Here is a 57,671-nt window from a genome sequence, read left to right on the forward strand (position 1 = left end):
CAGGCTGAACGCTTGGGCACGAGCGATTTGAATGGTGGCGCGTTCTTCAACGCTGAGTTCGGAATAAGACATAGGGGCAACACCGTACCGGAAAGGTCAGGTGTTGCACTCAGTTTTTGCCGCCGCCCACTCATTCAAAGGTAATCACATGCTAAACAACCAAGCTTTAAAAGAAATAGAAAACATTTCAGCAGAAAACTTTAATCAGCTGACCCAGGACTACGTAAAAGCCACCGCAGGAAAGTTACCCGGCGTTACTCGCGCCCCTGGGTTGCTGGTGACTAACGACGACATCCGAAAAATCAAACGCTATATAAAAGTAGCGTTGGAACTCCCCACCGACACTGGGGAGATCGAACAAAGGTTTCACTACGACACACTCGATGTCGCGGGCCTCAAATCAGCAGACATGCAAGTGCTGTACAAGACCATCAATGACCATGCCCATACATGGGACAGTATTGAAAAGAACATGAGGACCGTGGGCTCTGACCTTCACATATTTGCCGAAAACTTTACGACGAGTTGCGATGCAATCACCACCTATCTGAAAAGCTTGCCGAGCTACCTGGAAGCAACAGGCAAAGTTGGCGACCTCTCTCCCGAGGAGATCGATAAACTACCGGAACTGCGCATTAAGGAAAATGAACAACACCGGCTTCTACCGCTTGCCGAACTCGTCAATGATTTGAAACAAGTGATAACGCAACACAGCCAAAGCACTAAAACCGTAAAAGCAGAAATCGAAACATTCAACACCGAAATACAAAATAAAATCAGCCCGACTCTGGCTAGAAAAATCGCCTTGAGTTCCAGTCGCCTGACCGATGATAAAGCCATCGAACTGAACAGGAGGCTGGATGTCCTTAAAGAGCGAATTGAAGAGAAAAGCGCCGAAGCCCAAAAGCACAGCAGTGACAAGTGGTGGGGATTGTTTGGCGGCGCAGTAGGTCTTCTCATTACCAGTACAATTTTCGGAGGTAAAGCCACCGAAGCCAGAAAAGAAGCGGAGGCCCTAACCGCCGATAAGTTCGAGCTCGAAAGAGAGATCAAAGTACACGACAGCATACTTGCTTTGCTGCGCGAGCAAGAAACCCATCTGCAAGACCTCCAACTGAGAGTCAACCACGCCGCCAGCGGCTCGAGCAACCTGGCAAGCCTATGGGCCCTGATCGAGAACTACGTGCGCACCTCCAGCAGCCAGCTGGATGGCGTAACCAATGCCATGTTCCTGGTGGCATTCGTTAGCCGCCTTAACCAGATGAAGAACAACTGGGCCTCGATAAAAACCCACGCCTTCGACTTGTTGACCGCCTTCAACAACGTAGTGGAAGAACAGTAACACTCAATTAACCCATGCCTCTAAGGCGACTATTCAACACCATCACCCTGATAAAACGCGAGAACCTTATGACGATCAAAAGTATTGATACCACCTTCAAATATCCAACCCCCGACCTGGCTAGCATGTATGCAAGCAAAATCGAAATCCAAAATAAAATCAGATCTTTGAGCACTATTTATCTTCCGGTCCTGGCAGAAGAGCTAGAGAGTTTCAGGCAGGAATTGAACAACACCGACAAACACCTATTGGACATGCTCACCATCGCCCCTTCGTTCTTGGAACACGATCAAGTAAGCGAGCTGTACAACACTGTCGTAACGCTGGAAAGTGGCACGCCTTCCGAGCAACAGAAAGAAGCAGCGGCATCGCTCTACGCCGAAATCCAACGCCTGACCAATGCAAGCCTATCCTCGATCAAGCCCCAATCTGCCGTCCTAAACAATGCGTTACATAACCTCAAGGCAGTCACCCTTACCAATAATGACTTCCAAATCAAAGAACTCGAAAAAGACATCGCTGCCCAGACTCCACGCCAGGAACAACTAGTAAAAGCCATCGAGGAACTGGAAAGTGACGAACTTGGCCTGAATGAGGCAATTAAAATCATTGAGGCCAAGGACGTCTTCGGTATTCTCAAGGATTTATTGCTAACGGCCGAATCCTTGGCAGGTGCCAATTTAACCAACCCGAAGATCGAGCTGATTAAAGCCGCACTGAGCATTACCGCAAAAGTGCTGGACAAAGTCAGCGAGGCGATGAAATACAGCCATCTCATTGAAGCCAGGAAGAGCGTGCAAATGCGCCTGGATACACGGCGCCAGGATCTGGCCACAACCAACAACACCATTAAGGATTACGTACAACGCAAAGAGCAACTGATCGAAGTACAAAGTATCGTCACTCCCCGGGAGGCCTATGAGCGGGAAGCTGGAACGATCGCCGAGTCAGTAAATAAGTTCCTAGAAATTATTGGAGCGGTTCCTACCAACGATCGTGCGGCAACCATACAAACATTCGTCGTGCACGCGGCATTGTTGCGCAAACACCTGGAGACGCTGCGAGCACAGTGGCGAACTTAAGTTCGGCAACCTCAGAGTAATTATCTGGGGGCAAGGGCAGAGCGGTGCAGACTCTGCCTTGCCCCAGGATGGGGAACCGCCCCGCCACTGAGCCTCAGGCTTGCAACTGCTCCAGCTGTATCCGTCGCAACACATATTCCTGGGCCAAGGCCCTGACCTGCGGTTGGGGTGCCTGGCCCAGGGCCTGGCTGGCAACCCGTAAGAAATTCAAGTTGCCCAGCACCAAGGCCTGGCGCAACCAAACGAGCCCTTCCTCGATCCGCCCCCGCTCTACCATCACCACGCCATAGCTGAATTGCCCGCGAAAATCCCCTGCCTCGGCAGAACGCCGGTACCACTCCAACGCCGCGACCGGGTCGGCCGGGCAGTGCTGGCCCTCTTCCAGGTAGCGCCCCAGCAGGTTCATGGATTTAGCGTGGCCCAGTTCGGCGGCGCGGCGGTAGCAGGCCAAGGCGTGGGCCTGGTCTTGCACCACCCCGCGCCCGGTGGCCAACAGGTTGGCGTAGTTGTACAGGCCCCAGTCCAGCCCGGCCTCGGCGGCGCGGCGGTAATGGCCGGCGGCAACGCTGGCGTTGGCGGTGCAGCCCCAGCCGTGCTCATGGCAACGGCCGAGCATGTTGCGTGCCATCAAGTGGCCGCCATTGGCGGCGATCCCAAACCAGCGCAGGGCCAGGGCCGGGTCTTTTTCGATGCCCTGGCCGTCGAGGAGGATCTGCCCGAGCAAGGCCTGGGCGTCGGGCACATTGGCCCGGGCCGCCACCAGAATCGCCTGGGCGGCGCGCACCGGACTCTCGGCCAGCATGGCCCGCAGTTGCGCCAGGTTCAGCACTTCCTCGCGGCGCAGTTGAAAATTCACGGCTTACACCTCGACCCAGCGCCGCAGCAGGTTGTGGTAAGTGCCGGTGAGGCGGATCAGCGACGGGTGGTCGGGCAGGTCCTGGGTCAGTTGCTGGATGGCGCCGTCCATTTCAAACAGCAAGGCGCGCTGGCTGTCTTCGCGCACCAGGCTTTGCGTCCAGAAGAAGGAGGCGTAGCGGGCGCCACGGGTCACGGCGTTGACCTTGTGCAAGCTCGTGCCGGGGTACAGCACCAGGTCGCCGGCCGGCAGCTTGACCCGTTGCGTGCCGTAGGTGTCCTGGATTTCCAGCTCGCCGCCGTCGTATTCGTCCGGGTCGCTGAAGAACAGGGTCGAGGACAGGTCGGTGCGCACCCGCTCGGCGCTGCCCCGGGGCTGGCGCACGGCGTTGTCGATATGGAAATCGAAACTGCCGCCCGCGGTGTAGCAGTTGACCAGCGGCGGGAAGACCTTATGGGGCAGCGCCGCCGACATGAACTGCGGGTTCTGCCACAGGCGCTCGAGCATGGCGGCGCCGATTTCCTTGGCTAGCGGGTGGCCTTCGGGCAATTGCAGGTTGTGCTTGGCCTTGGCCGACTGATAGCCCGCGGTGATCTTGCCGTCCGCCCAGTCGGCGGTTTCCAGGGCCTCGCGGATACGGGCCACCTCGTCACGGGAAAACAGACCGGGGATATGCAGCAACATGGCGCGGGCACCTGAGAGCGAAAGGAGCGCAATGGTATTGATTCTTATTGGCTCTGTAAAACGCCATAGACGAACGAGAATGTAAAAACCGTAAAGGCCAATTGTAAAGAACGTAAATTCAGTGCAAATAGCAATGCCTCTCAATTGATACCGATACTTGTTTGACCTATATTCCGCGGCCTCAAATCCTTGGGGAGGGGAATTCACATGTCGCGTCAACTACCACAACTGCCTGTCAGCTCACCGCGTCTACTCGCTTCGGCCATTGGCGTGGCGCTCACCGCCACATCCGCGGCCCACATGGCCCACGCCGCCGAAAAGACCGATGAAAAGGCGCCGCGCAACGCCATCGCGTTGGACGCCACCCCTGTGGTGGGTGAATTCCAGGAGCCAACCTCCTACCAAGTGCAGAAGGCTTCGTCGCCCAAATACACCGCGCCACTGGTGGACACGCCGCGCTCGGTCACGGTGATCCCGCAGCAAGTGCTCAAGGACACCGGCGCGCTGTCGATGCAGGACGCCCTGCGCACCGTGCCGGGCATCACCTTCGGCGCCGGCGAAGGCGGCAACCCCCAGGGCGACCGCCCGTTCATCCGTGGTTTTGACGCCCAGGGCGACACCTACCTGGACGGCGTGCGCGACACCGGCTCACAGAGCCGCGAGATCTTCGCCGTGGAATCGATCGAAGTGAGCAAAGGCCCGAACTCGGCCATTGGCGGGCGTGGCGCGGCCGGCGGCACCATCAACCTGGTGAGCAAAAAAGCACACCTGGGCAACAGCTTCGATGGCGGCTTCACCTGGGGTTCGGACCAGACCCAGCGCTACACACTCGATGGCAACTACCAGTTCTCGGACACCGCCGCCGGGCGCCTGAACCTGATGAGCCACGAAAGCAACGTCGCCGGGCGCGACAAAGTCGACTACGACCGCTGGGGCATCACGCCATCGCTGGCCTTTGGCCTGGGCACCGACACCCGCGTCAACCTCGACTACTACCACCTCGAAAGCAACGACCTGCCCGACTCGGGCGTGCCGTACACCATGCCGGCGTCGGGCAAGCCTGCCGACCGCAACAAATCCAACCCGGACAAACCCTGGGCCGGTGGCGACAGCAGCAACTTTTATGGCCTGGCCAACCGCGACTTCCGCAAGACCCGCACCGACACCACCACCTTCGCCATCGAGCATGACCTCACCGACGCGCTAACCGTCAAGAACACCCTGCGCCACGGCAACAGCCTGCAGGACTACATCCTGACCCAGCCCGACGACAGCAAGGGCAACGTCAACAACGGCACCGTGTGGCGCCGCATCAACAGCCGCGTAAGTAACACCGCCACCACCACCAACCAGACCGACCTGTTTGGTGACGTGTACATCGCCGGCTTCAAGAACAGCTTCTCCACCGGTATCGAGTTGAGCCGCGAGAAGAGCGTCAAGAGCTCGTACAACGTCGATACCGACACCACCCCCGGCTCCACCCCGGCGGACAACAGCTCCAAGTGCACCCCGGCGATGATCGGCACGCCCAGCGGTTTCAACTGCACCAGCCTGAGCAACCCGAACCCCAACGACAACTGGAACGGCGCCATCTCGCGCAACCGCGCCGGCACCGACACCACCGGCAAAACCCGGGCGATCTACGTGTTCGACACCCTCGAGCTGTCGTCGCAATGGCTGGTGAACATGGGCCTGCGCTACGACCACTTCGACACCGAATACGACAGCTACGACAAAAACGGCGCCACCCTGGTGAACAAGAACGGCGTGGTCGCCAAGGGCAAGGACACCAGCGAGTTCGTCACCGGCCAGTTCGGCGTGGTGTTCAAGCCCACCGAGAACGGCAGCATCTACGCCTCCTACGCCACCTCGGCCACGCCACCGGGTGCGACCTTGGGCGAAGGCATGGAAGGCAACCTGTTGCCCAACAGCAGCGACCGCACCGGCAACCTGCTGAGCAGCGACATGGAGCCTGAAGAAACCAGTAACTACGAGATCGGCACCAAGTGGGACCTGTTCCACGATCGCCTGTCCCTGACCGCTGCAATCTTCCGCACCGAGAAAGACAACGCCCGCGTCCAGGTCAATACCACCTCCTACGAGAACGTCGGTACCACCCGCGTCGATGGCCTGGAACTGTCGGCCAGCGGCAAACTCACCGAGCAATGGCAAGTGTTCGCCGGCTACGCCTACATGGACGGCAAGCAGGTCGATGGCGGCGACGTGAACAAAGCCAACGACGGCAACCAGTTGCCTAACACCCCGCGCAACAGCGCCAGCCTGTGGACCACTTACAACGTCACCCCGAAACTGACCCTGGGCGGCGGCGCGTTCTACGTCGATGAAGTGTTCGGCAGCGCGGCCAACACCACCATGGTCGATTCCTATGTGCGCTACGACGCCATGGCCAGCTACAAACTGACCAAGAACGTCGACCTGCAACTCAACGTGCAAAACCTCACGGACGAGCGCTACTACGACAAGGCCTTCTCGACCCACTTCGCCAACCAAGCACCGGGCCGTACGGCGCTAATCAGCACCAACTTCCATTTCTGATGGGTCAGCCGGTGGCAAGCGGGCTGCGCAGCGGCCCTCATCCCGTGTCGAACTAGGCACAAGAGCGCGGGCAAACCCGCTTGCGACGGCCAAAGCCTCACGCCCCCCAATGCGTGGGGCTTTTGTGTGTAAAGAAGAATGTTTCTCGAAACCCCACGGCATAATGCGCGCCGTGAAAAATGGGCCCACACGGGCGAGGCGGTGGATGTGTTGAAGAAAACCCTGTTCCAGTTGCACTGGTTCTTTGGCATCAGTGCCGGACTGGTCCTGGCCTTGATGGGCATCACCGGGGCGGCAGTGTCGTTTCAGGACGAGATCCTGCGCGCGCTCAACCCCCAAGTGCTGCACGTCGAGAAGCAGGTAGCGGGGGTGTTGCCACCGGTGCAACTGGTGGAAAAAGTCGAAGGCGCCTCGGGCAAGAAAGTCTCCATGCTGTGGGTCGATACCGAAAACGGCAACGCCGCCAAGGTGTTCTTCACCCCGCCAGCGGGGGAGCGGCGCGGTGAGATGCGCTACTTCGACCCCTACACCGGCGACTTCCTGGACGAGGCCCGTGGCCAAGGCTTCTTCGGCCTGATGCTGCAACTGCACCGCTTCCTGGCCATGGGCGACACCGGCCGGCAAATCACCGGCGCCTGCACCCTGCTCCTGATTTTCTTCTGCCTCTCGGGCCTGTACCTGCGCTGGCCGCGCCAGGTCGGCAACTGGCGCGCCTGGCTGACCCTGGACTGGGCGAAAAAAGGCCGCAGCTTCAACTGGGACCTGCATGCCGTCGCCGGCACCTGGTGCCTGGTGTTCTACCTGCTGGCGGCGCTGACCGGGCTGTCCTGGTCCTATCAGTGGTACAGCAATGGCTTGAACAAATTGCTGTCGGACACCCCCAACGCGCAGATGCGCAAGGGCGGGCGCGGCGCGCCACCGGCCGGGCCGCCGCCGAGCGCCGATTACGCCGCCCTGTGGAGCAGCCTCTACAGCGCCGCCGGCCCGGGCCTGAGCACCTACAACATCCGCATGCCCGCCGGCCCCCGGCAACCGGCGACAGTGTTCTACCTGCTCAAGACCTCGCCCCACGACCGCGCGCTCAACCAGTTGAGCATCGACCCGGCCACCGGCGTGGTTAGCCGCCACGAGCGCTACGCCGATAAAAGCTTCAAGGCGCAACTGTTGGCCAGCATTTATGCCCTGCATGTGGGCAGCTACTTTGGCCTGGCCGGGCGCATTCTGGTGACCCTCGCCGCCCTGAGCATGCCGCTGTTCTTTATTACCGGTTGGCTGCTGTACCTGGACCGGCGCCGCAAGAAACGCCAGATCAAGCAAGCCCGCCAAGCCCTGGCCCCCAGCGCCAGCAACGCCCCGGCATGGCTGATCGGGTTTGCCAGCCAAAGCGGTTTTGCCGAACAACTGGCCTGGCAAACCGCCGGGCAACTGCAAGCGGCGGGCGTAGCAAGCCAGGTGGTGCCGCTGGCGGACGTCAACGCGCAAACCCTGCAAGGGGCTAGCCATGCCCTGTTTGTCGTCAGCACCTTCGGCGACGGCGAAGCGCCGGACAGCGCCCGCGGCTTTGAACGCAAAATCCTCGGCCAACCCCTGGGCCTGGGCCACCTCAAGTACGCCGTGCTGGGCCTGGGCGACCGCCAGTACCCGCACTTCTGCGGCTTTGCCCGGCGCCTGCACGCCTGGCTCGGCAACCATGGCGCCAGCACCCTGTTCGCCCCGGTGGACGTGGACAGCGCCGACGCCTACGCCCTACGCCACTGGCAGCAGCAACTGGGGCAACTGACCGGGCACGCCCCGGCCGACCTCTGGCAAGCGCCGAGCTACGAGCCCTGGACCCTGAGCCAACGCACCTTGCTCAACCCCGACAGCAGCGGCGCAGGTGTGTACCTGCTGGGGCTGACGCCACCGGGCAAGCGCAGTTGGCTGGCCGGTGACCTGGTGCAAGTGCTGCCACGCAACTGCCCGTGGGCCGTGGAGCATTTGCTCGATGGCCTCGGCGTGCGCGGCGACAGCACGGTGCAATTGGACGGTTTGCTGGAAACCCTGGAACAGGCCCTGGCCACCCGCCAGTTACCGGAAAACCGCAGCCACCTCGTCGGCCTGCATGCCCAAGCCCTGGTCGATGCCCTGGTGCCCCTGGCCGCGCGCGAGTATTCGATTGCCTCGATTGCCGCCGACGGCGTGCTGGAACTGCTCGTGCGCCAGGAACGCCACGCCAGCGGCAGCCTCGGCCTGGGCTCCGGTTGGCTCACCGAATATGCCCCGGTGGGCAGCGCCCTCCACCTGCGGGTGCAGCGCAACAGCGGCTTTCACCTGCCCAGCGAACCGCTGCCGATGATCCTGCTGGGCAACGGCACGGGCCTGGCCGGGTTGCGCAGCCTGCTCAAGGCACGCATCGCCGACGGCCAACAGGCCAACTGGCTGCTGTTCGGCGAACGCCACCGCGCCCACGACTTCCATTGCCAAGGCGAACTGGAGAATTGGCTGATAGAGGGTGACCTGCAACGCCTGGACCTGGCCTTCTCCCGCGATCAGGCGGAGAAAATCTACGTTCAGGATCGCCTGCGTGACGCCGCTGAACCGCTCAAGCAATGGCTCGCCGACGGCGCCGCGATCTACGTCTGCGGCAGCCTGCAAGGCATGGCCTCGGGCGTGGACCAGGTACTGCGCGAGGTACTCGGCGATGACGCCGTAGAGCGGCTCACCGAACAGGGCCGCTACCGCCGCGACGTGTACTGACCGGCGGGCCTCTGTGGGAGCAGCTGTCCCTACTGCGTGCTGCCATCGCGAGCAGGCTCGCTCCCACAGAGGGAAAATCAAAACCCCACCCACTCCCACAGTTCAACTGTGGGAGTGGGCCCTGCCCGCGATGGCGGACAGCCTGCTACGGCAGGGTTGCCTGACCCACCGCTATCGCGGGCCGGCCCGCCCCCACAGGAGATTGGGTGCCAAGCCTCAGCAGTGCCTGCTCACGATAAAGCCCGCACTGCTGGCTACGGGGCGGTCGGGGCCAGCACCAGCTCCTGGGTGTGAGGGCGCTTGAGCAGGGCGTAGCTGACCGCCGTCAACAGGCTACCGGCCACGATGGCCAGCAGGTACGCCAGCGCATGGTTGATGGCATTGGGGATCAGCATCACAAACAGCCCACCGTGGGGTGCCATCAGTTTGCAGCCCAGGTACATCGACAGCGCCCCGGTCAACGCGCCGCCGGCGATGCACGCCGGGATCACCCGCAAGGGGTCTTTGGCGGCGAACGGGATGGCGCCTTCGGAGATAAAGCACAGCCCCAGCACAAACGCCGCTTTACCCGCCTCGCGCTCGGTTTGGGCGAACTTGCGCCGGGCCAGGAAGGTGGCAATACCCAGGCCAATGGGCGGCACCATGCCAGCCGCCATGGTGGCAGCCATCGGCGCGTAGCTCTGGGAGGCCAGCAGCCCCACGAAAAACGCATAAGCCGCTTTGTTGATCGGCCCGCCGAGGTCGACACACATCATCGCCCCCAGCACCACGCCCAGCAGGATGGCGTTGGTGGTGCCCATGCTGTCGAGAAACGCGGTCAGGCCCGCCAACAACCCGGCCACCGGTTTGCCCACCACATAGATCATCACCAACCCGGTGAACAGGCTGGCCAGCAGCGGAATGATAAGGATCGGTTTGAGCGCTTCCAGGCTCTGCGGCAGGCGCACCCAGCGGTTGATCGCCTGCACCGCGTAACCGGCGAGGAACCCGGCGATGATCCCGCCGATAAACCCCGCGCCCAGGGTGCTGGCCAGCAACCCGCCGATCATCCCCGGCGCCAGCCCCGGGCGGTCGGCGATGGAATAGGCGATGTAGCCCGCCAGCAGCGGCACCATCAACTTGAACGCGCTCTCGCCACCGATCTGCATCAGCGCCGCGGCCAGGGTGCCCTCCTCTTTGAAGGCGTTGATGCCAAACACAAAGGACAAGGCAATCAACAGCCCCCCGGCCACCACCATCGGCAGCATGAACGACACGCCGGTGAGCAAATGCTTGTAGACCCCGGTTTTCTCCGTTTTGGCCGGGCCGCTGGCGGCAGTCGCGGCGTTTTCCAGCTTGCCTTCGGCCAGGGCTTTGTTGAGGGTGGCTTCGGCCTGTTTGAGGGCGATGCCAGTGCCGCAGCGGTAGATTTTCTTGCCAGCGAAGCGCTCGGTGGGCACTTCAATGTCGGCGGCCAGCAGCACCACCTCAGCCTGGGCAATGGCCTCGCTGCTCAGCGGGTTGCGTGCGCCCACCGAGCCCTGGGTTTCCACCTGCAACTCATAGCCCAGGCGCTTGGCCGCTTGCTGCAAGGCTTCGGCGGCCATGAAGGTATGGGCCACGCCTGTGGGGCACGCGGTCACCGCCACCAGGCGCGGGGCCTGGGTGGGGGCCACAGCGCTGGCCGGCGCCGCATACACCTGGGCCTGCGTGGCGCCCCGGCGCAGTACCGCGTCAACGTCCTGCAAGGCCTGGGCCGGGGTGCACTGCAACACCCGTTTGCCGACGAACCGGGTCATGTCCAGCGCACCGCTGCTGACCACCAGCACCCACTCGGCCGCGTCCAGGGTGGCCGCCGATAACTGGCGCTCAGGGTGCGCGGCGTCATGCACTTCAACGCTGGCGCTCCAGCCCTGGCGCTGGGCCGCCGCTTCCAACAAACGCGCGCACAGCACGCTGGTGACCATGCCATTGGGGCAGGCAGTAACAATGGCTAACTTCATGGGCGACCCTCTTATTGTTCGGTCAGGGGGCGCACGCGCACGCCCTGTTCAAGTTGCGCCAACTGCGCAGTGCCGGTGATGCCGAAACCGATTTGCGTCACCGCCATCGCCGCGATGGCCGTGGCGGTGCGCAGGGTCTGCTCGGCGTCGTGGCCGCTGAGCAGGCCGTGGAGCATGCCGGCGAGCAAGGAGTCCCCGGCGCCGACGGTGCTGGCCACGCTCACCGTGGGCGGCACGGCGCGCAAGGCCGGGGCGGCGCTGAACCAGTCCACGCCTTCGGCGCCCTGGGAAATCACCACGTGTTCCACCCCTTCGGCGCGCAGGCGCCGCGCCGCTGCGGCCTGGGCCTGCGGCGAGGCCACGGCCACGCCCAGGGCTTGGGCCAGTTCTTCGGCGTTGGGTTTTACCAGCCACGGCCCCGCCGCCAGCCCTTCGCGCAGGGCCTCGCCGCTGGTATCCAAGGCGACTTTCAAGCCCAGCGCCTTCAAACGCAGGAGCAAGGCCCGCAGCCACTGGGCGCTGACGCCCCGGGGCAAACTGCCGGCGACCACCACCGCGTCATGGCCGACGGCGATCTGATCCAGGCAATCGAGTAACGCCTGTTGCGCCGCCGCGCTGACCTGCGGCCCCGGGCCGTTGAGGTCGGTGATGCGCCCGTCGCCCTCGGCCAATTTGATGTTGCTGCGGGTTTCCCCAGGCACGCGGACAAATTCATCGACAAAGCCACGGCGGGCGAACAGGGCCTCGAAGGCTTGCGGGTTGGCCTGGCCGAGAAAACCGCTGACGGTAAGCTGATGGCCCAAATCGGCCAGCACTTGGGCGACGTTCAGGCCTTTACCGGCGGCATGGCTGTGCAGCGCCTCGCTGCGGTTGACCTGGCCGAGGTGGAGTTGGCCCAGTTGCACGGTGAGGTCCAGCGCCGGGTTGAGGGTGAGGCTGAGAATGCGCGCCATTACACCGCCTCCACGAGGCGGCGCACGTCGTTCGCGCTGCCCATGGCCAAGGCCTGCCGGGCCAGGGTTTGCGCCTGCACCAGGCTGAACTCGCGCACCCGCGCCTTGACCTCGGCGATGCTGCGCGGCGCGACGCTCAACTCATCCACCCCAAGGCCCAGCAACACCGGCACCGCCAGCGGGTCGGCCGCCAGTTCGCCGCACACCCCCACCCATTTGCCATGGGCGTGGGCGGCGCGCACGGTGATGTCGATCAGTTGCAGCACCGCCGGGTGCAGGCCATCGGCCTGGGCCGAAAGCGTAGGGTGGCCACGGTCGATGGCCAGGGTGTATTGGGTCAGGTCGTTGGTGCCGACGCTGAAAAAGTCCACTTCGCGGGCCAGTACCGGGGCCAGCAGCGCCGCCGAGGGCACTTCGATCATGATCCCCAGTTGCAGGTCGGCCACGGGGATGTCCCGGCGCAGGCGCTCGGTCATGTCGCGGGCCTGGCGCCACTCCTCGACGCTGCCGACCATGGGGAACATGATGCGCAGCGGCCGGTGGTCGGCGGCCCGCAGCAGGGCGCGCAATTGCGCCTCCATGATGGCCGGGCGCTGCAGGGTCAGGCGAATGCCGCGCACGCCGAGGAAGGGGTTTTCCTCCTTGGCGATGGGCCAATACGGCAGCGGTTTGTCGCCGCCCACATCCAGGGTGCGCACCACCAAGGGCCGCCCGCCGAGGCCGTCGAGCACACGGCGGTACTCGGCCTCCTGGGTGGCTTCGTCCGGGGCTTGCGGGTGGGCCATGAAAATCAATTCGGTGCGCAACAGGCCGATGCCTTCGGCGCCCTGCTCCACCGCACTGGCCACGCCGGCGCTTTCACCGAGGTTGGCGAACACTTCGACGCCGTGGCCGTCGGTGGTCAGGGCCGGTTGATGGCGTTGCTCGGCGGCGGCGCGCAGGCGTTGTTCGCGGTGGTCACGTTCGTGGTGGGCGCGCTGCAAGGTCGCCGCGTCCGGGGCAACGTGCAGGCGCCCACGCTGGCCGTCCAACAGCAACGGCGTGCCCGGCGCCAACAACAACACCGCCGCGCCCGCGCCGACCAGGGCCGGAATGCCCAGGGCGCGGGCGACGATGGCGCTGTGGGCGGTGGCGCCGCCACGGGCGGTGAGGATGCCCGCGACCCGCGCTGGGTCGAGGCGCGCCACGTCCGAGGGGCCGACTTCGTCCATCACCAGAATGTAGGGCTGTTGCGGCTCTACCGCTGCCGGCACGCCGCACAACTGGGCCAGTACGCGGCGGCCGATGTCGCGCAGGTCCGCCGCGCGCTCGGCGAGCAGGGCATCGTGCAGGGCTTCCTGCTGGCGGGCAGCGGCTTCGATCACGCCCAGCCACGCGGCCTCGGCGCTTTCGCCTTGTTGGAGGCGGCTGCCGACCTCACCGGCCAGCTCCGGGTCGTCGAGCATTTCCTGGTGGGTGATGAAAATCTCGCGGATGGCTTGGGCGCTGCTGCGCTGGATCAGGCCTTGAATGTCTTCACGTACCGCATCCAACGCGGTTTGCAGACGTTCGCGCTCAATCGCCGGGGTTTCGCCGCGCACGGGGTAATCGAAGGGTTGCAGCACCTGCACATGAGCCGGGCCGATGGCGATGCCTGGTGCCGCGGCCACCCCTTGCACCAGGCTGCCGGCGGCCGGCGCGCTGAGGCTGGGTTCGGCCTCGGCCAGCGCTGGCGCGGTGACGGCGGGCAGTGGCTGCACCGCTTCGCCCAGGCCTTCGCGCACTGCCGCGAGCAGGGCCGGCAAGGCGTCGGCGGCAATGGCCGGGGCGGCGCTGAACTCCAGCACCTGACCACGGCGGGCGCCCAGGCTCAGCAGTTTGCTCAGGCTCTTGGCCGACACGGCGCTGTCCTGGCCGTCGACGATGCGCACGCGGACCTCGCCGTCGAAGCTTTTCGCCAATTGGGCGAGGATTTTTGCCGGGCGCGCATGCAGGCCGTGGGCGTTGGCCAGGGCGATGGGGGCACTGGGCCAATCGGCGGGCACATCGCCGCCCAGGGCTTGCAGCACCGCGCGACGGCTGGTGGCACGCCCCAATTCATGGCCGCGCCCCTCGATCAGCAACGCGCACAGGCGTTCGAGCAGGGCCTGATGCGCCTCCCCCAGGCTGGCCAGGCAAAACAGGCCACTGAGGGGCTGGCCCAGGTAGCGCATGGGTTTGTCCGGGGTGACGAACGCCAGCCCCGGGCGCTTGACCGTTTGTTCGCTGTGCAGCCACCACAGGCCATCGCCCAGGGGCAAGGCGTCCACTTGCTGCAACACCGCCGCAAAACCGTTACTCACGCAGTCGGCCTGGCGCAGCAGGCGGGCGCCGCGCCACACCAGTTCCTCGAAATCATCAGCCGACACGCCCAGGCCAATCATCTGCGCGTCCAGCGCCAGTTCCTGGGGCGCACCTTGCAGCAGTTTGAGCAGGGCCTCGGCGCTGCTGGCGCGGCGCAGGGCCTGGCCGAGATCTGTTTCGCCCAGGGCACGGGTCAGCAGTTGCAGCAGGCGCAGGTGTTCGTCGGACTTGGCGGCAATGCCGATGGCCAGGTAAACGATCTGGCCGTCGCCCCAGTCCACGCCCTCGGGGAATTGCAGCAGGCGCACGCCGGTGGCGAACACCTGGTGGCGGGTTTCGGGGGTGCCGTGGGGAATGGCGATGCCTTGGCCGAGAAAGGTCGAGCCCTGGGCCTCGCGGGCCTGCAAACCGGCCAAATAGCCTTCGGCGACCAGGCCATCGGCCACCAGTTTGTCGGCGAGCAACCGCAGGGCCGCGGGCTTATCCACCGCCGACTGGCCAATGGATATCTGCTCCAGGGTGAGTTCGAGCATGCTTTCTCCTATTCAGCGCCGGGCGGCGCTAGGTATTTTTGTAGATTAGGCGTTTTGATAGCACGGCCGCAGGATGGCTTATTGGCAGCACCTTTCCCACGGCTTCAAACAGCTGAAAATACGCCTGCTGAAACGTTTAATCTAGAATGCTCGGCACGTTACTTCATATTCCATCTTCCTAGAAGCCCTGCCGGTCGGTACAGCTGCGACCTAGGTCGGCTACGGATTTCGGTTACGATTGGACAAACTCTCGGGACAAGCGCCACACAATAAGGAAAACCCGGTTTGAAACTCAGTGATATCGCGCAACTGGCCGGTGTGTCCGTGACCACCGCCAGCTACGTCATCAACGGCAAAGCCGAACAACAACGGATCAGCCGCAGCACCGTCGAGCGGGTGCAAGCGGTGGTTGAACAACATGGTTTCACCCCCAACCCGCAAGCGGCGGGGCTACGCAGCCGGCACACGCGAACCTTGGGGTTCATCCTGCCGGACCTGGAAAACCCCAGCTACGCACGCATCGCCAAGCTGTTGGAGCAAGGTGCCCGCGCCCGCGGCTACCAATTGCTGATCGCCAGCTCCGACGACGCGCCGGACAGCGAGCGGCAATTGCTGCAACTGTTCCGCGCGCGGCGCTGCGATGCGCTGTTCGTCGCCAGTTGCCTGCCGGCCGAGGACGACAGCTACCGCCAGCTCCAAGCCAAGGGCCTGCCGATCATCGCTATCGACCGGGCGATGGACCCGGCGCACTTCTGTTCGGTCAGCAGCGACGACCAGGACGCCAGCCTGAGCCTGACCCGCAGCCTGTTGCAGCCGCACTTGCGGCATATCGCCCTGATCGGCGCACGCCCGGAGCTGAGCATCAGCCAGGACCGCACCGCCGGTTTCAACCAGGCCTTGGCCGGGTTCGACGGGCACATTTTGATCGAACAGGGCGACGCTTTCAGCCGCGAGTGCGGCCAGCACCTGATGGAAGAACTGCTACAACGCCTGGGGCATTTGCCGGATGCGCTGGTGACCACCTCCTACGTGTTGCTGCAAGGGGTGTTCGACGCCCTGCATGACTTCCCGCTGCAATCGCGGCCCTTGCGCCTGGGCACTTTCGGCGACACCCAGTTGCTGGACTTTTTACCGTTGCCGGTCAACGCCATGGCCCAGCAACATCAACTGATCGCGCAAACCGCCCTGCAACTGGCTCTGGCCGCCATCGAACAGCAGCACTATCAGCCTGGCGTGCACGCCATCGCCCGTACTTTCAAGCAGCGTATCGTCGAGGTGTGAGCGTGGAGCTGATCGACACCCATACCCACCTGGATTTCCCCGATTTCGACGCAGATCGCCCCGCGTTGCTCACCCAGTGCCGCGCCCACGGGGTGCGGCGCATGGTGGTGCTGGGGGTCTATCAGGACAATTGGCAGCGGGTGTGGGAGTTGGTGCAAAGCGACGCCGACCTCTACGCGGCCCTGGGCCTGCACCCGGTGTACCTGGACGCGCACCGCAGCGCCGACCTGGCCCAACTGGGCGATTGGCTGACACGCCTGCGTGGCCAGCGCCAGCTCTGCGCGGTGGGCGAAATCGGCCTGGACTACTTTCTCCCGCACTTGGACCGCGACCGCCAACAGGTGCTGTTCGAGGCCCAATTGCAGTTGGCGGCCGACTTCCAACTGCCGGCCCTGCTGCATGTGCGGCGCAGCCACGCGGCGGTGATCGCCACCCTCAAGCGCCTACGCCTGGCGCGCGGCGGCATTGTCCATGCGTTCGCCGGCAGCCGTGAGGAAGCCCGCGAGTACATCAAGTTGGGGTTCAAACTGGGCCTGGGCGGCGCAGCCACCTGGCCCCAGGCGCTGCGCCTGCGCAAAGTCATCGCCGACCTGCCGCTCGAAGCCGTGGTGCTGGAAACCGATGCCCCGGACATGGCCCCCGCGATGTTCGCCAACCAGCGCAACAGCCCCGCGCACCTGCCGGCCATCTGCACCGCCCTGGCCGAAATCCTGGGCATCAGCCCCGAGCGTTTGGCGGCGGCCAGCACCGCCAATGCCTGCGCGGTGTTCGGCTGGTAGCGGCGCGGGTCACACCCGGAACGCGCTAATCAGTTGCTTGAGTTGCACCACTTGCACCGACAGCTGACGGCTGGCGTCTTCGGTCTGGTGGGCGCCCTGGGCGGTGCGTTCGCCGGCGCGGTTGATCTCGACGATGTTCTTGTCGATGTCGTGGGCGACGGCGGTTTGTTGCTCCACGGCAGCGGCGATCTGTTGGTTCTGGTCGACGATCATGCCCACCGCGCCGAGGATGTTTTCCAGCGCTTGCTGGACCTTTTCCGACTGGCCAACCGTGCCATTGGCCATCTGATGGCTTACGCCCATGGCCTTGACCGCCGCGCCTACACCGGTGTGGAGCTTACCGATCATTTGTTCGATTTCTTCGGTGGACTGCTGAGTGCGTTTGGCCAGGGTCCGCACTTCGTCCGCCACCACGGCAAAGCCTCGCCCCTGCTCGCCGGCACGGGCGGCCTCGATGGCCGCGTTGAGGGCCAGCAGGTTGGTTTGCTCGGCGATGCTTTTAATCACTTCCAGCACGCGGCTAATGGATTGGCTGTCGCTGGCCAGTTGATTAATCACCAGTACCGATTGATCGATCTCGCCGGCCAATTGGGCAATGCTGCCCTGCTGCGAGGCCACCAGGCCACGGCCGCTGACGGTTTCTTCGTTGACGCTGTGGGCGCTGCTGACTGCCGCCGCCGCGCTGCGGGCCACTTCCTGGGACGTGGCCGACATCTGGTTCATCGCCGTGGCCACTTGCTCGATCTGGATACGCTGCCCGGCTACCGCTTGGTTGCTCTGGGCCGAGACCGATTCCACCTGCCCGGCCTGGCGCTCGACCTCGACCACGGTTTGGCCCACCAACTCGATCAGGTCATGGATCTTGGCCACGGTGCCGTTGAACACTTTGCCCAACTCGCCCAATTCGTCGCGGCTATGGGCGGTGAAACTGACGGTCATGTCACCGGCCGCCACTTTGTCCATCACTGCGCCCAAGCGACTCAGGGTGGTGCGGGTCGAGGCGTAGAAGCCGCCATAGAGGTAGACAATCAGTAGGAACACCGCTGCCAACGCCACCACCAGCAGCACCATGTGGGTGCGGTTTTGCGCCAAGCGTTGCTGCAACTCGACGCCGAGGAACTTCAGCGTGTTGTCGTTGAGTTGGTAGGTCTGCGCCATCAACGTACTGGCCTGGTCGTAAAAGGCCTGCCAGGGTGCGTCGAGGGTATCGACCATAATCACCTGTTCTTCAAACAGCTCACTGCCCTGCTTCAGGGAGTTTTGGCTGGCATTGGCCTCGGCGCTCAGGGCGCTGCGGGCAGCAGGGCTGGCGCCGATCGCGTCCTGGACCTTGAGGCCGTACTCGGCGTGAAGCTTCTCGATTTGCTGGAGAATTTCGTCGAAACGGGTGCTGGAAGAGGAATTGAGGAAGCCCTGCCCCAACGAGTAACTGCCAATGGCCCGGCCTTCGCCCAGGGTCTGGGTGACTTGCGGGGTAACGGCCGTCACCAAGTCAGTGAGTTGGCGGATATCGCTCTGGGCGTCACCACTCAGGCCTGCCTGGCTGGCGATCAACTGGCTGAACACCTGGGCGCTACTGAGCAACTTGCCGATCAGGGCACTTTTGCTTTGCAGGGAGCTTTCGGCTTGCTGGGCCTTGAACGCGGCGATCATTTCATCGCGCTTGGTATCGAAGGCTTCGATCTGCTGAGGGTCCACCGCCATCGCCTGAAAGCCCTGCAAATGCTCCAGCACCGTGCGCTCCAGGGCCTCGATCTTGGCCTCCACATCCCCGGCCTTGCCCGACTGGCCCAGGACGGCGTTGATCTGCACCAGGTTGTTCAGGGTTTCCAGGTCGCGGCGCAGGGCCAGGCTGGCGCCCAGCAGGTCCAGGCTTTGCAGTTCGACTTGGGTGGCGTGGAACTGGCGGTAGGAATCACGCACCAGATAGAAATTGGTCACCAACATCGGCGCGAAGAACAAGACGCTGATTAGGCTGAACTTCATGCCGAAACTCAGGCGGTTCATCAGCGCGATGGCGGGATAGAGCAAGCTCTTCAAAAGACTTCTCCCTTACCTATTATTGTTATGGGCAGTCGTACAGGAGCAGCAAAAAGCCACTACTGAACGCAGATGCTTGTATAACTCAAATCAGCAGGGAGTTTTGTAACTTAAGGTTAACCGCCGGTCGGGAGTGCAGCGCCGACCGGCAGGTGCGACATAGCGCCTACAGCAGCACGGTCCACAGGGCAAAAGTGGCATACCAGAGCACAGCGGCGCGTAGCAGCAGTTCCCAGATGCGGTCCAGGCTGGCGATGCCTTCGGCGCCAGTCTCTGGGGGCGGGATTTCGGCCCCGGCCAACCCGGCCTTTTCGATCAGCTGCGCGGCGCTGATGTGCCAGTTGAGTAATTCGTGCAGCATCACCCGGCTGACTGCCGCAAAGTTGCCCACCAGAGCGAAACTGGCGGCCAGCAGGCGCACCGGCAGCCAATCGAAGGCATGGCGCAGTTGGCTGGCGCGTTCGATCAGGGCCGGGCTCTTGCCCTGTTCAGCGGCTAACGCCAGGAGGCGATAGCTCAACGCCGCCACCGGCCCCAGCAGGAAGTACCAGAAAATCACCGTGAAGAAGCTTTGGTAGGCCTGCCACAGCAAGTGCCCCTGGACCCGCTCCAGCAACTGCTCGCCGCTGTCGGCGCCAATGTTCAGGTCGCGCTGGGCGACGTGGGCCGCCGCTTGCAGGTCTTCACGGCGCCAGGCATCGCGAAACGGCCCCAACTCCCCGAGCAGATCCCCGCGTCCCAGGCTGTAGATCACCACCAGCAGATGGATCGGCAATGCCAACAGGCCATAGGCCACGGGTTCCAGCACCAGCAACAACAGGCCCAGCACGGCCACCGGCAGCAGGATCATCACCGCCAGCACCAGCCAGGGCTGGTTGCCCAGGCGTTTGCCGGCCTCCAGTTTGTTCAGTTCGCGTACCCAGCCGCTGTCGCGCTGGAGACGCTGGCGCAGGGCCGAGAATTTCTCGACCAGCACCGCCAATAGCAACACCAGAAAACTCATTGTCCTTCTCCCTCATTCAAGGCCCGGCGATAGCGTGGCCAATCGAACGCCGGCCCCGGGTCGGTCTTGCGCCCGGGGGCAATATCGCTGTGACCGCAAATACGCTGCGTGGTGATGGCGCTGAACACCCCTTGCAACTGCCGGGTAAGGGCGACCAACGCGTGGTACTGGGCGTCGCTGAAGGGTTGGTCATCCGTGCCCTCCAGCTCGATCCCCAGGGAAAAATCGTTGCACCCCTCGCGCCCCTCGAACGACGACACGCCGGCGTGCCAGGCGCGGTCCAGGCAGGACACGAACTGCGTGACCTTACCATCGCGCTCGATCAGAAAATGCGCAGAAACCCGCAGGTCGGCGATGCCTGCAAAGTAGGGATGTTCCGTGACATCCAGGCGATTCTGGAAAAACTCCTGCACCTTGCCGGTAGCGAACTGCGCCGGTGGCAAGCTGATGTTGTGAATGACCAACAGGGAGACTTCATTCGCGGGGCGCGCATTGAAGTTGGGCGAGGGGCATAACTGCACGCCCTGACACCAACCGCTCGCGGGGTCCAACTGCATACAGGTTCCTTGGCACGGGTTGCGATGGCGCAGTATGCCGTGATCCGCCCCGCGGTTGCGATCACTTGCCGCGATTGAGGCGGCTCAAGTTGCCCAGCACCGACTCCAACGCCCGCTCGAACAGCAGCCGATCGTCGAGTTGGCGGGCCGTGCCGTCGCGCAGCTCCAGGGCCAGGGCGGCGCGGCTGCGTTTAAGCACTTTCATCCCGGTGCGGTTGACGAACAGGTATTGGCCCTGGGGTTCAAGGACGGAAATCAGCTTGCAGCGTAGGCGATTGTCCTCGTCTTCCTGGAACTCGACCCAGCAACCGGGGCGCAGCTTGGCGACCTGCAACAGGCCGGGGTCGCCTGCGGACAAGTCCGCAACCGAGGTGTCCAGTGGCGTGCTGTCCGCCTCACAGGTGCGCCGTTCCAGCAGCAGGCTGCGGCGGCGCTCGGCGTCGGTGAAGGCGATGAATTCAGCGAGCAACTCGGTGAAGATCGCCGGGTCGTCGTCGAAATCGTTGAGCAAGCGCTGCACCACCTGTTCGATGCGCAAGTACAGGGTGTCACGTTGGTGGTCGTCGCACTCGCCCCAGCCCAGGGCCGCGGCGGCGATTTCGTTGAGCAGGCGCCGCGCCGGGTGGTTGCCGCGGCTAAAGAAGCTTTTGTCCAGCACCGCGACCTTGAGCATCGGGATCTGCAAGCGCCCCATCAACGCCTTGAGGGACTCCGGCAGGTTGCGGTCGGCCAGGATGAACTCAAAGAGCATGGCCATCAGGTTGATAACGTCTTCATCGGCCACCGCCACGCCCCGGGCCTTGCCGCTCTTGACGCTGCCACGGGTGAGCAGTTGTTCGAGCTGGTTGCGTAGGTCGAAGTCCTCCTGGGCGCCGGGCTCGGGCACGTAGTGCTGCAAATGGGAGAGCAGGCGCAGCAGGTCACGGGTGGAGATCGGTTGCGCCTGGGCGCTGGCTTCCAGGGTCGGCGCAACGCTGCCGCGCACGTGGAACAGCAGCTCCTGCAAGGCGCGGAAGACTTCCTCGACCTGCTCGTCACAGGCCCCCTGCGCAGTGGCGGCCGGTGCTGGGTGTGGCTCGGCCTCCACCGTGCTGCGGCGCCCCGGCGCGGCCTTGAGCTGGGGTAGCACGCCGGTGGCGATCAGCAGTTGGTTGGCGTCGCCGTAGAGCTGGTCGCTTTCGCTGAGCACGTACTTCTCGAACAGCTTGAGCAGGATCAGCTTGACCTTGATCTCCACCCCCAGGTTGCGCCCCGCCTGCAAGAAGTACTCGCAGAGCAACGCCGGGCCCATGGGGTTGTGGCGCTCGTCCAGGCGCTTGCCCAGCAAGGCGTTGAGGCGCGCGGTCAATTGGCCCAGGGCAAGGCCCTCTCGGCTCAGTACCCGGGCGACCATGGCGTCCACGGCCACGGCGCGCTCCAGGTCGTCATCGCGCACCTGGGTTGAGGGGTCGAAAGCGCCCGCCACCGGCAAGGACACTTGGGCCAGGTCGTAGTGGGTCAGCCCGGCACAAGCGGCGAAGAATTGCTCAAGAAAGCCGCGTTCGATGCTTTTGCGCTTGAGGCGCAGGTCGCGCATGGTTTCAAGGAAGGTGTTCTGTTCAACATTGTTCAGCGCCCGGTCGGCCATCTCGAAGAGGGTGTCGTCGGCATTGTCGAAGAGCGCTTGCAGGCCATGGCGCAGTTGCTGGGCGGCCTTGTCACGCACCTGAATCAGAATCACCGGCAGGCGGGCGAGCGGCGAAGGATTCGCCTGATCGGCAGTGCCTTTGTGCAAAGGCACCACATTCCCGTCGTTGTGCATCCAAGCCTCCTGGAACGGTGATTTAAAGATCGGTGCCACTGAAACGGCCAGGATGCACAGGGATGCGCGGGCCGAAAACAGGGACGTCAAAGCTATGACGTCAAATACCGGGCGGATTATCGGTAAAAGATGGCACTTGTGCCAGCATCCTCTGCAGCTGAGTGGAAATTAGCTTTTACGGCAATTATGTGACGGTGCGATAAACCCCGACGAAACCAAGCGCCGGGGCATTTGTCGCCTTGGGTTGGACGCTGGCATGCCCCTATAATCGGGCCACTTTGTTTGTGGAGCCCGTTATGCCTAATCTTCGTCTCGCCGACCTGTCCACCGAAATCGAAGCGAACGTGCGCCGTGCGTTGCTCGAAGACATCGGCAGCGGCGACATCACCGCCCAATTGATCCCCACCGAACGCCTGGCCAAGGCCACCATCATCACCCGCGACAGCGCCACCATCAGCGGCACGGCGTGGGTCGATGCGGTGTTCCGGCAGTTGGACCCACGCGTGGCAGTGCATTGGCAAGTGCATGACGGCGAGCGTGTAAGCCCCAACCAGGCGCTGTTCCACCTCGAAGGGCCGGCGCGCTCATTGCTCAGCGGCGAGCGCAGTGCGCTGAACTTCCTGCAATTGCTCAGCGGCGTGGCAACGCGCGCGCAGTTTTTGGCGGACATGGTCGCCGATACCCGGGTCAAGTTGCTCGATACGCGCAAGACCCTGCCGGGCCTGCGCCTGGCGCAAAAATACGCGGTGACCTGTGGCGGCTGCCACAACCACCGCATCGGCCTGTATGACGCCTTCCTGATAAAGGAAAACCATATCGCCGCCTGTGGCGGGATCGCCCTGGCCATTGCCGCCGCGCACAAAATCGCCCCGGGCAAACCGGTGGAAGTGGAAGTGGAAAACCTCGGGGAGTTGCAGCAAGCCCTGGCCGCCGGCGCCGACATCATCATGCTCGACGAACTGAGCCACGACGATATGCGCGAAGCGGTGCGCCTGAACGCGGGCAAAGCCAAGCTGGAGGCCAGCGGCGGGATCAACGAAAGCACCCTGCGGCCCATTGCGGAAACGGGCGTGGATTACATTTCCATCGGCTCGATGACCAAAGACGTAAAAGCAGTAGACCTGTCGATGAGGCTTAGCCTTTAAGCCGCTAAAGTTGCGAGCTACAAGCTGCAAGGGATTGGCTTGAGCTTGTAGCTTGCGGCTTTAAACTTGCAGCGCTAGACCACCAGATTATTCATCTCGCAGTATTCGTCCCATTCCACGCCCAGCACTTCGGCCGCTTCCTTGTGCAGTACAAGGCGCTCGGCTTCAAATGCTTCTGGGCTGGCGGTGTACTTGAGGGTCAGTTCCCAGGGCTGTAGCCCCTGCGCCTCGGCTTCGTCCTCGAAGGCCCATTGGATCTGGTCCTTCTGATCGTCGGCGCTCAGGTCCTTGATTTCGTCCAACAGCTGTGGCGCATCAAGCATGTACTTCTTGAGGGCTTCTTCGTGGCGGGCTTGCGGGTCCAATGCTTTAACGCTCATGTCGTTCTCGCTGATCGGGGGAATGGAAGATGGATCTGGATCATCAAGGATCTCTCTGACGCAAAAAACCGCTTACAGACCGGTTTGTCTGGCCTTCAGAACCATTCGGGATCATCTGAAAACAAGGTATCGCTGGTGCCCGAGACAGGAATCGAACCTGCGACCTTCGCGTTACGAGTGCGCTGCTCTACCGGCTGAGCTACACGGGCAGTGGGCTAAACCTAGCACTGACCTTCAGGTCAAGCAACTCGCGGGCGCGCCTCAATTTGTCGCGGGCAAAAAAAACCCCGCAGCTTTCGCGGCGGGGCTTTTCTCTACCAGGTCAACGCGTGATTAAACGCCCGAAGCCTTGGCTGCTGCGACGTCCTTGATGGACAGCTTGATACGGCCGCGGTTGTCCACGTCCAGTACCAGCACTTCCACTTCCTGGCCTTCTTTCAGAATGTCGGTCACTTTCTCAACGCGAGCGTCGCTCAGCATGGAGATGTGAACCAGGCCATCCTTGCCCGGCAGGATGTTGACGAATGCGCCGAAGTCGACGATGCGCTCAACCTTGCCGACGTAGATCTTGCCGATCTCGGCTTCGGCGGTGATGCCCAGAACGCGCTGGCGTGCAGCTTCAGCAGCTTCCTTGGTTTCGCCGAAGATCTTGATCGAACCGTCGTCTTCGATGTCGATCGAAGCCTTGGTTTCTTCGCAGATCGCACGGATGGTCGCGCCGCCTTTACCGATGACATCACGGATTTTGTCGGTGTCGATTTTCATCGCGATCATGGTCGGAGCATTTTCCGACAGCTCGGTGCGGGACTGAGCAATGATCTGGTTCATCTGGCCGAGGATGTTCAGGCGCGCTTCCAGGGCTTGGCCCAGGGCGATCTCCATGATTTCTTCGGTGATGCCCTTGATCTTGATGTCCATCTGCAGCGCAGTCACGCCTTTGGCGGTACCGGCTACTTTGAAGTCCATGTCGCCCAGGTGGTCTTCGTCGCCCAGGATGTCGGTCAGGACGGCGAACTTCTCGCCTTCTTTAACCAGACCCATGGCGATACCGGCAACCGGTGCCTTCATCGGTACACCGGCGTCCATCAGCGCCAGGGAAGCGCCGCAGACCGAAGCCATGGAGCTGGAGCCGTTGGATTCGGTGATTTCCGACACCACGCGGATGGTGTACGGGAACACGTCGGCGGCAGGCAGCATGGCCTGTACCGAACGGCGGGCCAGACGGCCGTGACCGATTTCACGACGACCCGCGCCGCCCATGCGACCACACTCGCCCACCGAGAACGGAGGGAAGTTGTAGTGCAGCATGAAGGGGTCTTTTTTCTCGCCTTCGAGGGTGTCCAGCAACTGTGCGTCGCGGGCAGTACCCAGAGTTGCAACGACCAGGGCCTGGGTTTCGCCGCGAGTGAACAGGGCCGAACCGTGGGTCTTGGGCAGAACGCCGACTTCGATATTCAGCGGACGCACGGTGCGGGTGTCGCGACCGTCGATACGTGGCTTGCCGTTGACGATGTTTTCACGAACGGTGCGGTATTCGATTTCACCGAAAGCCGCTTTCACTTCGCTGGCAGAAGGCTGGCCTTCTTCGCCCGACAGCTTGGCCACGACCTGGTCCTTCAGCTCGCCCAGGCGAGCGTAACGGTCGGCCTTGACGGTGATGGTGTAGGCCTGGGAGATCGCTTCGCCGAACTCGGCACGGATGTCGCCCAGCAGCGCGGTGGCTTCTGCTTGCGGCGCCCAGGCCCAGGTTGGCTTGGCGGCTTCGGCAGCCAGTTCCTTGACGGCGTTGATGACGACCTGGAACTCGTCGTGGGCGAACAATACGGCGCCCAGCATCTGGTCTTCGGTCAGCTCTTTGGCTTCGGATTCCACCATCAGCACAGCTTCGCTAGTACCGGCTACGACCATGTCCAGGCTCGAAGCCTTGAGTTGCTCATAGGTCGGGTTCAGCAGGTAGCCGGTGTCAGGGTGGTAGGCAACACGGGCAGCGCCGATCGGGCCATCGAAAGGAATGCCGGAGATCGCCAGGGCAGCCGAGGTACCGATCATCGCAGCGACGTCCGGATCGGTTTTCTTGCTGGTGGAGACGACGGTGCAGACAACCTGCACTTCGTTCATGAAGCCTTCGGGGAACAGCGGACGGATCGGACGGTCGATCAGTCGGGAAGTCAGGGTTTCTTTCTCGGAAGGACGGCCTTCGCGCTTGAAGAAACCGCCAGGGATCTTACCGGCAGCGTAAGTCTTTTCCTGGTAGTGAACGGACAGAGGGAAGAAGCCCTTGCCTGGATCTGCTTGCTTGGCACCAACGACAGTCACCAACACGCTGACGTCGTCGTCAACGGTGACCAATACTGCGCCGGAAGCCTGACGGGCGATGCGGCCAGTCTCGAGGGTTACGGTCGACTGACCGAACTGAAATTTTTTGATTACCGGGTTCACGGTGTCCTACCTTCTTTGTGGCTCTTGGGGAACTGGTTTTCTTGCGAAATTCTTGGGCAATGTCGGGAGTCGGCCCAACGCTACTGTCCAGGGTAAAACGTGTATCCAGATAAAACTTGAGGCTGGGAGCCTGCCATGGGCCAGCGGGAAACCCACTGACACACGGCAAACAACCAACCTCTAGCGCAATCGCTGATTAGCGACGCAGACCCAGGCGACCGATCAGAGCCTGATAACGACCCAGATCTTTGCCTTTCAGGTAGTCCAGCAGCTTACGGCGCTGGTTTACCATGCGGATCAGACCACGACGGGAGTGGTGGTCTTTACCGTTGGCCTTGAAGTGACCTTGCAGTTTGTTGATGTTGTGGGTCAGCAGTGCAACTTGCACTTCTGGCGAACCGGTGTCACCAACAGCTTGCTGATAGTCAGCTACGATTTGTGCTTTTTCTTGAACGTCGAGAGCCATGAGGCAATCCTTTTTTTAAGGAAACCACCCAAAAGGGCGGTTTCAACAGGCCAGGGACAAATCCCTGTATCTAAAAATGAGTAGTGACCATGCCTGTTAACAGCCACCCTCGTCCCAGTTTGTGCAAAAGCTACTGCGCTTTTACACCAAACTGGTTCCGGTCATTCTGACCGAATCAGTCGACGCGGCGCGATACGCCCGTCTTCGCTCACTTCACCGATACCGATAAAGCGGCCATTGTGATCCTGTACCCGCACCATGCCGAACTTCGGCGCATCCGGGGCACGCACCGGTTGGCCGTTGAGCCAGTAGAACGCGCTGTGCTCGGAGAAGTGCAATAGCGGCCAATCCAGCAAACCGCTGTCCGAAGGCATCAGGAAGCGGTCGACCGCCTCGTTGCCGCCTTCGGCGTGAACCGCTTCGAGCTCTTCCAGCGTCACCGTCTGGGCCAGCGTAAAAGGCCCGGCCTGAGTACGTCGCAGCTCTGCCACGTAGGCACCACAGCCCAGTTGCTCACCGATATCTTCCACAAGGGTACGGATATAGGTGCCTTTGCTGCAATCTACCGCCAGCCGCACAGTGTCGCCTTCAAAGGCAAGCAGTTCCAAGCGCGCAATAGTAACAGAACGCGGTTCGCGCTCCACCACTTCACCTGCACGCGCGAGCTTGTACAGCGGCTGGCCGTCACGCTTGAGCGCCGAGTACATCGGCGGTATCTGGCTGATTTGCCCACGAAAAGCAGGCAGAACGGCGTCGATATCCTCGCGACCAACGGTCACTTCGCGCTCCAACAACACCTCACCTTCGGCGTCTGCCGTGGTGGTGGTCTTGCCCAATTGCGCCAGGGTTTCATAGCCCTTGTCGGAATCGAGCAGGTACTGGGAAAACTTGGTGGCCTCGCCAAAGCACAGCGGCAATACGCCAGTGGCCAGCGGATCTAGGCTGCCGGTATGCCCGGCCTTCTCGGCATTCAACAACCAGCGGACCTTCTGCAAAGCCGCATTGGAAGTAAAGCCCAATGGCTTGTCGAGCAGGATGATGCCACTGACATTACGACGGATACGTTTGACCTGAGCCACCGATTACTCCTTGGTGTCTTCGGGTTCAGCCGCAACCGGATGCTGACTGTCTTCCGCCACCGCGCGCTCGATCAACGCAGACAGGTGGGCGCCACGCACAACGCTTTCGTCGTAGTGGAAGTGCAACTGCGGAACACTACGCAGCTTCATCTCGCGGGCCAGCTGCATACGCAGGAAACCGGCGGCCGCGTTGAGCACTTTGATGCTCTGGGCAATATCGTCGGCGCTGTCTTGGCCCATCACGGTGATGAAAATCTTCGCGTGCCCGACGTCACGGCTGACTTCCACTGCCGTGATGGTGACGAGTCCTACGCGCGGGTCTTTGACTTCACGACGGATCAGCTGTGCCAGCTCACGCTGCATCTGATCGCCAATACGCTGGGTACGGCTATATTCTTTTGCCATGTCTTGTTACCTGTTACTGCCGCACGGTGAAACCCGTGGGGTCTGAAAGCGGCAAACGCCCGGCCTGACAGAAGCCAGACCGGGCGTTGCGTTTAGAGGCCTGCTGATGCGCCGTGCATTTGCATGCGGCTGCCCATCACGGCTCCTGAAGTGCGCGAGTTAGAGGCTGCGAGCAACCTGAACCTTCTCGAAGACTTCGATCTTGTCACCGACTTTGACGTCGTTGTAGCTCTTCACGCCGATACCGCATTCCATGCCGGCACGTACTTCGGAAGCGTCATCCTTGAAGCGGCGCAGGGATTCCAGCTCGCCCTCGAAGATAACGATGTCTTCACGCAGTACACGGATTGGACGGTTACGGTGCACAACACCTTCGATAACCATGCAACCGGCGATCGCGCCGAATTTCGGCGAACGGAACACGTCACGCACTTCGGCCACGCCCAGGATGTTCTCCCGCACGTCGCTGCCGAGCATGCCGGTCAGGGCTTTCTTGACGTCTTCGATGATGTCGTAGATCACGTTGTAGTAACGCATATCCAGACCTTCCTGCTCGACGATCTTGCGCGCACCGGCATCGGCACGCACGTTGAAGCCGAACAGTACAGCGTTGGAGGCCAGTGCCAGGTTGGCGTCGCTCTCGGTGATACCACCGACACCGCCACCGACCACGCGCACTTGCACTTCGTCGTTGCCCAGGCCATTCAAGGCACCGTTCAACGCTTCCAACGAACCACGGACATCGGATTTGAGGACGATGTTGAGCGTCTTCTTCTCTTCCTGACCCATGTTCTCGAAGATGTTTTCCAGCTTGCCAGCATGAGCGCGAGCCAATTTGACTTCGCGGAACTTGCCTTGACGGAACAGAGCCACTTCACGGGCCTTCTTCTCGTCGGCCACTACGCTCATCTCGTCGCCAGCGTCCGGTGTACCGTCCAGGCCGAGGATCTCGACAGGAATGGAAGGACCGGCTTCCTTGATGGACTTGCCGTTCTCGTCGAGCATGGCGCGCACGCGGCCATAGTTCGAGCCCACCAGGACCATGTCGCCTTGACGCAGCGTACCGTCCTGAACCAGAACAGTCGCTACCGGGCCGCGCCCCTTGTCCAGACGGGACTCGACCACAACACCGCGACCCGGGGCCGAAGGCGTTGCCTTGAGCTCCAGAACTTCGGCTTGCAGCAGGACCGCTTCGAGCAGGTCGTCAACGCCGGTACCCATTTTTGCGGATACGGAAACGAATGGCGTATCACCGCCCCACTCTTCGGATGTCACGCCGTGAACCGACAGTTCGCTACGGATGCGATCGAGATCGGCGCCCGGCTTGTCGATTTTGTTCACCGCAACAACCAGTGGAACACCAGCAGCCTTGGCGTGCTGTACGGCTTCAATGGTCTGCGGCATTACGCCGTCGTCCGCTGCAACCACCAGGATCACGATGTCGGTAGCCTTGGCACCACGGGCACGCATGGCGGTAAACGCGGCGTGACCTGGGGTGTCGAGGAAGGTGACCATGCCGCGTTCGGTTTCAACGTGGTATGCACCGATGTGCTGGGTGATGCCACCGGCTTCGCCAGCTGCAACCTTGGCACGACGGATATAGTCGAGCAGGGAGGTCTTACCGTGGTCAACGTGGCCCATTACGGTCACGACAGGGGCACGGGAGAACGCCTCGCCTTCAAACTTCAGGGACTCGGCCAGGGAATCTTCCAGGGCGGTGTCGCTGACCAGGGTCACTTTATGGCCCAGTTCTTCAGCAACCAGTTGGGCAGTTTCCTGATCCAGTACCTGGTTGATGGTCGCTGGGGTACCCAGCTTGAACATGAACTTGATGATTTCAGCTGCCTTGACCGACATCTGCTGGGCGAGATCGCCCACAGTGATGGTCTCGCCGATCTTCACTTCACGCACGACAGGGCCGGTTGGGCTCTGGAAACCGTGGGCGTTGCGCTTCTTCAGCTTGGCCTTGCCGCGACCACCACGACGGAAGCCATCGCTTTCTTCGTCGGTAGTACGTGGCGCAACCCGTGGCGCCGGAGCCTTTTCCTTGACGGTCGCACGATGAGGAGCGTTTTTACGCTCGCCATCGCCACTGCCGCGACGGTTGTTATCATCGGCACGCGGTTTGTCGGGGCGACGTGGCTCCTCACGCTTGCGTGCATCCGCCGCTGGGGCAGGTGCTGCAACCGCGGCTTCACGCACAGGCTCGGCCGATGCAACAGGTGCTGCAACCGCAGGGGTCGAGACAGGTTGCGCAGCAGTAGGCTGGCGAGGCGCTTCTTCTTCGGCGCGACGCTTGGCTTCTTCTTCAGCCTTCTGACGGGCAGCATTTTCTACTGCGCGACGTTCATCCAGTTCACGCTTGCGCTCGGCTTCGATTTCTTCCGGGCTACGCTGCACGAAAACTTTTTTCTTGCGCACTTCAACACTGATGCTTTTGCTGCCAGCAACACGCAGGGTGCTGGTGGTTTTACGCTGCAAAGTGATCTTGCGCGGTTCTTCCACTTTCGCCTTGTGGCTGCTCTTCAAGTGAGTCAGCAGGGACTGCTTCTCACTATCGCTCACACCTTCATCGGCGGCGGTGTGCGGCAGACCTGCCTCACGCATCTGCTGCAACAGGCGCTCTACCGGTGTTTTGACCTCATCGGCCAGTTGTTTCACCGTGACTTGCGTCATGCACTTCTCTCCTCAGGCCGCGCCTAATTACTCGAACCAATGGGCTCGGGCGGCCATGATCAACTTGCCGGCACGATCATCGTCAATGCCGTCGATGTCGAGCAGGTCGTCAATAGACTGCTCGGCCAGGTCTTCGCGGGTAATTACGCCGCGCACCGCCAGTTCCATCGCCAAATCCTTGTCCATACCCTCAAGCGAGAGCAGGTCTTCGGCCGGATGGGCGTCTGCCAGCTTTTCCTCAGTAGCGATGGCTTTGGTCAACAAACGATCCTTGGCGCGAGCGCGAAGCTCGTTGACGGTATCTTCGTCAAAGCCGTCGATGTTGAGCATTTCCTCCACCGGTACGTAGGCAATCTCTTCCAGGCTGGTGAAGCCTTCGTCAACCAGTACCTGCGCCAGGTCTTCGTCGACTTCCAGCTCGTCGATGAAGTTGCGCAGAATATCGCCGGTTTCCGCTTGCTGCTTAGCCTGGATGTCCGATTCGGTCATCACGTTCAAGGTCCAACCGGTCAATTGGCTAGCCAGACGTACGTTCTGACCACCGCGACCGATGGCCTGAGCCAGATTGTCTGCGCCGACGGCGATGTCCATGGCGTGGGCATCTTCGTCAACAATAATTGCCGCGACTTCCGCCGGGGACATGGCGTTAATCACGAACTGCGCCGGGTTGTCGTCCCACAGAACGATATCCACACGCTCGCCGCCCAACTCGCCCGATACTGCCTGGACGCGCGAACCGCGCATGCCAATGCAGGCACCTTGCGGGTCGATACGCTTGTCCTTGGAGCGGACCGCGATCTTGGCGCGCGAACCCGGATCGCGGGACGCTGCCATGACTTCGATCAGGCCTTCGGCGATTTCCGGCACTTCGATGCGGAACAACTCGATCAGCATTTCCGGCGCGGTACGCGACAGGATCAACTGCGGGCCGCGGTTCTCGGTGCGAATTTCCTTGAGCAGCGCACGCAAGCGCACGCCAACACGGAAGGTTTCGCGAGAAATGATGTCTTCACGAGCCAGCAACGCTTCAGCGTTGTTGCCCAGATCGACAATCACGTTATCGCGGGTCACTTTCTTCACGGTGCCCGAGATGATTTCACCCAGACGCTCGCGATAGGCATCGACAACCTGAGCACGCTCGGCTTCGCGAACCTTCTGCACGATGACTTGCTTTGCAGTCTGTGCAGCGATGCGGCCAAACTCGATGGACTCGATCTTCTCTTCAACGACATCGCCAACCTTGGCGCCAGGATGCGTTTGCGCAACCTTGCTCGGCCAGGTTTCGATTGCCGGATCATCCAGATCGGCTTCTTCGACCACCGTCCAGCGACGGAAAGTCTCATAGGCACCCGTGTGGCGATTGATTTCCACACGCAAGTCAACTTCGTCTTCAAAACGCTTCTTGGTAGCAGTGGCCAGGGCCAGCTCCAGCGCTTCAAAAATCACGTTTGCCGGTACGCCCTTTTCATTGGATACCGACTCAACAACCAGCAGTACTTCTTTGCTCATCGTACGCCTCGCCTTTCGCAAGCCATTGGATCCGCGGGATCCGCGTCTCAGTCAAAACTGGGAATTATATTGGCCTTGTCGACCATATCGATCGGCAACAGGAACTCGTGGTCTTCAACCTGCACCACGACGTCCTGATCCTCTACACCACGCAGAAGGCCTTGAAAATTGCGTCGACCTTCGAAAGGAGAGCGCAATTTGATCTTCACTTGCTCACCGGCAAACTGGGCAAACTGTTCAAGCGTGAACAGCGGGCGTTCCATGCCAGGAGAAGAAACTTCCAGGGTGTATTCAACGGATATTGGATCTTCAACGTCCAGAACACCGCTGATCTGACGGCTGACAATGGCGCAGTCATCCACCAAAACGCCGCCTTCTTTATCGATATAAACGCGCAACAGTGAGTGGCGACCTTGAGCCGAAAACTCAATACCCCAGCATTCATAGCCAAGGGCCACGACCACCGGGGCCAGCAAGGCCTGCAACTGTTCTAGCTTGCTCGACACCTGAACCCCCTCGTGCATGTTTGTGCATGCTGTGTAAATAAAAAAAAATGGGCGAAACGCCCATCCCTGAAACGCCGTCGAATAGCGGCGTTATAAAGTGTCCAGCTAACAAAAAGCCCCTTAAAAGGGGCCCTTGAAACTGGTTGCGGGGGCCGGATTTGAACCGACGACCTTCGGGTTATGAGCCCGACGAGCTACCAGACTGCTCCACCCCGCGACAAAGCTGGGGCGGAAGTATACGACCGATCCCTTGCAGGGTCAATGTAACCTTCCACCTACAAGAAAGCCCGCAACAGCGGGCTCTCCTGATAATTGGTACCGAGAAGGGGACTCGAACCCCTACACCCTATGGGCACAACCACCTCAAGGTTGCGTGTCTACCAATTCCACCACCTCGGCAATACAACGCTACTGCATGAAACCCTTCTTACTTTTGCTCTTGAGCTGGAGGCACGTCAGTCGCATCAGTTGCCGACTTTTGCTCTTGAAGCACCGGTACATCATCAGAAGCCGGCTTTTGCTTTGGAACTTCCAACACCGCTGGATTAGGCAAACCTACCTGAGTCAGCTCTTGAGCTTTCTCTTTAGCAAAGTAACCTAACCCCAAGCTGGTTATGAAGAAACCTGCGGCAAGTATAGCAGTAAACTTACTAAGAAAGGTAGAGGAACCTTGGCTCCCGAAGACAGTATTTGAAGCACCTGCCCCGAAAGACGCACCAGCGTCCGCACCCTTGCCCTGCTGAAGCAATACCAGAGCAACTACGCCCAACGCACCCAGCAGATGAAAAACGACTACGACTGTTTCCAGCATTTTCTCAGTTTCCCGCGGCGCGACATATCGCACCGAACTCATCTGCATTCAGGGAAGCCCCACCAATGAGCCCCCCATCGATATCCGGCATGCCGAACAGTTCGACCGCATTGGCCGCCTTCACGCTGCCGCCGTATAGAAGCCGCACACCTCGTGCGACCTCAGAATTCTCTGCCGCCAACTGTGCGCGAATGGCTGCGTGCACATCCTGCGCTTGTTGCGGCGAAGCAGTCAGCCCGGTACCAATGGCCCAGACCGGCTCGTAAGCTATAACTGCCTTGGCAAAGGCACCGACTCCCAGCTCCTCGATGATGCTGCCTAGCTGACGCCCGACAACCTCAAGAGTTTTCCCGGCTTCGCGTTGCGCAAGGGTTTCTCCCACACACAACACCGGAGTCAAGCCACAAGCCTGTGCCGCTGCGAATTTCCGATTCAGTGCCCCATCAAGCTCGCCCATGATTTGACGACGCTCGGAGTGCCCGACAAGCACAAGGGAACAACCTGCATCCACCAACTGACTAGGCGCAACCTCACCCGTCAACGCACCTTGCATCGGTTCCACCGCAGAGTTCTGCGCGCCGACTGAAATCGACTTACCTTTCAAGCCATCAACCACTTGGTTGATATACAAGCAAGGCGGGAAAACCGCGACATCAACACCGCTCGACAAGGCCAGATGACGAAGGCCATTTATCAGCTCAGCGACGCTGGCGCGGGTACCGTGCATCTTCCAGTTACCAGCTACCATAGGGCGACGCATGCTGTACCTCGTCGGTCAAAGTGGGCGCAGATGTTACCCAACCCTTTCAACACTGGCAAGCCGAAATCAGGCAGAAACTTCAGCAACCAGTTTTGCCAGCTCCTCTGCATAGCCGCGAACCTGAGCCTCGTCATCACCTTCGACCATGACACGAACCAAAGGCTCAGTGCCCGACTTACGCAACAACACGCGCCCACGACCAGCCATCGCAGCAGTGACACGGGCACACGCCTCTTTGACGGCATCATGCTCGACCGGGTTTACCCCACCCGAGAAGCGCACGTTCAGCAAGACCTGGGGGCACTTGCGCAGCGCCTGACGAGACTGGGCAAGGCTTTCATTACGCCGCTTCAAGGCCATCAAGACCTGCAACGCGGCAATGATCGCATCGCCCGTCGTAGTGTGCTGGAAGCAGACGATATGTCCGGAGTTTTCACCACCAACCTGCCAGTTGCGCTCCAGCAGATCCGCAATGACGTAGCGATCACCTACATTGGCGCGAACAAATGGAATGCCCAGATCAGCCAGGGCCAACTCCAGCCCCAGATTGCTCATCAGCGTACCGACCACACCGCCCTGCAGCTGCTTACGCTCATGCAAATCGCGCGCGATGATGAACAAAAGTTCGTCGCCATCAACTATCGCTCCGGTGTGATCGACCATGAGCACCCGGTCGCCGTCACCATCAAAAGCTATCCCAAGATCAGCATGCTCAGCCAACACTGCCGCCTGCAATGAGGCCATGTGAGTGGAGCCACAATTGTCATTGATATTCAGCCCATTGGGCTGTGCGGACAGCACAGTAACCTCGGCGCCGAGCTCGCGGAACACACTGGGTGCAACCTTGTAGGTCGCACCATGGGCGCAATCAAGTACAACCTTGAGCCCGGAGAAACTCGTACTGGTAGGCACACTGCTTTTACAGAATTCGATGTAGCGGCCCGACGCATCGTTGATCCGCGAAACCTTGCCTATCTTGCTGGACTCGACCACCGTCATCGGCGTCTCAAGCAACTCTTCGATCATCAGTTCGATTTCGTCCGGCAGCTTGGTCCCCTGCCCGGAGAAGAACTTGATGCCGTTGTCATCATGGGGATTGTGTGACGCACTGATGACAATACCGGCCTGAGCCTGAAACGTGCGCGTGAGGTAAGCAATGGCTGGCGTAGGCATAGGGCCAAGCAACATGACATCGGCGCCGGCAGATGTCAGGCCAGCCTCTAGAGCCGACTCGAACATGTAGCCAGAGATTCGCGTGTCTTTACCAACAAGCACTTTGCAAGCGCCCATGCTGCGGAAGGCCATACCTGCGGCCCATCCGAGCTTGAGCATAAAATCCGGTGTGATCGGGTAAACGCCGACACGACCACGAATGCCGTCGGTCCCAAAATATTTTTTAGTCATAAGTGCTCCATCATTCCTATTCGGCCGATTCCACCGCAGCGAGCATCCGCACCACATCGACCGTTTCGGCGACATCATGAACTCGCAAAATCCGTGCACCTTTCACAATTGCCAATGCAGCGAGCGCGAGACTGCCGTGAAGGCGCTCTCCTACGGGGCGATTCAACGCCAGGCCTATCATGCTCTTGCGCGAAACACCGACCAACAGCGGCCGACCAAGAGCATGCAAGGCGTCCATATGTTTAAAAAGACTTAGATTGTGCTGCAGGTTTTTAGCGAACCCGAATCCCGGATCGAGAATGATGCGATCAGGCGTGATTCCCACAGCGGCGCATTGGGCAACGCGCTCAACCAGGAACTCTCCGACGTCACCAACAATATCGCGGTACTGCGGGTTGTCCTGCATGTCACCCGGCTCACCAAGCATATGCATCAAACACACTGGCAGCCCTGTTGCCGCAGCTGCATCCAAAGCACCCTCCCGTCGCAGGGATCGAACATCGTTTATCAGCCCAGCCCCCAAACGGGCAACCTCACGCATCACCGCAGGCGTGGAGGTATCCACCGAGATAATGACATCTAGCTCACGATGAATGAGTTCGACAATAGGCGCGACGCGCTCCAACTCCTCAAGAGGCGATACCATCCGCGCACCAGGACGGGTCGATTCTCCGCCTACATCAATCAGCGTGGCGCCAGCGTCGACCATCGCTCGCGCATGACGCAAGGCTGCATCCAACTGGCTGAATCTGCCACCATCGGAAAAGGAGTCAGGAGTGACATTAAGGATACCCATAACATGCGTATGGGCCAAATCAAGAACCCGATTGCCGCAAGGCAATCGGGTGGAGGAGGGAACAAAAGTCATTTCAAGCCTTAAACGTCAGCAGCAGGGCCGCCAATAGGTGTTTCCGGACGCTCATCCTGCACAACCGGCGGAGTACCCGAAGTACCGGCGCCACCCGACCAATCACGAGGCTCGCGTGGCGGGCGCCCCGCCATGATGTCGTCAATCTGTTCGGCATCAATGGTTTCGTACTTCATCAAGGCATCAGCCATCGCATCCAGCTTGTCGCGGTTATCCGTGAGGATTTGTTTAGCCGTGCCATAGCACTGATCGATGATGCTGCGCACCTCGGAATCGATCAGCTTAGCGGTTTCACCGGAGAAGCTAGCATGCTGACCACCGCCGCCACGACCGAGGAACACTTCACCCTCTTCTTCTGCGTACATCAAGGGGCCAAGCTTCTCGGACAAACCCCATTTGGTAACCATATTCCGCGCTATCTGGCTGGCACGCATGATGTCGTTGGACGCACCTGTCGTCACACCGTCAAAGCCCAAGGTCATCTCTTCGGCAATACGCCCACCGTAAAGCGAGCAGATCTGGCTGATGAGCGCACGCTTGGAGAGGCTGTAGCGATCCTCTTCCGGCAGGAACATCGTCACGCCCAGGGCTCTGCCGCGAGGAATGATCGAAACTTTGTAGACAGGATCGTGCTCCGGCACGACGCGCCCGACAATGGCGTGACCAGCCTCGTGATAAGCGGTGTTCTGCTTCTCTTTCTCCGACATGACCATGGATTTGCGCTCTGCGCCCATCATGATCTTGTCCTTGGCCAGCTCGAATTCTTTCATCTCAACTACACGCTTGCCTGTACGAGCAGCGAACAGCGAGGCTTCGTTGACCAGGTTTGCCAGGTCAGCACCCGAAAAACCAGGAGTACCGCGGGCAATTACCGCAGGAGCAACGTCGTCGCCCATCGGCACCTTGCGCATGTGAACCTTGAGGATCTGCTCACGCCCCCGAATATCGGGCAAGCCCACCACGACCTGACGGTCGAAACGGCCTGGACGCAACAGCGCCGGGTCGAGCACGTCGGGGCGGTTGGTTGCGGCGATGACGATGATGCCGTCATTCATCTCGAAACCATCCATTTCCACCAGCAACTGGTTGAGCGTCTGCTCACGCTCATCATGACCACCGCCCATGCCCGCACCACGATGGCGACCAACGGCATCGATCTCGTCGATGAAGATGATGCACGGTGCGTGCTTTTTCGCCTGCTCAAACATGTCGCGAACACGGCTGGCGCCCACACCGACGAACATCTCGACGAAATCGGAACCGGAAATGGTGAAGAATGGAACCTTGGCTTCACCAGCGATAGCCTTGGCCAGCAGGGTTTTACCGGTACCTGGCGGACCGACCATCAATACGCCACGAGGAATACGGCCACCCAAACGCTGGAACTTGCCTGGATCGCGAAGGAACTCGACCAGTTCGCCGACTTCTTCCTTGGCCTCGTCGCAACCTGCGACGTCGGCCAGGGTGGTTTTCACCTGATCTTCAGAGAGTAGGCGCGCCTTACTCTTGCCGAAACTCATCGGCCCGCCCTTGCCACCGGCCCCGCCCTGCATCTGCCGCATAAAAAACATGAAGACCGCGATTATCACCAGGATCGGGAAGCTAGCGACCAGAAGTTGAGTCCAGATACTTTGCTGTTCGGGCTGCTTGCCCTCGACAACTACATGGTTGTCCACCAGATCGCCAATCAGGCCATTGTCTTGGATCGCCGGACGGATGGTCTTGAAGCTGTCGCCATCGGTGCGCTTGCCGGTAATCACGTAGCCATCAACCGCTACGCGCTCGACCTTGCCATCCTTGACCTGCTGGATGAAGTCGGAATAGTTGAGGGTTTGCGGCTCGTTAGGACTGGAGAAGTTGTTCATCACCGTCACGAGGACAGCTGCGATGATCAACCACAGGATCAGATTCTTTGCCATATCGTTCAATTAACTACCCTCTGAAGCAAGCTCCGCTACTGGCGCGCGCTTCGCATGATATTCACCGGCCTAACTTACTACATTACCTACAGCTCTGGCAGGCGCTGTCTGTAACCCTTTGTGAAACTTTGACTACAAGATATTCGTAAAGCTTCGTGACGAAAGCGACACAAAAAAACCTATCGGCTCACTCAAAGACGCTCATCGCTGGCAGCGCCTTCTATCCCACGAAAACCGCGCCCCAGCAAATACTGCTCGCGGGAACGGTCACGCGATGAGATCGGCTTGCGCATCTGAACCTTGTCGAACAGTTTGCGGATGTCCTTGTGGTATTGATCGAAGCCTTCACCTTGGAAAACCTTGATTAAAAAATCACCACCTGGACGCAGTACCCGCCCCGCCAAGTCCAATGCCAATTCGCAGAGGAACATCGCACGCGGCATATCTACAGCAGCCAATCCACTCATATTGGGGGCCATATCGGAAATCACAAGGTCTACCTGCGTATTTCCGACCGCTTCCAGGATTTGCGCCAGCACCGCATCTTCGGTGAAGTCGCCCTGAATGAAGGTCACATCGGGAATACTGTCCATTTCCAGGATGTCGGAGGCGATCAAGCGGCCCTGACCGCCAATCAGACGACTGGTCACCTGGGACCAACCGCCGGGCGCCGCCCCCAGATCAATAACGGTCATGCCTGGGCGGATCAAGCGGTCTCGCTCCTGGATCTCCAGCAATTTGTAGCTTGCGCGGGAACGGTATCCATCTTTTTGCGCCATTTTGACGTAGGGATCGTTGAAATGCTCTTTCAGCCAGTTATGGCTAGTCTTGGAACGGGCCACGGGCCACCTCTAAAAATAAATCGGGTCGTGATTAACTGGGCGGTCCCGGACTCGCTCGGGTAAACTGGCCGCCGCTTTTTACAAGATCAGACGCAGGGGTCAGATTATGCCGCTCACTCAAGAGCAGAAGAAACAGTACAAATCCATTGGCCACCATCTGAAACCAGTTTTGACTGTGGCTGACAACGGTTTGACTGAAGGTGTGTTAGCCGAACTCGAACGCGCCCTAGGCGATCACGAGTTAATCAAGATCAAACTCAACATCCTGGATCGCGAAGCGCGCCTGGCTGCCATTGCAGAACTCTGCAAGGCCGGCAAGGCTGACCTGGTCCAGGTCATCGGCAAGATGGCGTTGATTTATCGCAAGAACTTCAGCGCCAACAAGCAGCTGTCGAACGTGCATCGCTTCAAGTAAAAAAGAGTCAAGGGTGTGCTTCGCGCACCCTGCCACTCCACCCAGGCACGGGTTGCATCACCAGTACCAGCCCGCTGATGCCAAGCACAAGATAGTTCAATAACTGCCAGCGCAATGCATCCGGCAGCATCAACTGCACAATGAAGTACATCACGCTCGCATAAACAGCGACCAGCAGCATTTGCCCGCGAACATCCCGCCACAAGCCCGGCAGCCCCAGCACTTGCGTCAGCACCAAAATCTGGAAACACACGCACGCCGCTGAAAAACCAACCAGCAGCGTGCTCAGGGAACGTGAGATTTCATCTATCAGCAGCGGTGCCAGGCCGACTCGATCCAGCACCGGCAGCACGCCAAGATAGAGCAGCCAGAGGCCACCGACCCATAGCATCTGGGTCAATTGCCAAAGCATGGCGCCGGCCTGGAGCAGGCGCCCGCCTTCAGATGTGACGAACTTCGACAATCTCGTACTCGATCACACCGCTGGGTGTTTTGACAGCGACTACATCGCCCTCTTCCTTGGCGATCAACGCCCGAGCCAGAGGCGATCCGACAGAGATCTTGCCGAGCTTGAAGTCCGCTTCATCTTCACCAACGATCTGGTAGGTGACGCGCTCGTCAGTCTCGACGTTGGCGATTTCGACAGTTGTACCGAAAATCACCTTGCCGGTGTGAGGAATGGTCGTAACGTCGATGATGACCGCATTCTGCATACGACCTTCGATGTCACGAATCCGCGCCTCGACCATCCCCTGCTGCTCGCGGGCAGCGTGGTACTCAGCGTTTTCCTTCAGGTCACCCAACTCGCGGGCCGTACCGATGTCCTGGCTGAGCTTGGGACGGACGACCTTGGTCAGGTGAGCGTGCTCTTCTTCCAGGGCGCGAGCGCCCTGAACAGTCATGGGGTACTTGGTTATGCTCATGCCTTCAATCCTGCGTGTAGATCCTGCAAGCGACGCACGGTCTTTTCCGGACCGAACTTGAGCGCTTCGCAGATGGCTTCGCCAGCAGCAATGGTGGTGGTGCAGTAGATCTTGTGCTGCAGAGCGTTGCGACGAATGGAATAGGAGTCAGCAATCGACTGACGCCCTTCTGTGGTGTTGATAATCAGGGTCACTTCGTCGTTCTTAATCATGTCGACCACGTGCGGACGACCTTCGGTCACCTTGTTCACGCGGCGCACTTTCAGGCCGGCCGCCTCGATCAACTTGGCAGTACCGGCGGTAGCGACTACATCGAAGCCCAGGCTGATAAGGTCACGGGCCACACCCGCCACCAGCGGCTTGTCGTCGTCACGCACACTGATGAAGGCAGTACCACCAGTGGGCAACACTTCACTGGCGCCCATCTGGGCCTTGGCGAAGGCTTCGCCGAAGGTATCGCCAACGCCCATCACTTCACCGGTGGACTTCATCTCCGGGCCGAGGATCGGATCGACTCCAGGGAATTTGGCGAATGGGAACACCGCCTCTTTCACACTGTAGAAGTTCGGAATGATTTCCTTGGTGAAGCCGATTTCCTTCAGGGTTTTACCTGCCATCACACGAGCGGCGATCATGGCCAGGGAAACACCGATGCACTTGGACACAAACGGCACGGTACGCGAGGCGCGCGGGTTGACTTCGATGACGTAGATGTCTTCGCCCTGCAGCGCCAATTGCACGTTCATCAGGCCGACAACGCCTAGTTCCAGGGCCATTTTCTTGACCTGCTCGCGCATTTCGTCCTGGATGTGGGCGGGCAGCGAGTACGGAGGCAGCGAGCAGGCGGAGTCACCGGAGTGAACGCCCGCCTGTTCGATGTGCTGCATGATCGCGCCGATCACCACGTCGGTGCCGTCGCAGACAGCGTCTACGTCCATTTCGATGGCGCAATTGAGGAAGTGATCCAGCAGCACCGGGCTGTCGTTGGACACTTGTACCGCTTCGCGCAGGTAACGCTTGAGTTCTTCTTCTTCGTAGACGATTTCCATCGCCCGACCGCCCAATACGTAGGACGGACGCACCACCAGCGGGTAGCCGATCTTGCTGGCTGCACGGATGGCTTCGTCTTCGCTGCGCACGGTGGCATTCGGCGGCTGGCGTAGGTTCAGGCGTTCAACCATTTGCTGGAAACGCTCGCGGTCTTCGGCACGGTCGATGGCATCCGGGCTGGTACCGATAATCGGCACGCCGGCTTCTTCCAGGGCACGGGCCAATTTCAATGGCGTCTGGCCACCATATTGCACGATCACACCCTTGGGCTTCTCGACCCGGACGATTTCCAGCACGTCTTCCAGGGTGACCGATTCAAAGTACAGGCGATCGGACGTGTCGTAGTCAGTGGAAACGGTTTCCGGGTTGCAGTTGACCATGATGGTCTCGTACCCGTCCTGGCGCAGGGCCAGAGCCGCGTGCACACAGCAGTAGTCGAACTCGATACCCTGGCCGATACGGTTCGGCCCGCCACCGAGGATCATGATCTTGTCACGGGTCGATGGGTTGGCTTCGCACTCCTCCTCGTAGGTGGAGTACATGTAAGCGGTGTCAGTGGCGAACTCGGCCGCGCAGGTGTCAACGCGCTTGTAGACCGGGTAGACCTCGAGTTTGTGGCGGTGGCGGCGCAGGCTCTTCTCGGTCACACCCAGCAGCTTGGCCAGGCGCATGTCGGAGAAACCCTTGCGCTTGAGGCGGTACATGGTGTCACGGTCGATGCTGGCCAGGCCCAGGGTCTTGACGCGCTCTTCGTCCTTAATCAGATCTTCGATCTGCACCAGGAACCAAGGGTCGATCATGTTCATGGCGAAGATGTCTTCGACGCTCATACCCGCACGGAAGGCATCCGCCACGTACCAGATACGCTCGGCACCCGGCACGGTCAGTTCGCGCTTGAGCACCGCCATGCTTTCCGGATTGCTCAGGTCGAGCTTCGGATCGAGGCCACAGACGCCAACTTCAAGGCCGCGTAGGGCTTTCTGCAGGGATTCCTGGAAGGTCCGGCCGATGGCCATGACTTCGCCCACCGACTTCATTTGCGTGGTCAGGCGAGCGTCAGCCTTAGGGAATTTCTCGAAGGCAAAGCGCGGCAACTTGGTAACAACGTAGTCGATGGACGGCTCGAAGGACGCCGGGGTCTTGCCGCCGGTGATTTCGTTCTGCAACTCATCGAGGGTGTAGCCGATGGCCAGCTTGGCGGCGACCCGGGCAATCGGGAAACCAGTGGCCTTGGAGGCCAGGGCCGAAGAACGGGATACCCGCGGGTTCATCTCGATCACGACCATGCGGCCAGTGGTCGGGCAAATGCCGAACTGGACGTTGGAGCCGCCGGTTTCCACGCCGATCTCGCGCAGTACCGCCAGGGAGGCGTTACGCAGGATCTGGTATTCCTTGTCCGTCAGGGTCTGGGCCGGTGCCACGGTGATCGAGTCACCGGTGTGCACGCCCATCGGATCGAAGTTTTCGATTGAGCAGACGATGATGCAGTTGTCCTTTTTATCGCGGACAACTTCCATTTCGTACTCTTTCCAACCGATCAGCGATTCGTCGATCAGCAGTTCCTTGGTGGGCGACAGGTCCAGGCCACGGGTGCAGATTTCTTCGAACTCTTCGCGGTTGTACGCGATGCCACCGCCGGTGCCGCCCATGGTGAAGGACGGACGGATGATGCACGGGAAGCCAAGCTTCTCCAGCACCGCGTTGGCCTCTTCCATGGTGTGGGCGATGCCGGAGCGCGGGCAGGCCAGGCCGATGGATTTCATGGCCTTGTCAAAGCGCGAACGGTCTTCAGCCTTGTCGATGGTGTCGGCATTGGCGCCGATCATTTCCACACCGAACTTCTCCAGGACGCCTTCGCGCTCCAGATCCAGGGCACAGTTCAACGCAGTCTGACCGCCCATGGTCGGCAGCAGTGCGTCCGGGCGTTCCTTTTCGATGATCTTGGCGACGGTTTGCCACTTGATCGGCTCGATGTAGGTGGCATCGGCCATGTCCGGGTCGGTCATGATGGTGGCCGGGTTGGAGTTCACCAGGATGACGCGGTAACCCTCTTCGCGCAGGGCCTTGCAGGCCTGGGCGCCGGAGTAGTCGAATTCACAGGCCTGGCCGATAACGATCGGGCCAGCACCGAGAATCAGGATGCTTTTTATGTCTGTACGTTTTGGCATGGGTTGTCACTCAATCCGCAGGTCCGACGGCATTCCCGAAGGAGGAACCGCCTTAAACAGTCTTTGAAGAACCTGCCGGGGCCGCCGGTTGCACCGGGGCCGCCCGCAGGCGCTTCGCTACATCAAGGCCAGCCGTTAGCGGCGCTTGGCCATTTCGTTGATGAAGCGGTCGAACAACGGCGCCACATCATTCGGACCCGGGCTGGCTTCAGGGTGCCCCTGGAAGCTGAACGCGCTCTTGTCAGTGCGCTCGATGCCTTGAAGGGTGCCGTCGAACAACGACTTGTGGATCGCCCGGACATTGGCCGGCAGCGTGGTTTCATCCACCGCGAAGCCGTGGTTCTGGCTGGTAATCATCACCACGCCCGTGTCCAGGTCCTGGACCGGGTGGTTGGCACCGTGATGACCATGGCCCATTTTCAGAGTCTTGGCGCCAGACGCCAGGGCCAGCAGTTGGTGGCCGAGGCAGATGCCGAAGACCGGGATATCGGTTTCCAGCACAGCCTTGATCGCAGTGATCGCGTAGTCGCAAGGCTCAGGATCACCCGGGCCGTTGGACAGGAACACGCCATCCGGGTTAAGCGCCAGCACATCGGCCGCAGGGGTTTGGGCCGGTACCACGGTCACGCGGCAACCGCGCTCGACCAGCATGCGCAGGATGTTCACCTTGACGCCGTAGTCGTAGGCCACAACGTGGTAAGGCAACTCGGAGGCCTCGATGGTGGCGTGGCTGTCGGTTTTCAGGTCCCAGACCGTGGAGCGCCACTCGTACTGCTTGGTGGTGCTGACGACTTTCGCCAGGTCCATGCCCTTGAGACCAGGGAAACCCCGGGCCGCAGCGATGGCGGCTTCTTCACTGATATTGTCGCCGGCCATGATGCAGCCGTTCTGTGCGCCTTTCTCACGCAGGATGCGGGTCAGGCGGCGGGTGTCGATACCGGCGATTGCCACCACGTTGTTGGCTTTCAGGTAATCGGACAGGGGCATCGTGCTACGCCAGTTGCTCGCAACCAGCGGCAAATCGCGGATCACCAGGCCGGCCGACCAGACGCGATCCGACTCGGCATCTTCAGGCGTGGTGCCCGTGTTGCCGATGTGCGGGTAGGTCAGGGTAACGATCTGTTGGGCATAGGAAGGATCGGTAAGGATTTCCTGATAGCCGGTCATTGCGGTGTTGAACACCACCTCACCAACGGTTTGACCGTCGGCTCCAATGGCTTCGCCGCGAAAAATGCTGCCATCAGCAAGGGCGAGTATGGCTGGCTTAGTCAAGAAGACCTCCCGTAAATAAAGCCTGAAAGGGCGATCGCAGGTTGCAAAAAAGCGGAGTGACGTATGGACACGTCACCCCGCTTTTTCACTGAATTATTCTGCGCGCTTTTAGTGGACACACTAAAGCTGTAGCTTACAGAAAAAGGCCTTTTTGGTCCACCGCTAAAGAGCCTTAAAGGCAGAGGAATGCGACAGAACATCGCTTAGCGGTTGAAAACGGGGCCCAAGCCTAAAGGTAGAGCCCCGTTTTAGCTACATCTCAACGAAGTTCGAGCACATCCTGCATGTCATATAGGCCAGCCTCGCGCCCTTGCAGCCACAACGCCGCACGTACGGCGCCCTTGGCGAAGGTCATACGGCTCGACGCCTTGTGGGTGATTTCCAGACGCTCGCCCTCAGTGGCGAACAGCACCGTGTGATCCCCCACCACATCACCTCCACGCACCGTGGCGAAACCGATGGTTTCGCGCTCGCGCTCGCCGGTGTGGCCTTCGCGGCCGTACACCGCCACCTTGGCAAGGTCACGCCCCAGCGCATCGGCGATCACTTCGCCCATGCGTAACGCGGTGCCTGAAGGCGCGTCGATCTTGTGCCGGTGATGGGCTTCGATGATCTCGATATCCGCATCGTCACCCATGACTCGCGCCGCCATGTCGAGCAACTTCAACGACAGGTTGACGCCAACACTGAAGTTGGCGGCGAACACAATCGCAATGTCCTTGCCCGCCTCGGCCAGTACTTGCTTCTGCGCTGCGTCCAAGCCTGTGGTGCCGATCACCATGGCTTTACCTGCCTGACGGCAGACTTCCAGGTTTTTCAGCATCACCGAGGGCAGCGTGAAGTCGATCAGGACGTCGAATTCGTCTACCACGCTTTCCAAGTTGCCGCACAGCGGTACGCCGATGCGGCCAAGGGAAACCAGCTCACCAGCATCGGCGCCGACCAGCGAACCGCCCGGGCGCACGATGGCGGCCGTCAAGCCGCACTGTGGCGCGCGCTGCTGCACCGCTTCGATCAGGTTCTTGCCCATGCGCCCGGCAGCGCCCATTACAGCTATACGTCGCATGCGCCGCTCCTTACAGATCACCGAAGAAGCGCTTCACGCCTTCGAACCAGCCTGTGGTTTTGGGCGAGTGGGTGTTGTCGTCCGCAAGGGAACCGCGCAGCTCTTCGAGCAATTCGCGCTGACGACGGCTCAGGTTGACCGGCGTCTCGACCGCAACACGGCACATCAAGTCACCCGCGCCACCACCACGCACCGGCGCCACGCCTTTGCCGCGCACACGGAACTGCTTGCCGGTTTGCGTACCTTCCGGGATTTTCAGCTTCACTCGGCCGTCCAGAGTCGGGATCTCCAACTCGCCACCCAGGGCCGCATCGACAAAACTGATCGGCACTTCACAGAACAGGTGCTTGCCGTCGCGCTGGAAAATTGCGTGTTCGCAGACATTGATGACCACATACAGGTCACCCGTCGGCCCGCCCTGGGCGCCCGCCTCGCCTTCGCCGGAGAGGCGGATGCGGTCGCCGGTATCGACACCCGCGGGCACCTTGACCGACAACGTCTTGTACTCTTCGACGCGGCCTTCGCCGTGGCAGGAGTCGCACGGATCAGAAATGATCTTGCCCTGGCCATGGCAACGCGGGCAGGTCTGCTGCACCGAGAAGAAACCCTGCTGCATGCGAACCTGGCCGATGCCGCCGCAGGTCGGGCAGGTGATTGGCGAAGAACCTTTCTTCGCACCCGAGCCGTCGCATGGCTTGCAGTTAACCAGCGTGGGCACACGGATGTTGACGGTGGTACCGCGCACCGCCTCTTCCAGGTTCAGCTCCAGGGTGTAGCGCAGGTCACTGCCGCGCTGGGCGCCGCCACGGGAACCGCCGCGAGCGCCACCAAAGAAATCGCTGAACACATCACCGAAGATGTCGGAGAAATTCTGGCCGCCAAAACCAGCACCGCCGCCGCCCATGCTCGGATCGACGCCCGCATGGCCGTACTGGTCATACGCGGCGCGCTTGTTGGGATCACACAGGCATTCATAGGCCTCGTTGGCCTCTTTGAACAGATCTTCGGATTCTTTGCTATCCGGATTACGGTCCGGGTGGTGCTTCATCGCCAGACGGCGGTAAGCCTTTTTCAGCTCCGCTTCGCTGGAGCCGCGCTCCACACCCAATACTTCGTAATAGTCACGTTTTGCCATAAGTCTTTGCACTCTTAAGGACGTTCGGCAAACCCCTCCTGAGCTTCGCCAAACTCGTTGAGCCCCAATACAGGCCCGGACCCAACTCACGTCAATTCAACGATCCTGGTCTTTTGATTTTTCAGCCAGGAACCCGGCCAAAAACGCGATGACTGCCGCCCGGAAAGCAGGAGCATTCCCGATCGCACCGCCAGCATCCGAACGAAGTCGCATACCGTGAAAATTCACTTGCTCCAGACACGCCAACGCGGGAGCAAGCTCCCGCGCGGCGCCATCCTACCAGCCACCGCTTGAATGCAGTTAACCGGCCGACCAACAACTAATTACTTGTGGTCTTTTACTTCTTCAAACTCAGCGTCGACAACGTCGTCAGCTTTTTCAGCCGCCGGCTCGCCTTGCGGTGCCGCGCCATCAGCTGGCTTGGCTTGTTCGGCGTACATCTTCTGGGCCACTGGCGCAGAGACCTTCGACAGTTCTTCAACCTTGGCTTCGATGGCAGCCTTGTCGTCGCCTTTGACGGCGGCTTCCAGGGCAACCACTGCCGCTTCGATGGCTGTCTTCTCTTCGTCAGTCACCTTGTCGCCAGCATCAGCGATCATTTTGCGCGTGGAGTGAACCAACGCATCGCCCTGGTTGCGGGCACTGGCCAGCTCTTCAAACTTACGGTCTTCTTCGGCGTTGATTTCAGCATCACGAACCATTTGCTGAATCTCGTCCTCGGACAGACCCGAGTTGGCCTTGATGACGATCGACTGAGTCTTGCCGGTCGCCTTGTCCTTGGCACCTACGTGCAGGATGCCGTTGGCGTCGATGTCGAAGGTCACTTCGATTTGCGGCACGCCACGGGGTGCTGGCGGAATCTCGGCCAGGTCGAACTTGCCCAGCGACTTGTTCTGCGCCGCTTGCTTACGCTCGCCTTGCAGCACGTGAATGGTCACTGCGCCCTGGTTGTCGTCGGCCGTCGAGAACACTTGCGATTTCTTGGTAGGAATCGTGGTGTTTTTCTCAATCAGCGCGGTCATCACGCCACCCATGGTTTCGATACCCAGGGTCAGCGGGCTGACGTCGAGCAGCAGCACGTCTTTCACGTCACCGGCCAGTACCGCACCCTGGATTGCAGCGCCCATGGCAACGGCTTCGTCCGGGTTCACGTCCTTGCGTGCTTCTTTGCCGAAGAAGTCGGTTACCAGTTTCTGTACCAACGGCATACGGGTCTGGCCGCCGACCAGGATCACGTCGTTGATCGCACCAACGTCGATACCGGCGTCTTTCAGGGCAATGCGGCAAGGCTCGATAGTGCGCTGCACCAGGTCTTCGACCAAGGCTTCCAACTTGGCGCGAGAAATCTTCACGTTCAAGTGCTTAGGACCGGTGGCGTCTGCCGTGATGTACGGCAGGTTGACGTCGGTCGACTGGCTCGAAGACAGCTCGATCTTGGCTTTTTCCGCAGCCTCTTTCAGGCGCTGCATCGCCAGCGGGTCACCTTTAAGGTTCATGCCGCTTTCTTTCTTGAATTCGTCGACGAGGTAGTCGATCAGACGAATGTCAAAGTCTTCACCACCCAGGAACGTGTCGCCGTTGGTAGCCAGTACTTCGAATTGGTGCTCGCCATCGACTTCGGCGATTTCGATCACGGAAACGTCGAAAGTACCGCCGCCCAGGTCATAAACGATCACGGTGTGATCGCCTTTTGCCTTATCCATACCGTAGGCCAGAGCGGCCGCGGTAGGCTCGTTGATGATCCGTTTAACGTCCAGGCCCGCGATGCGGCCGGCGTCTTTAGTGGCCTGACGCTGGCTGTCGTTGAAGTACGCCGGAACGGTGATAACCGCTTCGGTCACCGCTTCGCCAAGATAGTCTTCAGCGGTTTTCTTCATCTTTTTCAAGATTTCAGCCGAGATTTGTGGCGGTGCCATTTTCTGGCCGTTCACTTCAACCCAGGCGTCGGCATTGTCAGCCTTGACGATCTTGTAAGGGACCATCTGAATATCTTTCTGTACAACTTCTTCGTCGAAACGACGACCGATCAGACGCTTCACCGCATAGAGGGTGTTGTGCGGATTGGTCACGGCCTGACGCTTGGCCGATTGGCCGACCAGGATTTCACCGTCGTTGGCGTAGGCAACGATCGACGGCGTGGTGCGCGCGCCTTCGGCGTTCTCAATAACTTTAGCCTTGCCGTTTTCCAGCACGGAGACGCAGGAGTTGGTGGTCCCCAGGTCGATACCGATAATTTTGCCCATGTTCACTCTCCCGAAACTTTGGATTTGGTTGCCGCAGCAGTGGTGGCTATCTGCGGTAGCACTTAAACGCTTGACTTATAAATGGGGGCCTTACGGCTAATTTCAAGCCTGCTCGTCAATCGAGGGTGCAACAGCGGCAGGCGCCTTGCTGACCACGACCATTGCCGGACGCAACAAGCGGCCGTTGAGCTGGTAACCCTTCTGGAATGCGGCGACCACGCTGTTAGGCTCAAGGTCGGCATTCTCTTGAATCGACATCGCCTGGTGGCAATCGGCATTGAACGGCTCGCCGCACTGCGGGTCGATGGCTTCCAACTGATAACGCTTGAGGGTGTCCTCGAACATTTTCAGGGTCAGCTCAATGCCTTCGCGCATCGGACGGATACTCTCGTCGTCCGGATTAGACAACTGCAGGCCACGCTCCAGGCTGTCGATGATCGGCAACAGGTCGCGCGCAAACTTCTCCAGCGCAAACTTGTGGGCCTTTTCTACATCCAGATCGGCGCGACGCAGAACATTCTGCAGCTCGGCGGCGGTGCGCTTGGTTTGATCCTGCGCACCGGCCAGTTGCTCCTCGAGCGCTTGCACACGAGCCCCGAGATCCTCGTTGGAATCCTGGGAAGCCTGATTGGCATCTGGATTTTGCGTATCCAGCGTCTGTTCGTCAGCCATAGATTTCTCCTCTCAATTTCGTCTGCGAGCTCGACTCGCACTTCTGTCCCGGTATATGGGGCCGCATTTTCCAGGTTCAAGGGCCGCGGGCCGGCAAAACCCATTTCCCTGCGAAATATCAGGCTATTCAAATTCCTACTCGCACTAAAGATGCGTCGATAACGAGAAAAACGAGCTAAGCGCCGGGATTGTCACACCCGAATAAAACACTGTATAAATAACCAGACAAAACACCCGGGAGCCTCCCTATGCTGGTCCACCTGTCTGTCCATAACTACGCCATCGTTGAACATCTCGATCTAGAACTCGATCGTGGGATGAGCGTAATCACAGGCGAAACCGGTGCCGGGAAATCGATCATGCTCGATGCCCTGGGCCTGACTCTGGGCGACCGCGCCGATAGCGGTGTGGTTCGTCCAGGCGCGGACAAAGCCGACATCCTCGCAACCTTCGACCTGAGCGACATCCCGGAAGCCAGCGCCTGGCTGGCCGAGCGCGACCTGGACTGCGACGGCCCCTGCATCCTGCGCCGGGTCATTACCGCCGAAGGCCGCTCACGCGGCTACATCAACGGCACGCCCTGCCCTTTGGGCGACCTCAAGGCCCTCGGCGAACTGCTGATCGACATTCATAGCCAGCATGAACATCAATCCCTGCTGAAAACCGACACCCACCGTCGCTTGCTCGACGAATACGCGAGCGCCACCGACCTGGCCCGTCAGGTACACCTTGCCGCCCAGCGCTGGCGCCAGACCCGCCAAGAGCTGGAACACCTTTCCAACTCCGGCGACGAACAGCGTGCACGCCATCAACTGCTCAGCTACCAACTCGAAGAGCTGGAAAATCTGGGCCTTGGCGAGAACGAACTGGAGCAATTGGAGCAGGAACACAAAAACCTGACCAACGCCGAGACGGTGCTGGGGATCTGCCGGCAGGTCGTGGAACAATGCAGCGAAAGCGATTCCGGCAATGTGCTCAACGCACTCACCGCCAGCCTCAACCGTCTCTCCAGCGTAAACAACAGCAGCGGCGCTCTGGGCGAGGCCACCAGCCTGCTGACCAGCGCACAAATCCAGGTGGAAGAGGCTGTTGGCGAACTCAATCGTTTCCTCGATCATTTCGATGCCGACCCGGCACGCCTCCAGTACCTTGAGGAGCGCTTGGACGCGATCTACACCCTGGCGCGCAAACACCGCATCCAGCCCGCAGACGTGGCGCAAATGCAGCAAAAATTTCTGGATGAAATCGAAACCCTGAACGCCAACGATGAATCTATCGAACGGTTGCGCGAAGAACTGACGTCGTATGCCCGCCACTACCAAGAAAAAGCCCGCGACCTGAGCGATCTACGCCAAGGTGCAGCCTCTGGCCTGGCGTGCGCAGTAGAAGCAGAAATCCAGCGTCTGGGCATGCCCGGTGGGCGCTTCACCATTGAACTGCGACCCAATACCGGCACCGAGCTGTTGCCCCATGGCTTGGAGCAAGTCGAACTACTGGTCAGCGCCAACCCCGGGCAGCCTCTCAAGGCCCTGGCTAAAGTGGCCTCGGGTGGAGAGTTGTCACGGATCAGCCTGGCCATTCAGGTGATTACCGCCCAAACCTCCCGTGTGCCGACACTCGTGTTCGATGAAGTCGACGTGGGTATCGGCGGCCCCACGGCGGAAATCGTCGGGCAATTGCTGCGGCGCCTGGGTGAACGCGGCCAGGTGCTGACAGTGACGCACCTGCCACAAGTGGCCTCCCAGGGCCATCAGCACCTATTTGTCCACAAGGTGCGCGGCGACGATGCGACCCACACCGCCGTATCCAAACTAAGCAAAAATGAACGCGTAGAAGAAGTTGCGCGGATGCTCGGCGGCATCGACCTGACCAAGGAATCCCTGGCTCACGCCAAGAAAATGGTAGTCACTGCAAAAAACTGAGTACGCCACAAAGCACGAAGGCGACCCTTGGGTCGCCTTCGCTCGTTTCGCGGACAACACCGCGCGACATGCTTACTTTTTCTTGCGTACGTACAGCACCAGATTGTGGTCAACCATCTCGAAACCGTACTTATCGACGATGGCTTTTTGCAGCCTCTCGATTTCTTCGTCGAAGAATTCGATGACTTCACTGGTCTCGACGTTGACCATATGGTCGTGATGCTTGCCGTCATCGAGTTCAAATACCGCGTGGCCGCCATCGAAGTTATGACGGACCACCAGGCCTGCCGCTTCGAATTGGGTCAGTACACGGTAAACCGTGGCCAGACCGACATCCTCTCCAGCTTCCATCAGCGCCTTGTAAACATCTTCGGCACTCATGTGACGCTGCTCGGCGGAATCGAGCATTTGTAGAATTTTGACCCGTGGCAGGGTCACTTTAAGGCCGGCTTTACGTAGTTCGCTATTTTCAACCATGGTCAGCTTTCTCGCGATGCTGCTTCGCAGCTTCTCTTAATACGGGTATGATCGGCGTTTACGTTGTCCCAGCCAAGATAGTGGAAGTCGCCCACCGATGCAAAACACCAAGCTCTTGCTAACCAGTTTCACCTTTGTGGGACTGCTCGCACTCGCCGGTTGTTCATTCCCCGGGGTTTACAAAATCGACATCCAGCAGGGCAATGTCGTCACGCAGGACATGATAGACCAGTTACGCCCGGGAATGACCCGCCGGCAAGTACGGTTTATTATGGGCAACCCTCTGCTGACAGACACATTCCATGCCGATCGCTGGGATTACTTGTATAGCCTGCAGCCCGGAGGCGGTGAGCGCCAACAGGAGCGCGTCAGCGTTATCTTCAACGCCAACGATCAACTCGTGAGCCTTTCCGGTGACTTCATGCCGGGCGTGAGCCGTGACGAAGCGATCCTGGGCAAAGACAGCGCCACGACCGTGACCGATCCGGCGCAGAACGCCGAGAAGGCAAAACCAGAAAAACCGGTCAAGCCGGGTTCTCTGCTGGACAAGATCCAGAAGGATGTCGACGGTGTAGAAACTGTTCCAGTCCCGACGCCAGAGCCACTGGATACCTCGCCGCAATAATCGGCCAGATAACAAAAAACCCGGCATGCCGGGTTTTTTGTTGCACACCAAAAAGCTAGAGCCCCATCGCCTTGGCCTGCGCAGCTTTGGCCGCCCTCAAGCGTCGCACCTCTTTAGGATCGGCCAGAAGCGGGCGATAAATTTCGATCCGATCGCCCTCCTCGATCAAGCGGGCCTGCGGGTCTGCCACCACTTTGCCAAAGATCCCGACTTGGCAATGCTCCAGATCCAACTTCGGAAACTGCGCCGCAACACCCGACTCACGCAACGCTGCCCGCACACTCGTGCCATGCGCAACGCGAGCCTTGAGCAAAACCTGACGCTCGGGCTCGGCATAGACCACCTCGTACTCGATCAATGGCTCAACCATGCATCTGCTTGGCGCGCTGGCAAAACGCGTCCACCAGGGTGTTAGCCGCCTGATTGAACAAAGGCCCCAGCGTGGCACGCACGATGGGTCCGGCGTAATCAAAAGACAGGTCCAGGCTGATCTTGCAGGCTTTCTCCCCCAGCGGCTTGAACACCCAGATGCCGTGGAGCTGGTTGAACGGCCCTTCTTCCAGGTTCATTTCAATCGAATGCCCCGGCACCAGGGTGTTCTTGGTGACGAAGTGCTGGCTGAGCCCGCCCTTAGCCACGCCGACACTGGCGCGCATATGCTCGTCACTGGCTTCAAGCACCTGGGCAGACGAGCACCAGGGTAAAAACTCCGGGTAACGCGCCACATCATTGACCAGGTCATAGAGGGCTTGTGCCGGATAGGGCAACAGGGCCGAACGTTGGATATGGGTCGTCATGTCAGCGTCACTTCCACAGCTGGGCGGCAAATACTACGAGGATGCCGATGGGCGCCACATAGCGCATCAAAAACAAGGTCAGAGCAAACAGGGCCGGGCTGCGCATCGACAATTCATCACGCACGGCCTCGCGCCCCATCACCCACCCGGCAAACATCACGAAACAGAGTCCGCCAAGGGGCAACATGATGCGCGATGTAAAGAAATCGATCACCCCAAAGAAGTCCAGACCATTTGCCGCACCCCATTGGTAGAGATGAAAGCCGGCGCCATCGTTCACGAAAAACTTGGCCTGCTTCCAGATATTGAAAGAAAACACCGTCCCCAAACCGACGAACCAGCAACTGAATGACAGCCAGAACGTGACCCAGCCACGGCGAACCCCGCTGCGCTCCACCAGGTACGCCACCATGGGTTCGAGCAGGGAAATGGCCGAACTCCAGGCCGCTACCGCCACGAGAACGAAAAACACCAGCCCCATTAATTGGCCGAACAGGACATTGCCGAAGGCGAACGGCAGGCTGACAAACATCAGCCCCGGCCCTTCGCTGGGGTTCAAGCCCGCGGCGAACACGATCGGGAACAGCGCCAACCCGGCCAGCAGCGACACAAAGGTGTCCAGCAAGGCAACACCAACGATGGTCGCCGAGATTGAAGATTGTTTCGGCATATAGGCGCCGTAAATCATGATCGAGCCAACGCCCACGCTCAGGGAAAAGAACGCATGGCCCATGGCGGGCAGCAAACCATCGAGGAGTTTTTCCGGGCGAAAGTCGAACATGAAATGCACACCGTCCATGAAATGCCCGGTGGTCAAGCTGTACACCAGTAGAATCACCAGCATCACGAACAGCAACGGCATCATGATCCGCAGGCTGCGCTCCAGGCCCGCGACCACGCCCTTGGCGATGACCACGGCCGAGAGCAGCATAAACAACGTGTGCCACAGCGTCAGGCGCCACGGATCGGCGATGACCTCGGCGAAATGCGCCCCCACCTGCTCTGGGGTCGCGCCCTGAAAATCACCGCGGCCCATATCGATGATGTAATCCAGGGACCAACCGCCCACCACGCTATAGAAGGACAGAATCAGCAGCGCCGTTATCATCCCGGCAAATGCGCCCCAGGACCAACGGGCACTGTGCCCCGCCTCAAGGGCCAAGACCTTCAAGGCATTGGCCGGACTCTGCCGCGCACTGCGCCCGATAAGGGTTTCGGCCAACATCACCGGAACCCCGATCAACGCGATACAGGCCAGAAAGGCCAAGACAAAGGCACCGCCTCCGTACACCCCGACCATGTAGGGGAATTTCCAGATACTGCCCAGGCCTACCGCCGCGCCCGTTGCCGCGAAGATAAACACCCAGCGGCTGGCCCAACCGCCATGGACAGAAACCTTGTCTGTCGACATCCAACACGTCCAGCGTCAAAAAAAGTGGCCGCATTGTCCGGGATTCACACAAGGTGCTCAAGCACGCAGCTTCACCGTAGCCGACTCGCGCGCAACTGCCTATAATGCCGCCCCTATGGCTAAACAGAAGAAACACCCAACAGGGACCATCGCGCAGAATAAAAAGGCGCGTCACGATTACTTCATCGAACAACGGTTCGAGGCTGGTCTGGTCCTGGCCGGCTGGGAAGTAAAAAGTCTGCGGGCGAGCAAGCTCCAACTGGTCGACAGCTATGTGCTGCTCAAGGATGGCGAAGCCTGGCTGCTGGGCAGCCACATCACGCCGCTGACCACCGCCAGCACCCATGTCATTGCCGACCCGGTACGCACGCGCAAGCTGCTGCTCAACGCGCGCGAGCTGGAGAAGCTGGCCGCCGCCGTGCAGCAGAAAGGCTACGCCTGCGTGTGCCTGTCGTGGTACTGGAGCAAGCACCTGGTCAAGTGCGAAATAGCCCTGGGCAAAGGCAAGAAGGAATACGACAAGCGTGATACCGAGCGCGAACGCGATTCCAATCGCGAATTGCAGCGCGCGGTGCGCAACAAAGGCAAGGAAGACTGATTCTCCTGGCCTGAGCCGGCTATCGCGGGCAACCCGCGGTAGCCGTCACTCCATTCCCTTGCGCCGCTCGGCCCGAGCCATGCGCTGTACTTCCTGACGCACCTCTTCCAACACTTCCTGCACATACAGGATGTGGCGGCTCGACACCTCGCGCGCGTCTTCGGCTCGCCCTTCAATAATCGCCAGGTACAGCTCCCGGTGCTGGCTAATCAGCATGTCGCGGGTTTCTGTACGCTGCTTGTACATGCCGCCGATGTTGGTCACTACGTTGCGCTTGAGCAGGTCGAACAGCCCGCGGATGGTGTGCAGCAACACCGCGTTATGGCTGGCCTCGGCAATCGCCAGATGGAATTTTGCATCCGCCGCCCCCTCCTCCAGACGGCTGACATCGTCGCACCGGGCGTAGCAATTCTGTAGCTCTTCAAACGCGGCCGTCAGGCGCTCGCGGTCAACTTGGGTGGCACGCAATGCTGCGTAATAGGCGCAAGAAGCCTCCAAAGTGTGGCGAAATTCCAGAAGATCGCGCTGAGCTTCGGGGTTGCTCTCCAACAAATGCAGTAACGGGTCACTGAACGTCGAGCCCAGGGAATCAACCACATAATTGCCACCACCCTGGCGACTGACCAGCAAGCCCTTGGCCGACAACTTCTGGATTGCCTCACGCAACGACGGGCGCGACACGCCAAATTGCTCGGCCAATGCGCGCTCGGCCGGCAATCGCTCGCCGGACTTGAGCGTGCCCTCCAGAATCATCTCCTCAAGCTGCTCGACAATATCGTCAGACAAACGGCGCTGACGAATCTGATCAAACCCCATAACTCACTTCTCCACGATCCCGGCCACTCGCCGGGGTGTCTATTCTGGCCTATTGGCGCGGCGCCGACACCTGGCAGACACCCTTTGATTTACCCGTGCAGACGCCCGTGCGGGCCGGCATTGGACAAAAGTTTTAGGGCGACAAATTGACACGCCCAGCATAAGGCTTTTAACCTAGCGCCTAGCCATTGTAAATTGGTATGACCAATTATCCAATGCCGCTAATCAGTGCCTGACCAACAACAATTAGGGGCCACCCCATATGCAAACCTGGCAACAGCTGTACAGTCCGCTTGGCAGCCTCGGGCTGTCCGCCCTCGCGGCCGTGATTCCCATCGTTTTCTTCTTCCTGGCCCTGGCCGTGT

At 60.3% G+C, this 57,671-nt stretch carries 48 protein-coding genes and 3 tRNA genes (1 of these 51 running past the window's edge); 12 read left to right on the plus strand and 39 right to left on the minus strand.

From position 1 onward, the window contains the following. Positions 1-148 precede the first annotated feature (148 nt). Both AC19YT_RS18435 and AC19YT_RS18440 read left to right on the plus strand, forming a co-directional pair. Positions 149-1,342, plus strand: coding sequence for an alpha-xenorhabdolysin family binary toxin subunit A (locus tag AC19YT_RS18435; protein WP_095105946.1), 1,194 nt, complete (start codon positions 149-151; stop codon positions 1,340-1,342). Positions 1,343-1,410: 68 nt separating this feature from the next. Further along, a complete protein-coding gene (locus tag AC19YT_RS18440) occupies positions 1,411-2,424 on the plus strand; it encodes an alpha-xenorhabdolysin family binary toxin subunit B (protein ID WP_500610774.1) in 1,014 nt (337 codons plus the stop codon). A gap of 94 nt (positions 2,425-2,518) precedes the next feature. On the opposite strand, the gene AC19YT_RS18445 is transcribed toward AC19YT_RS18440, so the two are convergent. Both AC19YT_RS18445 and AC19YT_RS18450 read right to left on the minus strand, forming a co-directional pair. After that, complete coding sequence (locus AC19YT_RS18445; protein WP_500610775.1) at positions 2,519-3,280, minus strand: tetratricopeptide repeat protein; 762 nt, start codon at positions 3,278-3,280, stop codon at positions 2,519-2,521. Positions 3,281-3,283: 3 nt separating this feature from the next. Continuing rightward, on the minus strand, positions 3,284-3,964 hold the full coding sequence (locus AC19YT_RS18450) for a Fe2+-dependent dioxygenase (RefSeq protein WP_095105942.1): 681 nt from the start codon (positions 3,962-3,964) through the stop codon (positions 3,284-3,286). Between the two features lie 207 nt (positions 3,965-4,171). Here AC19YT_RS18450 and AC19YT_RS18455 point away from each other — a divergent pair, with 207 nt between their 5' ends. Continuing rightward, positions 4,172-6,520: a TonB-dependent receptor gene (locus AC19YT_RS18455; RefSeq protein WP_500610776.1), complete on the plus strand. Its 2,349-nt coding sequence runs from the start codon at positions 4,172-4,174 to the stop codon at positions 6,518-6,520. A gap of 207 nt (positions 6,521-6,727) precedes the next feature. Further along, positions 6,728-9,256: a PepSY domain-containing protein gene (locus AC19YT_RS18460; RefSeq protein ID WP_500610789.1), complete on the plus strand. Its 2,529-nt coding sequence runs from the start codon at positions 6,728-6,730 to the stop codon at positions 9,254-9,256. Positions 9,257-9,510: 254 nt separating this feature from the next. Here AC19YT_RS18460 and AC19YT_RS18465 read toward each other — a convergent pair whose 3' ends face one another. From AC19YT_RS18465 to ptsP, 3 genes are read right to left on the minus strand one after another with little or no spacing between them, the layout of a single operon-like run. Then, positions 9,511-11,238, minus strand: a complete 1,728-nt coding sequence (locus AC19YT_RS18465) for a PTS fructose-like transporter subunit IIB (protein ID WP_500610777.1) — start codon at positions 11,236-11,238, stop codon at positions 9,511-9,513. 11 nt (positions 11,239-11,249) lie between these two features. Further along, positions 11,250-12,191 carry a 1-phosphofructokinase gene (pfkB, locus tag AC19YT_RS18470; protein WP_500610778.1) on the minus strand — a complete coding sequence of 314 codons (942 nt, stop codon included), beginning with the start codon at positions 12,189-12,191 and terminating at the stop codon, positions 11,250-11,252. Beyond that, positions 12,191-15,046 carry a phosphoenolpyruvate--protein phosphotransferase gene (gene ptsP / locus AC19YT_RS18475; protein ID WP_500610779.1) on the minus strand — a complete coding sequence of 952 codons (2,856 nt, stop codon included), beginning with the start codon at positions 15,044-15,046 and terminating at the stop codon, positions 12,191-12,193. The genes pfkB and ptsP overlap by 1 nt, the downstream gene beginning before the upstream one ends. Positions 15,047-15,331: 285 nt before the next feature. On the opposite strand from ptsP, the gene cra reads away from it, so the two are divergent. Next, a complete protein-coding gene (cra, locus tag AC19YT_RS18480) occupies positions 15,332-16,327 on the plus strand; it encodes a catabolite repressor/activator (RefSeq protein ID WP_500598562.1) in 996 nt (331 codons plus the stop codon). A 2-nt stretch (positions 16,328-16,329) separates the two neighbouring features. Beyond that, the gene (locus AC19YT_RS18485; protein ID WP_500610780.1) at positions 16,330-17,106 is read left to right on the plus strand and encodes a TatD family hydrolase; all 777 of its coding nucleotides are present in this window, start codon (positions 16,330-16,332) and stop codon (positions 17,104-17,106) included. A 9-nt stretch (positions 17,107-17,115) separates the two neighbouring features. Here the strand turns inward: AC19YT_RS18485 and AC19YT_RS18490 are convergent, their stop codons facing one another. From AC19YT_RS18490 to AC19YT_RS18505, 4 genes are all read right to left on the minus strand, one after another. Beyond that, the gene (locus AC19YT_RS18490) at positions 17,116-19,146 is read right to left on the minus strand and encodes a methyl-accepting chemotaxis protein (RefSeq protein ID WP_095105920.1); all 2,031 of its coding nucleotides are present in this window, start codon (positions 19,144-19,146) and stop codon (positions 17,116-17,118) included. Between the two features lie 166 nt (positions 19,147-19,312). After that, positions 19,313-20,149, minus strand: a complete 837-nt coding sequence (ampE, locus tag AC19YT_RS18495; RefSeq protein WP_500610781.1) for a regulatory signaling modulator protein AmpE — start codon at positions 20,147-20,149, stop codon at positions 19,313-19,315. Then, positions 20,146-20,706, minus strand: a complete 561-nt coding sequence (gene ampD, locus AC19YT_RS18500; protein ID WP_095105916.1) for a 1,6-anhydro-N-acetylmuramyl-L-alanine amidase AmpD — start codon at positions 20,704-20,706, stop codon at positions 20,146-20,148. The genes ampE and ampD overlap by 4 nt, the downstream gene beginning before the upstream one ends. A 61-nt stretch (positions 20,707-20,767) precedes the next feature. Further along, the gene (locus AC19YT_RS18505; RefSeq protein ID WP_500610782.1) at positions 20,768-22,507 is read right to left on the minus strand and encodes a DUF1631 domain-containing protein; all 1,740 of its coding nucleotides are present in this window, start codon (positions 22,505-22,507) and stop codon (positions 20,768-20,770) included. A 296-nt stretch (positions 22,508-22,803) separates the two neighbouring features. Between AC19YT_RS18505 and nadC the strand changes: the two genes are divergently transcribed. After that, positions 22,804-23,652 carry a carboxylating nicotinate-nucleotide diphosphorylase gene (nadC, locus tag AC19YT_RS18510; protein WP_500610783.1) on the plus strand — a complete coding sequence of 283 codons (849 nt, stop codon included), beginning with the start codon at positions 22,804-22,806 and terminating at the stop codon, positions 23,650-23,652. A 74-nt stretch (positions 23,653-23,726) separates the two neighbouring features. On the opposite strand, the gene AC19YT_RS18515 is transcribed toward nadC, so the two are convergent. From AC19YT_RS18515 to rlmE, 17 genes are all read right to left on the minus strand, one after another. Continuing rightward, positions 23,727-24,032, minus strand: a complete 306-nt coding sequence (locus AC19YT_RS18515; protein WP_095105910.1) for a DUF6388 family protein — start codon at positions 24,030-24,032, stop codon at positions 23,727-23,729. Positions 24,033-24,165: 133 nt separating this feature from the next. Then, positions 24,166-24,241: transfer RNA gene (locus tag AC19YT_RS18520), tRNA-Thr, on the minus strand. A 124-nt stretch (positions 24,242-24,365) separates the two neighbouring features. Further along, complete coding sequence (gene pnp / locus AC19YT_RS18525) at positions 24,366-26,471, minus strand: polyribonucleotide nucleotidyltransferase (RefSeq protein WP_500598570.1); 2,106 nt, start codon at positions 26,469-26,471, stop codon at positions 24,366-24,368. 196 nt (positions 26,472-26,667) lie between these two features. Continuing rightward, positions 26,668-26,937 carry a 30S ribosomal protein S15 gene (gene rpsO / locus AC19YT_RS18530; protein WP_003176135.1) on the minus strand — a complete coding sequence of 90 codons (270 nt, stop codon included), beginning with the start codon at positions 26,935-26,937 and terminating at the stop codon, positions 26,668-26,670. A 161-nt stretch (positions 26,938-27,098) separates the two neighbouring features. Next, on the minus strand, positions 27,099-28,016 hold the full coding sequence (truB, locus tag AC19YT_RS18535) for a tRNA pseudouridine(55) synthase TruB (protein WP_095105906.1): 918 nt from the start codon (positions 28,014-28,016) through the stop codon (positions 27,099-27,101). Positions 28,017-28,019: 3 nt separating this feature from the next. Continuing rightward, positions 28,020-28,421: a 30S ribosome-binding factor RbfA gene (gene rbfA, locus AC19YT_RS18540; RefSeq protein ID WP_095105904.1), complete on the minus strand. Its 402-nt coding sequence runs from the start codon at positions 28,419-28,421 to the stop codon at positions 28,020-28,022. Between the two features lie 159 nt (positions 28,422-28,580). Then, complete coding sequence (infB, locus tag AC19YT_RS18545; protein ID WP_500598571.1) at positions 28,581-31,097, minus strand: translation initiation factor IF-2; 2,517 nt, start codon at positions 31,095-31,097, stop codon at positions 28,581-28,583. A 27-nt stretch (positions 31,098-31,124) separates the two neighbouring features. Further along, entirely contained in the window at positions 31,125-32,606 is a 1,482-nt protein-coding gene (nusA, locus tag AC19YT_RS18550) for a transcription termination factor NusA (RefSeq protein WP_095105900.1), read from the minus strand. A gap of 47 nt (positions 32,607-32,653) precedes the next feature. Beyond that, positions 32,654-33,112 carry a ribosome maturation factor RimP gene (gene rimP, locus AC19YT_RS18555; protein WP_176465021.1) on the minus strand — a complete coding sequence of 153 codons (459 nt, stop codon included), beginning with the start codon at positions 33,110-33,112 and terminating at the stop codon, positions 32,654-32,656. Positions 33,113-33,252: 140 nt separating this feature from the next. Then, positions 33,253-33,329 (minus strand) — tRNA-Met (locus AC19YT_RS18560). Between the two features lie 96 nt (positions 33,330-33,425). After that, positions 33,426-33,511, minus strand: a tRNA-Leu gene (locus AC19YT_RS18565). 28 nt (positions 33,512-33,539) lie between these two features. Further along, the gene (gene secG, locus AC19YT_RS18570) at positions 33,540-33,923 is read right to left on the minus strand and encodes a preprotein translocase subunit SecG (protein ID WP_095105896.1); all 384 of its coding nucleotides are present in this window, start codon (positions 33,921-33,923) and stop codon (positions 33,540-33,542) included. Between the two features lie 4 nt (positions 33,924-33,927). Further along, the gene (tpiA, locus tag AC19YT_RS18575; protein ID WP_095105894.1) at positions 33,928-34,683 is read right to left on the minus strand and encodes a triose-phosphate isomerase; all 756 of its coding nucleotides are present in this window, start codon (positions 34,681-34,683) and stop codon (positions 33,928-33,930) included. 66 nt (positions 34,684-34,749) lie between these two features. Next, positions 34,750-36,087 (minus strand): phosphoglucosamine mutase, encoded by a 1,338-nt coding sequence (gene glmM, locus AC19YT_RS18580; protein WP_095105892.1) that lies wholly within the window; start codon positions 36,085-36,087, stop codon positions 34,750-34,752. A gap of 16 nt (positions 36,088-36,103) precedes the next feature. Continuing rightward, positions 36,104-36,955, minus strand: coding sequence for a dihydropteroate synthase (gene folP / locus AC19YT_RS18585; protein WP_095105890.1), 852 nt, complete (start codon positions 36,953-36,955; stop codon positions 36,104-36,106). Between the two features lie 8 nt (positions 36,956-36,963). Continuing rightward, positions 36,964-38,874 (minus strand): ATP-dependent zinc metalloprotease FtsH, encoded by a 1,911-nt coding sequence (gene ftsH, locus AC19YT_RS18590; protein WP_095105888.1) that lies wholly within the window; start codon positions 38,872-38,874, stop codon positions 36,964-36,966. A 191-nt stretch (positions 38,875-39,065) separates the two neighbouring features. Then, positions 39,066-39,716 (minus strand): 23S rRNA (uridine(2552)-2'-O)-methyltransferase RlmE, encoded by a 651-nt coding sequence (gene rlmE / locus AC19YT_RS18595; protein WP_095105886.1) that lies wholly within the window; start codon positions 39,714-39,716, stop codon positions 39,066-39,068. Positions 39,717-39,822: 106 nt separating this feature from the next. On the opposite strand from rlmE, the gene AC19YT_RS18600 reads away from it, so the two are divergent. Next, positions 39,823-40,131: a YhbY family RNA-binding protein gene (locus AC19YT_RS18600; protein WP_095105884.1), complete on the plus strand. Its 309-nt coding sequence runs from the start codon at positions 39,823-39,825 to the stop codon at positions 40,129-40,131. A gap of 7 nt (positions 40,132-40,138) precedes the next feature. On the opposite strand, the gene AC19YT_RS18605 is transcribed toward AC19YT_RS18600, so the two are convergent. From AC19YT_RS18605 to grpE, 8 genes are all read right to left on the minus strand, one after another. Continuing rightward, entirely contained in the window at positions 40,139-40,543 is a 405-nt protein-coding gene (locus tag AC19YT_RS18605; RefSeq protein ID WP_095105882.1) for an MFS transporter, read from the minus strand. Positions 40,544-40,571: 28 nt separating this feature from the next. Further along, positions 40,572-41,048, minus strand: a complete 477-nt coding sequence (gene greA / locus AC19YT_RS18610; protein WP_095106997.1) for a transcription elongation factor GreA — start codon at positions 41,046-41,048, stop codon at positions 40,572-40,574. A 2-nt stretch (positions 41,049-41,050) separates the two neighbouring features. Further along, complete coding sequence (gene carB, locus AC19YT_RS18615) at positions 41,051-44,272, minus strand: carbamoyl-phosphate synthase large subunit (RefSeq protein ID WP_500598579.1); 3,222 nt, start codon at positions 44,270-44,272, stop codon at positions 41,051-41,053. A 135-nt stretch (positions 44,273-44,407) separates the two neighbouring features. Next, on the minus strand, positions 44,408-45,544 hold the full coding sequence (gene carA / locus AC19YT_RS18620) for a glutamine-hydrolyzing carbamoyl-phosphate synthase small subunit (RefSeq protein ID WP_095105878.1): 1,137 nt from the start codon (positions 45,542-45,544) through the stop codon (positions 44,408-44,410). Between the two features lie 259 nt (positions 45,545-45,803). Continuing rightward, on the minus strand, positions 45,804-46,610 hold the full coding sequence (dapB, locus tag AC19YT_RS18625; protein ID WP_095105876.1) for a 4-hydroxy-tetrahydrodipicolinate reductase: 807 nt from the start codon (positions 46,608-46,610) through the stop codon (positions 45,804-45,806). Positions 46,611-46,620: 10 nt separating this feature from the next. After that, positions 46,621-47,745, minus strand: coding sequence for a molecular chaperone DnaJ (dnaJ, locus tag AC19YT_RS18630; RefSeq protein ID WP_500598582.1), 1,125 nt, complete (start codon positions 47,743-47,745; stop codon positions 46,621-46,623). A gap of 323 nt (positions 47,746-48,068) precedes the next feature. Further along, a complete protein-coding gene (gene dnaK, locus AC19YT_RS18635; protein WP_500598583.1) occupies positions 48,069-49,988 on the minus strand; it encodes a molecular chaperone DnaK in 1,920 nt (639 codons plus the stop codon). A 102-nt stretch (positions 49,989-50,090) separates the two neighbouring features. Then, positions 50,091-50,660, minus strand: coding sequence for a nucleotide exchange factor GrpE (gene grpE / locus AC19YT_RS18640; RefSeq protein WP_095105870.1), 570 nt, complete (start codon positions 50,658-50,660; stop codon positions 50,091-50,093). A 248-nt stretch (positions 50,661-50,908) separates the two neighbouring features. Between grpE and recN the strand changes: the two genes are divergently transcribed. Continuing rightward, positions 50,909-52,582, plus strand: coding sequence for a DNA repair protein RecN (recN, locus tag AC19YT_RS18645; protein WP_500610784.1), 1,674 nt, complete (start codon positions 50,909-50,911; stop codon positions 52,580-52,582). Between the two features lie 72 nt (positions 52,583-52,654). On the opposite strand, the gene fur is transcribed toward recN, so the two are convergent. After that, the gene (gene fur / locus AC19YT_RS18650) at positions 52,655-53,059 is read right to left on the minus strand and encodes a ferric iron uptake transcriptional regulator (protein ID WP_003197684.1); all 405 of its coding nucleotides are present in this window, start codon (positions 53,057-53,059) and stop codon (positions 52,655-52,657) included. Between the two features lie 97 nt (positions 53,060-53,156). Here fur and AC19YT_RS18655 point away from each other — a divergent pair, with 97 nt between their 5' ends. After that, positions 53,157-53,684, plus strand: coding sequence for an outer membrane protein assembly factor BamE (locus tag AC19YT_RS18655; protein ID WP_095105866.1), 528 nt, complete (start codon positions 53,157-53,159; stop codon positions 53,682-53,684). Between the two features lie 55 nt (positions 53,685-53,739). Here the strand turns inward: AC19YT_RS18655 and AC19YT_RS18660 are convergent, their stop codons facing one another. Genes AC19YT_RS18660 through AC19YT_RS18670 form a run of 3 tightly spaced genes read right to left on the minus strand, consistent with a single transcriptional unit; the run spans position 53,740 to position 55,892 of the window. Further along, entirely contained in the window at positions 53,740-54,054 is a 315-nt protein-coding gene (locus AC19YT_RS18660; protein WP_095105864.1) for an RnfH family protein, read from the minus strand. After that, positions 54,047-54,481: a type II toxin-antitoxin system RatA family toxin gene (locus AC19YT_RS18665; RefSeq protein WP_500598589.1), complete on the minus strand. Its 435-nt coding sequence runs from the start codon at positions 54,479-54,481 to the stop codon at positions 54,047-54,049. Before AC19YT_RS18665 ends, AC19YT_RS18660 begins: the two co-directional genes overlap by 8 nt. Positions 54,482-54,488: 7 nt before the next feature. Next, entirely contained in the window at positions 54,489-55,892 is a 1,404-nt protein-coding gene (locus tag AC19YT_RS18670; protein ID WP_500610785.1) for a sodium-dependent transporter, read from the minus strand. Between the two features lie 115 nt (positions 55,893-56,007). Here AC19YT_RS18670 and smpB point away from each other — a divergent pair, with 115 nt between their 5' ends. Beyond that, positions 56,008-56,490 carry an SsrA-binding protein SmpB gene (smpB, locus tag AC19YT_RS18675; protein WP_095105858.1) on the plus strand — a complete coding sequence of 161 codons (483 nt, stop codon included), beginning with the start codon at positions 56,008-56,010 and terminating at the stop codon, positions 56,488-56,490. 45 nt (positions 56,491-56,535) lie between these two features. Here smpB and AC19YT_RS18680 read toward each other — a convergent pair whose 3' ends face one another. Beyond that, positions 56,536-57,306 (minus strand): GntR family transcriptional regulator, encoded by a 771-nt coding sequence (locus tag AC19YT_RS18680; RefSeq protein WP_500610786.1) that lies wholly within the window; start codon positions 57,304-57,306, stop codon positions 56,536-56,538. A 262-nt stretch (positions 57,307-57,568) separates the two neighbouring features. On the opposite strand from AC19YT_RS18680, the gene AC19YT_RS18685 reads away from it, so the two are divergent. Further along, positions 57,569-57,671, plus strand: partial view of a lactate permease LctP family transporter gene (locus tag AC19YT_RS18685; RefSeq protein WP_095105854.1) — the beginning only. Its footprint extends 1,592 nt past the window's final position; only the first 103 of its 1,695 coding nucleotides appear in the window; it begins with the start codon at positions 57,569-57,571; its stop codon lies beyond the right edge, outside the window.

This window comes from Pseudomonas sp. MF08875 (genome assembly GCF_059862525.1).

Coding starts and splice junctions, on each gene's coding strand:
- AC19YT_RS18665 (WP_500598589.1), bottom strand. CDS start 54,481: ATGACGACCCATATCCAACGTTCGGCCCTGTTGCCCTATCCGGCACAA.
- carB (WP_500598579.1), bottom strand. CDS start 44,272: ATGCCAAAACGTACAGACATAAAAAGCATCCTGATTCTCGGTGCTGGC.
- fur (WP_003197684.1), bottom strand. CDS start 53,059: ATGGTTGAAAATAGCGAACTACGTAAAGCCGGCCTTAAAGTGACCCTG.
- dnaK (WP_500598583.1), bottom strand. CDS start 49,988: ATGGGCAAAATTATCGGTATCGACCTGGGGACCACCAACTCCTGCGTC.
- nusA (WP_095105900.1), bottom strand. CDS start 32,606: ATGAGCAAAGAAGTACTGCTGGTTGTTGAGTCGGTATCCAATGAAAAG.
- grpE (WP_095105870.1), bottom strand. CDS start 50,660: ATGGCTGACGAACAGACGCTGGATACGCAAAATCCAGATGCCAATCAG.
- recN (WP_500610784.1), top strand. CDS start 50,909: ATGCTGGTCCACCTGTCTGTCCATAACTACGCCATCGTTGAACATCTC.
- AC19YT_RS18660 (WP_095105864.1), bottom strand. CDS start 54,054: ATGGTTGAGCCATTGATCGAGTACGAGGTGGTCTATGCCGAGCCCGAG.
- ampE (WP_500610781.1), bottom strand. CDS start 20,149: ATGAGTTTTCTGGTGTTGCTATTGGCGGTGCTGGTCGAGAAATTCTCG.
- AC19YT_RS18440 (WP_500610774.1), top strand. CDS start 1,411: ATGACGATCAAAAGTATTGATACCACCTTCAAATATCCAACCCCCGAC.
- AC19YT_RS18435 (WP_095105946.1), top strand. CDS start 149: ATGCTAAACAACCAAGCTTTAAAAGAAATAGAAAACATTTCAGCAGAA.
- glmM (WP_095105892.1), bottom strand. CDS start 36,087: ATGACTAAAAAATATTTTGGGACCGACGGCATTCGTGGTCGTGTCGGC.
- ptsP (WP_500610779.1), bottom strand. CDS start 15,046: ATGCTCGAACTCACCCTGGAGCAGATATCCATTGGCCAGTCGGCGGTG.
- dnaJ (WP_500598582.1), bottom strand. CDS start 47,745: ATGGCAAAACGTGACTATTACGAAGTATTGGGTGTGGAGCGCGGCTCC.
- ftsH (WP_095105888.1), bottom strand. CDS start 38,874: ATGGCAAAGAATCTGATCCTGTGGTTGATCATCGCAGCTGTCCTCGTG.
- AC19YT_RS18605 (WP_095105882.1), bottom strand. CDS start 40,543: ATGCTTTGGCAATTGACCCAGATGCTATGGGTCGGTGGCCTCTGGCTG.
- AC19YT_RS18505 (WP_500610782.1), bottom strand. CDS start 22,507: ATGCACAACGACGGGAATGTGGTGCCTTTGCACAAAGGCACTGCCGAT.
- dapB (WP_095105876.1), bottom strand. CDS start 46,610: ATGCGACGTATAGCTGTAATGGGCGCTGCCGGGCGCATGGGCAAGAAC.
- tpiA (WP_095105894.1), bottom strand. CDS start 34,683: ATGCGTCGCCCTATGGTAGCTGGTAACTGGAAGATGCACGGTACCCGC.
- infB (WP_500598571.1), bottom strand. CDS start 31,097: ATGACGCAAGTCACGGTGAAACAACTGGCCGATGAGGTCAAAACACCG.
- AC19YT_RS18600 (WP_095105884.1), top strand. CDS start 39,823: ATGCCGCTCACTCAAGAGCAGAAGAAACAGTACAAATCCATTGGCCAC.
- AC19YT_RS18670 (WP_500610785.1), bottom strand. CDS start 55,892: ATGTCGACAGACAAGGTTTCTGTCCATGGCGGTTGGGCCAGCCGCTGG.
- rbfA (WP_095105904.1), bottom strand. CDS start 28,421: ATGGCAAAAGAATATAGCCGTACCCAGCGTATTGGCGATCAGATGCAG.
- secG (WP_095105896.1), bottom strand. CDS start 33,923: ATGCTGGAAACAGTCGTAGTCGTTTTTCATCTGCTGGGTGCGTTGGGC.
- folP (WP_095105890.1), bottom strand. CDS start 36,955: ATGACTTTTGTTCCCTCCTCCACCCGATTGCCTTGCGGCAATCGGGTT.
- AC19YT_RS18515 (WP_095105910.1), bottom strand. CDS start 24,032: ATGAGCGTTAAAGCATTGGACCCGCAAGCCCGCCACGAAGAAGCCCTC.
- AC19YT_RS18455 (WP_500610776.1), top strand. CDS start 4,172: ATGTCGCGTCAACTACCACAACTGCCTGTCAGCTCACCGCGTCTACTC.
- pfkB (WP_500610778.1), bottom strand. CDS start 12,191: ATGGCGCGCATTCTCAGCCTCACCCTCAACCCGGCGCTGGACCTCACC.
- AC19YT_RS18450 (WP_095105942.1), bottom strand. CDS start 3,964: ATGTTGCTGCATATCCCCGGTCTGTTTTCCCGTGACGAGGTGGCCCGT.
- smpB (WP_095105858.1), top strand. CDS start 56,008: ATGGCTAAACAGAAGAAACACCCAACAGGGACCATCGCGCAGAATAAA.
- AC19YT_RS18465 (WP_500610777.1), bottom strand. CDS start 11,238: ATGAAGTTAGCCATTGTTACTGCCTGCCCCAATGGCATGGTCACCAGC.
- AC19YT_RS18655 (WP_095105866.1), top strand. CDS start 53,157: ATGCAAAACACCAAGCTCTTGCTAACCAGTTTCACCTTTGTGGGACTG.
- AC19YT_RS18680 (WP_500610786.1), bottom strand. CDS start 57,306: ATGGGGTTTGATCAGATTCGTCAGCGCCGTTTGTCTGACGATATTGTC.
- nadC (WP_500610783.1), top strand. CDS start 22,804: ATGCCTAATCTTCGTCTCGCCGACCTGTCCACCGAAATCGAAGCGAAC.
- rpsO (WP_003176135.1), bottom strand. CDS start 26,937: ATGGCTCTCGACGTTCAAGAAAAAGCACAAATCGTAGCTGACTATCAG.
- ampD (WP_095105916.1), bottom strand. CDS start 20,706: ATGCAGTTGGACCCCGCGAGCGGTTGGTGTCAGGGCGTGCAGTTATGC.